Origin of the sequence: Enterobacter sp. DNB-S2 (assembly GCF_019443845.1) — a bacterium.
GTDB classification, from domain to species: domain Bacteria; phylum Pseudomonadota; class Gammaproteobacteria; order Enterobacterales; family Enterobacteriaceae; genus Enterobacter; species Enterobacter asburiae_B.
Genome location: NZ_CP050520.1, coordinates 1,720,649 through 1,777,849, shown reverse-complemented (window position 1 = coordinate 1,777,849; position 57,201 = coordinate 1,720,649). Strand labels below are relative to the sequence as shown.

Annotated in this window: 51 protein-coding genes, 1 other RNA gene, 2 pseudogenes and 1 other annotated feature (2 of these 55 only partly in view); of the genes and pseudogenes, 23 read left to right on the top strand and 31 right to left on the bottom strand. The window is 57.1% G+C overall.

Features of this window, described 5'->3' with window-relative positions:
* On the top strand, positions 1 to 287 hold the 3' portion of the coding sequence (locus HB664_RS08360; RefSeq protein WP_219940618.1) for an NfeD family protein. The gene continues 166 nt to the left of window position 1, outside the view; 287 of the gene's 453 nt are visible here — the last part of the coding sequence; the start codon falls outside the window, past its left edge; the stop codon is at positions 285 to 287.
* Here HB664_RS08360 and cueR read toward each other — a convergent pair.
* Positions 284 to 694 (bottom strand): Cu(I)-responsive transcriptional regulator, encoded by a 411-nt coding sequence (gene cueR, locus HB664_RS08355; RefSeq protein WP_219940617.1) that lies wholly within the window; start codon positions 692 to 694, stop codon positions 284 to 286. The two genes, HB664_RS08360 and cueR, sit on opposite strands and share 4 nt — an antisense overlap.
* Positions 695 to 802: 108 nt before the next feature.
* Here cueR and copA point away from each other — a divergent pair, with 108 nt between their 5' ends.
* From copA to ybaK, 3 genes are all read left to right on the top strand, one after another.
* Complete coding sequence (copA, locus tag HB664_RS08350; protein WP_069303757.1) at positions 803 to 3,301, top strand: copper-exporting P-type ATPase CopA; 2,499 nt, start codon at positions 803 to 805, stop codon at positions 3,299 to 3,301.
* Positions 3,302 to 3,351: 50 nt separating this feature from the next.
* Positions 3,352 to 4,146 (top strand): TraB/GumN family protein, encoded by a 795-nt coding sequence (locus HB664_RS08345; protein WP_219940616.1) that lies wholly within the window; start codon positions 3,352 to 3,354, stop codon positions 4,144 to 4,146.
* 199 nt (positions 4,147 to 4,345) lie between these two features.
* Positions 4,346 to 4,825, top strand: coding sequence for a Cys-tRNA(Pro)/Cys-tRNA(Cys) deacylase YbaK (gene ybaK, locus HB664_RS08340; RefSeq protein WP_023310615.1), 480 nt, complete (start codon positions 4,346 to 4,348; stop codon positions 4,823 to 4,825).
* 121 nt (positions 4,826 to 4,946) lie between these two features.
* Here ybaK and ushA read toward each other — a convergent pair whose 3' ends face one another.
* A complete protein-coding gene (gene ushA, locus HB664_RS08335) occupies positions 4,947 to 6,599 on the bottom strand; it encodes a bifunctional UDP-sugar hydrolase/5'-nucleotidase UshA (RefSeq protein ID WP_023310614.1) in 1,653 nt (550 codons plus the stop codon).
* 169 nt (positions 6,600 to 6,768) lie between these two features.
* Here ushA and HB664_RS08330 point away from each other — a divergent pair, with 169 nt between their 5' ends.
* Together HB664_RS08330 and ybaL are read left to right on the top strand one after the other, a co-directional pair.
* On the top strand, positions 6,769 to 7,977 hold the full coding sequence (locus tag HB664_RS08330) for an MFS transporter (protein ID WP_219940613.1): 1,209 nt from the start codon (positions 6,769 to 6,771) through the stop codon (positions 7,975 to 7,977).
* A 229-nt stretch (positions 7,978 to 8,206) separates the two neighbouring features.
* A complete protein-coding gene (ybaL, locus tag HB664_RS08325) occupies positions 8,207 to 9,883 on the top strand; it encodes a YbaL family putative K(+) efflux transporter (RefSeq protein WP_087822111.1) in 1,677 nt (558 codons plus the stop codon).
* Positions 9,884 to 10,002: 119 nt separating this feature from the next.
* Here the strand turns inward: ybaL and HB664_RS08320 are convergent, their stop codons facing one another.
* From HB664_RS08320 to HB664_RS08280, 9 genes are all read right to left on the bottom strand, one after another.
* The gene (locus HB664_RS08320; protein ID WP_029741032.1) at positions 10,003 to 11,307 is read right to left on the bottom strand and encodes an inosine/guanosine kinase; all 1,305 of its coding nucleotides are present in this window, start codon (positions 11,305 to 11,307) and stop codon (positions 10,003 to 10,005) included.
* Between the two features lie 62 nt (positions 11,308 to 11,369).
* Positions 11,370 to 12,332, bottom strand: coding sequence for a ferrochelatase (hemH, locus tag HB664_RS08315; RefSeq protein ID WP_033144798.1), 963 nt, complete (start codon positions 12,330 to 12,332; stop codon positions 11,370 to 11,372).
* 124 nt (positions 12,333 to 12,456) lie between these two features.
* A complete protein-coding gene (gene adk, locus HB664_RS08310) occupies positions 12,457 to 13,101 on the bottom strand; it encodes an adenylate kinase (protein ID WP_006809841.1) in 645 nt (214 codons plus the stop codon).
* Between the two features lie 195 nt (positions 13,102 to 13,296).
* On the bottom strand, positions 13,297 to 15,171 hold the full coding sequence (htpG, locus tag HB664_RS08305; protein WP_039263967.1) for a molecular chaperone HtpG: 1,875 nt from the start codon (positions 15,169 to 15,171) through the stop codon (positions 13,297 to 13,299).
* 110 nt (positions 15,172 to 15,281) lie between these two features.
* On the bottom strand, positions 15,282 to 15,887 hold the full coding sequence (gene recR / locus HB664_RS08300; protein WP_008499298.1) for a recombination mediator RecR: 606 nt from the start codon (positions 15,885 to 15,887) through the stop codon (positions 15,282 to 15,284).
* Complete coding sequence (locus HB664_RS08295) at positions 15,887 to 16,219, bottom strand: YbaB/EbfC family nucleoid-associated protein (protein WP_003858972.1); 333 nt, start codon at positions 16,217 to 16,219, stop codon at positions 15,887 to 15,889. Before HB664_RS08295 ends, recR begins: the two co-directional genes overlap by 1 nt.
* Positions 16,220 to 16,273: 54 nt before the next feature.
* On the bottom strand, positions 16,274 to 18,202 hold the full coding sequence (dnaX, locus tag HB664_RS08290) for a DNA polymerase III subunit gamma/tau (protein WP_182071790.1): 1,929 nt from the start codon (positions 18,200 to 18,202) through the stop codon (positions 16,274 to 16,276).
* Positions 16,880 to 16,944, bottom strand: a sequence feature (DnaX frameshifting element). It overlaps the preceding gene by 65 nt.
* An 88-nt stretch (positions 18,203 to 18,290) precedes the next feature.
* Complete coding sequence (gene apt, locus HB664_RS08285; RefSeq protein WP_000127359.1) at positions 18,291 to 18,842, bottom strand: adenine phosphoribosyltransferase; 552 nt, start codon at positions 18,840 to 18,842, stop codon at positions 18,291 to 18,293.
* 150 nt (positions 18,843 to 18,992) lie between these two features.
* Complete coding sequence (locus HB664_RS08280; RefSeq protein ID WP_219940610.1) at positions 18,993 to 19,370, bottom strand: DUF454 family protein; 378 nt, start codon at positions 19,368 to 19,370, stop codon at positions 18,993 to 18,995.
* Between the two features lie 50 nt (positions 19,371 to 19,420).
* Between HB664_RS08280 and priC the strand changes: the two genes are divergently transcribed.
* Together priC and rsmS are read left to right on the top strand one after the other, a co-directional pair.
* Complete coding sequence (gene priC, locus HB664_RS08275; protein WP_219940609.1) at positions 19,421 to 19,948, top strand: primosomal replication protein N''; 528 nt, start codon at positions 19,421 to 19,423, stop codon at positions 19,946 to 19,948.
* Between the two features lie 14 nt (positions 19,949 to 19,962).
* Positions 19,963 to 20,161: pseudogene (gene rsmS / locus HB664_RS08270) on the top strand (pleiotropic regulatory protein RsmS).
* A gap of 11 nt (positions 20,162 to 20,172) precedes the next feature.
* Here the strand turns inward: rsmS and mscK are convergent.
* Both mscK and acrR read right to left on the bottom strand, forming a co-directional pair.
* Entirely contained in the window at positions 20,173 to 23,520 is a 3,348-nt protein-coding gene (mscK, locus tag HB664_RS08265; RefSeq protein WP_047061253.1) for a mechanosensitive channel MscK, read from the bottom strand.
* A 113-nt stretch (positions 23,521 to 23,633) separates the two neighbouring features.
* Complete coding sequence (gene acrR, locus HB664_RS08260; RefSeq protein ID WP_023310602.1) at positions 23,634 to 24,287, bottom strand: multidrug efflux transporter transcriptional repressor AcrR; 654 nt, start codon at positions 24,285 to 24,287, stop codon at positions 23,634 to 23,636.
* Between the two features lie 141 nt (positions 24,288 to 24,428).
* Between acrR and acrA the strand changes: the two genes are divergently transcribed.
* The 6 genes from acrA (at position 24,429) to HB664_RS08230 (ending at position 31,265) form a co-directional block, all read left to right on the top strand.
* Entirely contained in the window at positions 24,429 to 25,622 is a 1,194-nt protein-coding gene (acrA, locus tag HB664_RS08255; RefSeq protein ID WP_219940606.1) for a multidrug efflux RND transporter periplasmic adaptor subunit AcrA, read from the top strand.
* A 22-nt stretch (positions 25,623 to 25,644) separates the two neighbouring features.
* A complete protein-coding gene (gene acrB / locus HB664_RS08250) occupies positions 25,645 to 28,791 on the top strand; it encodes a multidrug efflux RND transporter permease subunit AcrB (RefSeq protein WP_029741964.1) in 3,147 nt (1,048 codons plus the stop codon).
* Positions 28,792 to 29,302: 511 nt separating this feature from the next.
* Positions 29,303 to 29,677: an Hha toxicity modulator TomB gene (gene tomB / locus HB664_RS08245; RefSeq protein ID WP_008499288.1), complete on the top strand. Its 375-nt coding sequence runs from the start codon at positions 29,303 to 29,305 to the stop codon at positions 29,675 to 29,677.
* A gap of 27 nt (positions 29,678 to 29,704) precedes the next feature.
* A complete protein-coding gene (locus HB664_RS08240) occupies positions 29,705 to 29,923 on the top strand; it encodes an HHA domain-containing protein (RefSeq protein ID WP_008499287.1) in 219 nt (72 codons plus the stop codon).
* Between the two features lie 205 nt (positions 29,924 to 30,128).
* A complete protein-coding gene (maa, locus tag HB664_RS08235) occupies positions 30,129 to 30,680 on the top strand; it encodes a maltose O-acetyltransferase (protein WP_219940605.1) in 552 nt (183 codons plus the stop codon).
* A 117-nt stretch (positions 30,681 to 30,797) separates the two neighbouring features.
* Positions 30,798 to 31,265 (top strand): YlaC family protein, encoded by a 468-nt coding sequence (locus HB664_RS08230; RefSeq protein ID WP_219940603.1) that lies wholly within the window; start codon positions 30,798 to 30,800, stop codon positions 31,263 to 31,265.
* On the opposite strand, the gene HB664_RS08225 is transcribed toward HB664_RS08230, so the two are convergent.
* Positions 31,237 to 32,697 carry a PLP-dependent aminotransferase family protein gene (locus HB664_RS08225; RefSeq protein WP_219940602.1) on the bottom strand — a complete coding sequence of 487 codons (1,461 nt, stop codon included), beginning with the start codon at positions 32,695 to 32,697 and terminating at the stop codon, positions 31,237 to 31,239. The two genes, HB664_RS08230 and HB664_RS08225, sit on opposite strands and share 29 nt — an antisense overlap.
* Positions 32,698 to 32,798: 101 nt before the next feature.
* Between HB664_RS08225 and HB664_RS08220 the strand changes: the two genes are divergently transcribed.
* Entirely contained in the window at positions 32,799 to 33,509 is a 711-nt protein-coding gene (locus HB664_RS08220) for a GNAT family N-acetyltransferase (protein ID WP_048978929.1), read from the top strand.
* Here HB664_RS08220 and ykgO read toward each other — a convergent pair.
* Both ykgO and HB664_RS08210 read right to left on the bottom strand, forming a co-directional pair.
* Positions 33,506 to 33,646, bottom strand: a complete 141-nt coding sequence (gene ykgO / locus HB664_RS08215; protein ID WP_003859006.1) for a type B 50S ribosomal protein L36 — start codon at positions 33,644 to 33,646, stop codon at positions 33,506 to 33,508. The two genes, HB664_RS08220 and ykgO, sit on opposite strands and share 4 nt — an antisense overlap.
* A 2-nt stretch (positions 33,647 to 33,648) precedes the next feature.
* Positions 33,649 to 33,909, bottom strand: a complete 261-nt coding sequence (locus tag HB664_RS08210) for a type B 50S ribosomal protein L31 (RefSeq protein ID WP_010428154.1) — start codon at positions 33,907 to 33,909, stop codon at positions 33,649 to 33,651.
* 219 nt (positions 33,910 to 34,128) lie between these two features.
* On the opposite strand from HB664_RS08210, the gene HB664_RS08205 reads away from it, so the two are divergent.
* Positions 34,129 to 35,694, top strand: coding sequence for an EAL domain-containing protein (locus HB664_RS08205; protein ID WP_047061248.1), 1,566 nt, complete (start codon positions 34,129 to 34,131; stop codon positions 35,692 to 35,694).
* On the opposite strand, the gene HB664_RS08200 is transcribed toward HB664_RS08205, so the two are convergent.
* Entirely contained in the window at positions 35,687 to 35,959 is a 273-nt protein-coding gene (locus HB664_RS08200) for a metal-sensing transcriptional repressor (protein WP_023310594.1), read from the bottom strand. The genes HB664_RS08205 and HB664_RS08200 overlap by 8 nt on opposite strands.
* A gap of 134 nt (positions 35,960 to 36,093) precedes the next feature.
* Between HB664_RS08200 and HB664_RS08195 the strand changes: the two genes are divergently transcribed.
* The gene (locus tag HB664_RS08195) at positions 36,094 to 36,933 is read left to right on the top strand and encodes a nickel/cobalt efflux protein RcnA (RefSeq protein WP_033144785.1); all 840 of its coding nucleotides are present in this window, start codon (positions 36,094 to 36,096) and stop codon (positions 36,931 to 36,933) included.
* Between the two features lie 39 nt (positions 36,934 to 36,972).
* Here the strand turns inward: HB664_RS08195 and HB664_RS08190 are convergent, their stop codons facing one another.
* The 3 genes from HB664_RS08190 to HB664_RS08180 form a co-directional block, all read right to left on the bottom strand.
* Positions 36,973 to 40,062 carry a beta-galactosidase gene (locus HB664_RS08190; protein ID WP_219940601.1) on the bottom strand — a complete coding sequence of 1,030 codons (3,090 nt, stop codon included), beginning with the start codon at positions 40,060 to 40,062 and terminating at the stop codon, positions 36,973 to 36,975.
* 102 nt (positions 40,063 to 40,164) lie between these two features.
* A complete protein-coding gene (locus HB664_RS08185; protein WP_219940600.1) occupies positions 40,165 to 41,235 on the bottom strand; it encodes a LacI family DNA-binding transcriptional regulator in 1,071 nt (356 codons plus the stop codon).
* 77 nt (positions 41,236 to 41,312) lie between these two features.
* Positions 41,313 to 41,924, bottom strand: a complete 612-nt coding sequence (locus tag HB664_RS08180; RefSeq protein WP_023310590.1) for a YitT family protein — start codon at positions 41,922 to 41,924, stop codon at positions 41,313 to 41,315.
* A gap of 86 nt (positions 41,925 to 42,010) precedes the next feature.
* Here HB664_RS08180 and HB664_RS08175 point away from each other — a divergent pair, with 86 nt between their 5' ends.
* Positions 42,011 to 43,432, top strand: a complete 1,422-nt coding sequence (locus HB664_RS08175) for a PLP-dependent aminotransferase family protein (protein ID WP_219940599.1) — start codon at positions 42,011 to 42,013, stop codon at positions 43,430 to 43,432.
* A gap of 81 nt (positions 43,433 to 43,513) precedes the next feature.
* Here the strand turns inward: HB664_RS08175 and HB664_RS08170 are convergent, their stop codons facing one another.
* The 3 genes from HB664_RS08170 to ffs all read right to left on the bottom strand — a co-directional run bounded on the left by HB664_RS08170 (position 43,514) and on the right by ffs (position 44,334).
* Positions 43,514 to 43,729, bottom strand: coding sequence for a hypothetical protein (locus HB664_RS08170; protein WP_023310588.1), 216 nt, complete (start codon positions 43,727 to 43,729; stop codon positions 43,514 to 43,516).
* The gene (locus HB664_RS08165; RefSeq protein ID WP_023310587.1) at positions 43,726 to 43,977 is read right to left on the bottom strand and encodes a hypothetical protein; all 252 of its coding nucleotides are present in this window, start codon (positions 43,975 to 43,977) and stop codon (positions 43,726 to 43,728) included. The genes HB664_RS08170 and HB664_RS08165 overlap by 4 nt, the downstream gene beginning before the upstream one ends.
* Positions 43,978 to 44,237: 260 nt before the next feature.
* An RNA gene (gene ffs / locus HB664_RS08160) (signal recognition particle sRNA small type) lies at positions 44,238 to 44,334 on the bottom strand.
* Between the two features lie 84 nt (positions 44,335 to 44,418).
* Here ffs and HB664_RS08155 point away from each other — a divergent pair.
* Positions 44,419 to 44,816 (top strand): annotated as a pseudogene (locus HB664_RS08155) (MGMT family protein).
* 33 nt (positions 44,817 to 44,849) lie between these two features.
* Here HB664_RS08155 and HB664_RS08150 read toward each other — a convergent pair.
* Positions 44,850 to 45,377 (bottom strand): YbaY family lipoprotein, encoded by a 528-nt coding sequence (locus HB664_RS08150; RefSeq protein WP_008503301.1) that lies wholly within the window; start codon positions 45,375 to 45,377, stop codon positions 44,850 to 44,852.
* A 200-nt stretch (positions 45,378 to 45,577) separates the two neighbouring features.
* On the opposite strand from HB664_RS08150, the gene tesB reads away from it, so the two are divergent.
* On the top strand, positions 45,578 to 46,438 hold the full coding sequence (gene tesB / locus HB664_RS08145) for an acyl-CoA thioesterase II (RefSeq protein WP_219940598.1): 861 nt from the start codon (positions 45,578 to 45,580) through the stop codon (positions 46,436 to 46,438).
* A 190-nt stretch (positions 46,439 to 46,628) separates the two neighbouring features.
* On the opposite strand, the gene amtB is transcribed toward tesB, so the two are convergent.
* The 5 genes from amtB to HB664_RS08120 form a co-directional block, all read right to left on the bottom strand.
* On the bottom strand, positions 46,629 to 47,918 hold the full coding sequence (gene amtB, locus HB664_RS08140) for an ammonium transporter AmtB (protein ID WP_023310584.1): 1,290 nt from the start codon (positions 47,916 to 47,918) through the stop codon (positions 46,629 to 46,631).
* Between the two features lie 35 nt (positions 47,919 to 47,953).
* A complete protein-coding gene (gene glnK, locus HB664_RS08135; protein WP_008503304.1) occupies positions 47,954 to 48,292 on the bottom strand; it encodes a P-II family nitrogen regulator in 339 nt (112 codons plus the stop codon).
* 220 nt (positions 48,293 to 48,512) lie between these two features.
* A complete protein-coding gene (locus HB664_RS08130) occupies positions 48,513 to 50,294 on the bottom strand; it encodes a SmdB family multidrug efflux ABC transporter permease/ATP-binding protein (protein ID WP_182071806.1) in 1,782 nt (593 codons plus the stop codon).
* Positions 50,287 to 52,059, bottom strand: a complete 1,773-nt coding sequence (locus tag HB664_RS08125; protein WP_219940597.1) for a SmdA family multidrug ABC transporter permease/ATP-binding protein — start codon at positions 52,057 to 52,059, stop codon at positions 50,287 to 50,289. Before HB664_RS08125 ends, HB664_RS08130 begins: the two co-directional genes overlap by 8 nt.
* A 30-nt stretch (positions 52,060 to 52,089) precedes the next feature.
* Positions 52,090 to 52,548 (bottom strand): Lrp/AsnC family transcriptional regulator, encoded by a 459-nt coding sequence (locus HB664_RS08120; protein WP_023310581.1) that lies wholly within the window; start codon positions 52,546 to 52,548, stop codon positions 52,090 to 52,092.
* A 112-nt stretch (positions 52,549 to 52,660) separates the two neighbouring features.
* Between HB664_RS08120 and HB664_RS08115 the strand changes: the two genes are divergently transcribed.
* Complete coding sequence (locus tag HB664_RS08115; RefSeq protein ID WP_219940596.1) at positions 52,661 to 53,710, top strand: PLP-dependent cysteine synthase family protein; 1,050 nt, start codon at positions 52,661 to 52,663, stop codon at positions 53,708 to 53,710.
* A gap of 40 nt (positions 53,711 to 53,750) precedes the next feature.
* Here HB664_RS08115 and cof read toward each other — a convergent pair whose 3' ends face one another.
* On the bottom strand, positions 53,751 to 54,569 hold the full coding sequence (gene cof / locus HB664_RS08110; RefSeq protein ID WP_219940595.1) for an HMP-PP phosphatase: 819 nt from the start codon (positions 54,567 to 54,569) through the stop codon (positions 53,751 to 53,753).
* A gap of 101 nt (positions 54,570 to 54,670) precedes the next feature.
* Here cof and HB664_RS08105 point away from each other — a divergent pair, with 101 nt between their 5' ends.
* Together HB664_RS08105 and queC are read left to right on the top strand one after the other, a co-directional pair.
* Positions 54,671 to 56,371, top strand: coding sequence for an SgrR family transcriptional regulator (locus HB664_RS08105; protein ID WP_219940594.1), 1,701 nt, complete (start codon positions 54,671 to 54,673; stop codon positions 56,369 to 56,371).
* Between the two features lie 66 nt (positions 56,372 to 56,437).
* Positions 56,438 to 57,133, top strand: a complete 696-nt coding sequence (queC, locus tag HB664_RS08100; protein ID WP_023310577.1) for a 7-cyano-7-deazaguanine synthase QueC — start codon at positions 56,438 to 56,440, stop codon at positions 57,131 to 57,133.
* Positions 57,134 to 57,135: 2 nt separating this feature from the next.
* Here queC and HB664_RS08095 read toward each other — a convergent pair whose 3' ends face one another.
* Positions 57,136 to 57,201 carry the 3' end of an addiction module antidote protein gene (locus tag HB664_RS08095; protein WP_219940593.1) on the bottom strand. Its footprint extends 264 nt past the window's final position, so only the last 66 of its 330 coding nucleotides appear in the window; the start codon falls outside the window, past its right edge; the stop codon is at positions 57,136 to 57,138.

Below are 57,201 nucleotides of genomic sequence, written 5' to 3'. Positions count from 1 at the left end.
AGGGTGCGCTATTTGCCGTGCTCACGCTGGTGGCCGCGTGGCTGTGGTGGCGCTGGCTAAACCGGCGGGTTACCGAGCAAAAGCCGCTGGACGCGCACCTCAACCAGCGCGGACAGCAGATTGTCGGCAAGCGTTTTACGCTCGACACCGCGCTGGTAAACGGACGCGGGCACATGCGCGTGGGCGACAGCTCGTGGCCGGTGGTCGCAGACGAAGACCTCAGCGCCGGCACGCGGGTTGAGGTCATTGCGGTGGAAGGCATTACCCTGCGGGTGAAAGCCTGCTAAGCAGAAGCCTTACGATGACAGCAGCCGGCAAGATTATCGATAATCGGGCAGTCGGCGCTGTCATCCCCCGGACAGGATTCCGCGAGCTGCAGCAGCTGTTCGCGCATCGCCTGCAGCTCGATGATGTGGCGTTCGATCTCGGCCACTTTTTCCAGCGTGCGTTTTTTCACGTCGGCGCTGTGACGCTTCGGATCGTTAAACAGGTTCACCAGCTCGCCGCACTCTTCCAGATTAACCCCCACCTGTCTTGCCTGGCGCAGCAGCGTCAGTTCATCCAGATGCAGCTGCGTGTAGCTGCGGTAGCCGTTTTCACTGCGCAGCGGTGGCGTTACCAGCCCCTTCTCTTCATAAAAGCGGATTGCCTTGCTGGTTAAGCCAGTTTTTTTTGCCACGTCACTGATATTCACATTTCCCCCTTGACCTTCCCCTTGATGGAAGGTTTAACCTTCATAACAGTTAGCGAAAAGCGTTACTCCGGTCAACTACTGACCAGTTCATTATACGGGAGTTTTGTTATGTCTCACACTATCGACCTGACGCTGGACGGCCTCTCCTGCGGCCACTGCGTCAAACGCGTTAAAGAAAGCCTGGAACAGCGCCCTGACGTTGAAAGCGCTGACGTGACTATCGATCATGCAGCCGTCACCGGCAGCGCCAGCGCGGATGCGCTGATTGATACCATCAAGCAGGCCGGTTACGGGGCGGAGTTAAGCCACCCAAAGGCTAAACCGCTGGCAGAGTCATCATCCCCGTCGGAAGCACTGACAGCGGCCACTCCTGAGCTTCCGGCAGCTGATGATATTGACGACAGCCAACAGCTGCTGATCAACGGCATGAGCTGCGCCAGCTGCGTCTCCCGGGTACAAAACGCCTTGCAGGCCGTACCGGGCGTCGCGCAGGCACGGGTAAACCTCGCGGAGCGCACTGCGCTGGTGATGGGCAGCGCCTCCGCCGCAGATTTAGTGCAGGCCGTTGAGAAAGCGGGCTACGGGGCGGAGGCCATCGAAGATGATGCCGAGCGCCGCGAGCGCCAGCAGGAAACGGCTATCGCCACCATGAAGCGCTTCCGCTGGCAGGCGATTGTCGCCCTGCTGGTCGGTATTCCGGTGATGGTGTGGGGCATGATGGGTGACAACATGATGGTCACCGCTGACAACCGCACGCTGTGGCTGGTGATTGGTCTGATTACTCTTGCGGTGATGGTGTTTGCAGGCGGGCATTTTTACACCAGCGCCTGGAAGAGCCTGAAAAACCGCACCGCGACGATGGATACGCTGGTGGCGCTCGGAACCGGCGCGGCGTGGCTCTATTCGATGAGCGTGAACGTCTGGCCGCAGTGGTTCCCGATGGAGGCGCGCCATCTCTATTATGAAGCCAGCGCGATGATTATCGGCCTGATTAATCTGGGCCACATGCTGGAAGCCCGCGCCCGTCAGCGCTCCTCGAAAGCGCTGGAAAGATTGCTTGATTTAACCCCGCCGACGGCCCGCGTGGTCACGGACGAGGGGGAGAAAAGCGTCCCGCTGGCGGAAGTTCAGCCCGGCATGACGCTGCGCCTGACGACGGGCGATCGCGTTCCCGTTGACGGCAAGATAACCCAGGGCGAAGCCTGGCTGGATGAAGCGATGCTGACCGGCGAGCCTATCCCTCAGCAGAAATCAGACGGCGACGCCGTTCATGCCGGCACGGTGGTGCAGGACGGCAGCGTGCTGTTTACCGCCAGCGCCGTCGGCAGCCACACGACGCTGTCGCGTATCATCCGCATGGTGCGCCAGGCGCAGAGCAGCAAGCCGGAAATTGGCCAGCTTGCTGACAGAATCTCGGCCATTTTTGTGCCGGTGGTGGTCGGCATTGCCCTGCTGAGCGCGGCGATCTGGTATTTCTTCGGCCCGGCACCGCAGATTGTTTACACCCTGGTGATTGCCACTACGGTGCTGATCATCGCCTGTCCTTGCGCCCTTGGCCTGGCGACCCCAATGTCGATTATCTCCGGCGTAGGCCGCGCGGCCGAATTTGGCGTACTGGTGCGGGATGCGGACGCGCTGCAGCGGGCCAGCACCCTCGACACGCTGGTGTTTGATAAAACCGGCACGCTGACCGAAGGCAAACCGCAGGTGGTGGCCGTCACTACCGCAGGCATTGCGCAAGAGGAGGCGCTGCGTCTCGCCGCCGCGCTGGAGCAAGGATCCAGCCATCCGCTGGCGCGCGCCATTCTCGATAAAGCGAATGCTTCTGCCCTGCCGCAGGTCAGCAATTTCCGCACCCTGCGCGGGCTCGGCGTCAGCGGTGAAGCAGAAGGCCACGCGCTGCTGCTGGGTAACCAGGCATTGCTTAATGAAAACGGTATTGATACCGCCGCGCTGGAAAGCGAGCTGAAGGCGCAGGCGTCTCAGGGCGCCACGCCGGTTCTGCTGGCGGTGGATGGCAAAGCCGCCGCGCTGCTGGCCGTGCGCGATCCGCTTCGCCAGGACAGCGTGGACGCCCTGCAGCGTCTGCACCGCGCGGGCTATCGTCTGGTGATGCTGACCGGAGACAATCCGACAACGGCCAACGCCATCGCGAAAGAGGCCGGAATTGATGAGGTCATTGCAGGCGTACTGCCGGACGGTAAAGCGGACGCCATCAAGAAACTGCAAAGTCAGGGCCGTCAGGTGGCGATGGTCGGCGACGGCATCAACGATGCCCCGGCGCTGGCCCAGGCGGACGTCGGGATTGCCATGGGTGGCGGGAGCGATGTCGCCATCGAAACCGCTGCGATTACGCTGATGCGCCATAGCCTGATGGGCGTTGCCGACGCGCTGGCCATTTCAAAAGCCACGCTGCGCAACATGAAGCAGAACCTGCTGGGAGCGTTCGTCTATAACACCCTCGGTATCCCAATCGCGGCCGGTATTCTGTGGCCGCTGACCGGCACGCTGCTTAACCCGGTGGTCGCGGGCGCGGCGATGGCGCTCTCCTCCATTACCGTGGTGAGCAACGCCAACCGCCTGCTGCGCTTTAAACCGAAGGATTGAACCTTGTACCCGTACGCGCTAGCATGAACCTTTCCATTCATGGAGCGCGTATGGGTCTGTTTAATCGTATAAAAGCATCGTTTCGCGCCCTCTTTCCTCGCCGTTATGCCTGGCCCGGTCTGGATATCTCTCTCCCCGGCGGGCAGCACCTGCACCTGGTTGGCAGCATTCATATGGGTACGCAGGATATGTCTCCCCTGCCACCCGGCCTGATTAAACTGCTAAAACGCGCCGACGCGCTGGTCGTTGAGGCGGACATTTCGGGTCAGGAGTCGCCGTTTGTCGGGCTGGAAAGCGATCTCACTCTGGCGGAACGTCTGGATGATCCCCGGCTTGCGGAACTGACGCGCGTCGCGGATGAAACCGGCGTGTCGCTCTCCATGATTGACACCCTGCCGCTCTGGCAAATTGCGATGGTGCTGCAGGCTACGCAGGCGCAGCGTCTGGGACTGCGCGGTGACTACGGCATTGATTACCAGTTGCTGAACGCGGCAAGGGCCCGCAGCCTGCCCGTCATCGAGCTGGAAGGGACGGACAGCCAGATTGCGCTTCTGCGCCAGCTTCCCGACGACGGCCTGATGCTGCTGGATGATACGTTGACCCACTGGCACACCAACGCGCGCCTGCTGCAGACCATGATTGGCTGGTGGCTGGACGCGCCGCCTGAGGACGGTAAGCTGGCGTTACCGTCGACGTTCAGCGAATCGCTGTATGATGTGCTGATGAATGCGCGCAACAAAGCCTGGCGGCAGACGCTGCATGCTTTGCCCCCGGGGCATTACGTGGTGGCGGTTGGGGCGTTACATTTGTACGGAGAAGGGAATTTGCCGTCACTGTTGAAATAAAAAAATGGCCAATATTTCTATTGGCCCGTCAAAGAGGAATTTCATCGTTTTTATTATGCCGAAGGAGACCTTCGGTTGAGCCGATTGTCGCTCAAAGTGACCATCACTGCCAATACTATTGCGCAAGATGGTGCTATTTTTTAGACAAACGTCAGGCGTATGCTGATGGCATGATTTGTCTGTCGTAAGAAGGATAGCTATGACTCCCGCCGTTAAATTACTCGAAAAAAACAACATTTCTTTCCGGATCCACACTTACGATCACGATCCGAATGAAACTAACTTTGGTGATGAAGTGGTGCGCAAGCTGGGGCTGAATGCTGACCAGGTTTATAAAACGCTGCTGGTGGCGGTGAATGGCGATATGAAACACCTCGCCGTCGCGGTTACTCCGGTGGCGGGACAGCTGGATCTGAAGAAAGTCGCCAAAGCCCTGGGGGCGAAGAAGGTGGATATGGCGGATCCGATGGTGGCGCAACGCACCACGGGCTATCTGGTGGGCGGGATCAGTCCGCTCGGGCAGAAAAAACGCCTGCCGACGCTGATTGATGCCCCTTCACAGGAGTTTGAAACCATCTTTATATCCGGCGGCAAACGCGGGCTGGATATCGAGCTGGCGGCGGGCGATCTGGCGAAAATGCTGGACGCGAAGTTTGCGGATATTGCGCGCCGGGATTGAGAAAATTGCCCGGTGGCGGCTGCGAGGTAAAAGCAAAACGGTAACAGGCGTTACCGTTTTTTGTGTTCGCGCCCTCTCCCGGTGGGAGAGGGTTGGGGTGAGGGCATCAGGCCGCACACCACTACTGCCAGCTCACCTCACCCTTCGGCTCGTACGCATTCACGTCAATCGGTGAATTCTGCTCGATGAACTGCTTCAGCACTTCCGCATCGATAAAGCCGGTATTCACGTATCCCGGTTTATTATCGATATGCGGATAGCCGTCGCCGCCGGTGGCGTTAAAGCTTAACGTCGCCAGACGGTACGTTTTGGCCGGGTCAACCGGTTCGCCTTTGATCTTCAGGTCGTTAAGCTTGCCGTCTTTCGCCACAAAGCTGACGTTGGCAAACTGCGGATAGGCCCCGGAATCCGGCTTCATCTGCGCCACGGCGGTCAGGTAGTCAATCACCTCTTTCCCGCTCATGTCCGCATAGACCACCACGTTGCCGAACGGCTGCACCTTCAGGACATCCTTATAGGTAATGTTTCCACCCTCGATGGAATCACGAATACCGCCGCCGCTCATCACGCCGAAGTCGGCGCCGGTGCGCGCCATTTGCGCCGCCAGCACCAGGTGGCCCATGTTGGTCTGCACGAAGCGAACTTTACTGCGGTCTCCCTCCAGACGACCGTTCAGCGTGCCGATTTTCACGTCCAGCTGCGCCTTGCCCTTGTTCTGGAACGGCGTCAGCAGGGAGAGCATCTGCTGGTTTTCAGCGATCTCTGGCGTGTAGAGTACGCGCTCACTTTTACCGTCCGGGTAGGTGACTTTCTTCTTCAGGTTGACCGGGATGAGCTGATAATGAACAAGCTTCATCTCGCCGTTACGGAACTCAAAATCCGCCCGGCCGACGTATTTGCCCCACTCGTGCGCCTGAACTATCCAGATACCGTTCTGACGGTCCGGCGCGCACGGCGTGCCCGGCACGTAGTCCACCTGCTTTTTGTTCTCCGAGGCCATACACACCGGATCCTGTGAGTGACCGCCCACAATCATTGCCAGCGAGCCCGCAGGCAGGCTGCGCGCCATTTCCACGTCGCCGGGCGCGTTAGAGCCGTGCTCGCCGTTGTCGTAGTGCCCCATGTGCGTGGTGGCGATAATCACGTCCGGCTTCTCGTTTTGCTGCAGCTCCTGAATCACCAGCTTCGCTTCGTCTGCCGGTTTGCGGAATTCGATATCTGTAAAGAACTCGGGGTTACCAATTTTCGCCGTATCGTCAGTGGTTAAGCCGATGACCGCGATCTTCAGATCCTGACGCTTAAACAGCGCCCACGGCTTAAACAGGCGTTCGCCGGTGCTTTTCTGGTAAATATTGGCGGAGAGGAAGGGAAATTTGGCCCATTTTTCCTGCTGACGCAGCACGGTCAGCGGATTATCGAACTCGTGGTTACCCACGGCCATCGCGTCGTAGCCAATCAGGTTCATGCCGCGAAAATCAGGTTCCGCGTCCTGTAAATCGGATTCCGGCACGCCGGTATTGATATCGCCCCCCGACAGCAGCAGCACGCTGCCGCCCTGGGCCGCCACCTCTTTGCGAATGCCGTCCACCAGCGTTTTCTGTGCCGACAGGCCATATTCGCCGTATTCACTGCGCCAGAAATGACCGTGGTGATCGTTGGTATGCAGAATAGTGATTTTATAGGTTTTGTCTTTTTCATACGCCTGCGCGGGCAGGCTTACCAGGCCCCATGCGGCGATGAGCGCCAGCGCGACGCCCCGCTTCATTAACTTCATCTTCTCTCTCCCTGACCAATAGACAAAGGCAAAAATTACAGTGACTAACAAGAATAGACAAATAAGTTTTCAGAATTGCGACTTTCTTCAAATGTCCCGGACGGGTATGTTAGTCGGATAATAATTACACCCTGCATCTCTAATAACGAAAGACGTGGTACTTCTCTCTATGGCAATCAGTGAATCAACCCAGCCCGTTCCGGGCGCGCCGGCGTCGCGCACCTCCTTTAAAGTCTTAGGCGCAATCAGTCTCTCGCACCTGCTCAACGACATGATCCAGTCGTTGATTCTGGCAATTTATCCGCTGCTGCAGTCCGAGTTTTCGTTAACGTTCGTGCAGATCGGGATGATCACCCTGACCTTCCAGCTGGCTTCCTCACTGCTGCAGCCGGTGGTGGGCTACTGGACGGATAAATACCCGATGCCGTGGTCGCTGCCGATTGGCATGTGCTTCACCCTAAGCGGGCTGGTGCTGCTGGCCATGGCGGGGAGCTTTGAAGCGGTGCTGATTGCCGCCGCGCTGGTGGGCACCGGCTCGTCCGTCTTCCATCCGGAGTCCTCGCGCGTGGCGCGTATGGCTTCAGGGGGGCGTCACGGTCTGGCGCAGTCTCTCTTCCAGGTGGGCGGTAACTTTGGTAGCTCTCTCGGCCCGCTGCTGGCCGCGGTGATTATTGCCCCTTACGGTAAAGGCAACGTGGCCTGGTTTGTACTGGCCGCGCTGCTGGCGATCATCGTGCTGGCGCAGATCAGCCGCTGGTATGCCGCTCAGCATCGCGTGAATAAAGGTAAACCTAAAGCGAAGGTTATCAATCCCCTTCCGCGCAATAAGGTTATCCTGGCGGTTTCCGTGCTGCTGGTACTGATTTTTTCGAAATACTTCTATATGGCGAGCATCAGCAGCTATTACACCTTTTATCTGATGCAAAAATTCGGATTATCGGTACAGAATGCGCAGATCCACCTGTTTGCCTTCCTGTTCGCCGTTGCGGCCGGCACGGTCATTGGCGGGCCTGTGGGTGATAAGATTGGGCGTAAATACGTCATTTGGGGCTCTATCCTCGGCGTGGCGCCGTTTACCCTTATTTTGCCGTACGCGAGCCTTGAATGGACGGGGATTTTAACCGTGATCATTGGTTTTATTCTCGCATCCGCGTTTTCCGCCATTCTGGTCTATGCCCAGGAGCTGCTGCCTGGCCGTATCGGTATGGTTTCCGGGCTCTTTTTCGGTTTCGCCTTCGGCATGGGCGGGCTTGGCGCGGCGGTGTTGGGGATAGTGGCGGATCACACCAGCATCTTCCTGGTTTATAAAATCTGCGCTTTCCTGCCACTTCTTGGGATGTTGACCATATTCCTGCCTGATAACCGTCATAAAGCGTAAATTACGGGTAGCCAAAGTTTTACTTTGGCTACCTGATACCCTGATGCCATAAGGGTTTCTTCTTCTTACCCTCGCTGAATTTATCAAAACGCGCTTTTTTACGTGCATATTGCTGTTTTATTCAAACTTCAACAATAATTCATAAACATAAGGGTAAAAATTGTCATAAACTATTACTCGGTTTTTTGGTTTTCGCCAAAAAGGAACACCCACAACGAAAGGAGACGGAATGCACCACGCCACACCGCTTATCACCACCATTGTTGGTGGACTTGTGCTCGCTTTTATCCTCGGCATGATTGCCAATAAGCTGCGTATTTCTCCTCTTGTCGGCTATCTGTTAGCGGGTGTACTGGCGGGCCCCTTTACGCCAGGCTTCGTGGCGGATACCAAGCTGGCCCCTGAGCTGGCGGAATTGGGCGTGATTCTGCTGATGTTTGGCGTCGGCCTGCACTTCTCCCTGAAGGATCTGATGGCGGTAAAGTCGATCGCCATACCGGGAGCGATCGCCCAGATTGGGGTGGCGACGCTGCTGGGGATGGCGCTTTCGGCGGTGCTGGGCTGGTCGTTAATGACCGGTATCGTATTTGGGCTGTGTCTCTCAACCGCCAGTACCGTGGTGCTGCTGCGCGCGCTTGAAGAGAGACAGCTGATAGACAGCCAGCGCGGGCAAATCGCGATAGGCTGGCTGATTGTTGAAGACCTGGTGATGGTCCTGACGCTGGTGCTGCTGCCAGCCGTCGCCGGGATGATGGAAAAAGACAACGTCGGCTTTGCCTCGCTGGCGCTGGATATGAGTATCACCATCGGTAAGGTGGTGGCATTTATCGCCATCATGATGCTGGTGGGACGCCGTCTGGTGCCGTGGATCATGTCCCGCAGCGCGGCAACCGGCTCCCGCGAGCTGTTCACCCTCTCTGTGCTGGCGCTGGCGCTGGGTATCGCTTTTGGTGCCGTAGAGCTGTTTGACGTCTCCTTTGCCCTAGGCGCGTTCTTCGCCGGGATGGTGCTGAACGAGTCCGAGCTGAGCCACCGCGCGGCGCATGACACACTGCCGCTGCGCGATGCCTTCGCCGTGCTGTTCTTCGTCTCCGTCGGGATGCTGTTTGACCCGATGGTCCTGATTCACCAGCCGCTGGCCGTGCTGGGCACGCTGGCGATCATCATCTTTGGTAAGTCGCTTGCCGCCTTCTTCCTGGTGCGGATGTTCGGCCACTCCCCGCGCACGGCGTTGACCATCGCCGCCAGCCTGGCGCAGATCGGTGAGTTCGCCTTTATTCTGGCCGGTCTGGGCATGGCCCTGAACCTGCTGCCGCAGGCGGGGCAAAACCTGGTGCTGGCGGGGGCGATCCTGTCGATTATGCTGAACCCGGTGCTGTTTGCCCTGCTGGAAAAATACCTCGATAAAACCGAAACGCTGGAAGAACAGACGCTCGAAGAGGCCATCGAAGAAGAGAAGCAGATCCCGGTCGATATTTGCAACCACGCCCTGCTGGTAGGCTTTGGCCGCGTGGGCAGCCTGCTCGGTGAGAAGCTGATGGCGCAGGGCATTCCGCTGGTGGTGATTGAGACCTCACGCACCCGCGTCGACGAGCTGCGCGAGCGCGGCATTCGTGCGGTACTGGGCAATGCGGCAAACGAAGAGATCATGAATCTGGCGCACCTGGACTGCGCGCGCTGGCTGCTGCTGACCATACCTAACGGCTATGAAGCGGGCGAGATTGTGGCCTCCGCGCGCGAGAAGTGCCCAACGATTGAGATTATCGCCCGGGCGCATTATGACGACGAGGTGGAGTACATTACCGAGCGCGGGGCAAATAAGGTGGTGATGGGCGAGCGCGAGATTGCGAATACGATGCTGACGCTGCTGGAGAATCCGCCGGTTGAAGAAGGGGTGACGGGGTAGGTTTGGTGCGGTCTGGTCCCCTCACCCCGGCCCTCTCCCCATAGGGGCGAGGGAGAAAAGACGGCTTCGTGCTATCCCCTCTCCCCTATGGGGAGAGGGTTAGGGTGAGGGGTTTTCTTTTACCTGTCCCAGTACGCCTCTTCGAGGCTGTCTTCACGTTCCGGCAGACCACGCGTTAAGCGCGGGGAGTGCTGGTTCAGTACCTGATAGCTCACGCGGTTGGCATATTTACACACCTGCGCCAGCGAGGAATAGGTCAGCCAGCTGAACTTGTGCTTGCTGGAGTTCGGCACGTTGGTTTTATGGTAGGCGTTAGCGGTGATGTCGTGCAGCAGTGCGGCCAGCGCGCCGTCGCCCGCACCGTTGGTGTTCATGATCTTCTCCGGCCCGCCCATATACGGCGCGATATGAGAGTAGATTCGCAGCGGATTCACGCAATCTTTGTAGCGCATGCCGCGGCTGAACTCGTACTGGTTGAACTCGGCAATCGCACCGGGCAGCAGCGGGTGCTGGGTTTTGCGCTTGCTCTCTTCTTCCGTGAAGCCCGCCATATAGAGCCCAACCGGGCCGGCGGTGCAGAGCACCAGATCCACCCAGTCCAGCGCTTTGTCAGACGCCAGCAGCGGATCGCTTTCGCCGGTCAGCGCTTCGGCCTCTTCTTCGTTCATTGCCAGAATCGAGACGTGCTCTTTCAGGAACGCCTGCCACCACTCCGGGTTATCGGCGATAACGAATTTCGTGCCCAGCGTCAGAACGACAGGCACGTTGTATTTCTTCGCGTACTCGATCGCTTTCATGGTCGCTTCCGGCATCGGCTCGCCCGGCTTACAGCGCACCAGGTAGGAGGTCAGCACCAGCGCCGAGGCGCCCGCGATCACCTCTTCCGGAATACTCTCGGCGCGCAGCTTGTTCATATGACCCGGGCTGATGGCAAAAGTACGCTCGCCGGAATCGCTAATCAGCGTAAAGCAGCGGCCAATAGGCCCGTCGACGCCCTGAAGGTAGTTCAGATCGGTACGGCTGGAGGTGTTGCAGAGATAGCGGTAGGCATAGCCACCGATTTCGATATTGCTGCACATCACGCCGAGCAGCACCGAGCGGTCGTCGGCCAGCACGGAGTAGTTGTGCATGGTATTGCCGATGGTGCCACCGGCGAACTGATGGGTAATCAGGTTTTCGCGCACCAGCTCCTGATACAGCGCTTCGGCAACGTCGTCCTCAATCACCAGCGAGTGACCGGCGCTCAGACCGTAACGGGCGACAAACGCATCATCCACTTTCGCTTCAATGTCCACCAGCGTCTGATCGATACCGACGACCCATGCCGCGCTGGTTTCGTTTTCTGGCTGGATTTGCTGCAGGAGCGGGTCGCGGGCATCGACGGGGAAGTAGTGTTTGGATTTGCGTTTACCGGGAAATTTCATGGTCTGAACTGTACGAAGAATATGGGCCGGGAATGGTAGCACAAACCCGGCCCGGAGTGCGATCAGCGGCTGTTCGTTACCAGCGAGACCATCATGTCGATATGCTCAGGCGAGTCGTTAAGCGCCGGAATGTACTCATACTTTTCGCCGCCAGCCTCAAGGAAAAATTCCCGGTTTTGCACCGCGATCTCCTCCAGCGTTTCCAGACAGTCTGCCGAGAAGCCCGGCGACATCACCTGAATGTGCTTCACGCCCTTCTCACCCAGCATTTTGAGGGTTTCATCGGTATAAGGCGTCAGCCACGGCTCGCGACCGAAGCGCGACTGGAAGGTCATCATCACCTTCTCCGGCGGCAGGCCAAGGGCGGAAACCAGCTCGCGCGTAGTATCGCGGCAGCGCTGCGGATAATCATCCCCTTCATTGGCGAAACGCTGCGGGATCCCGTGATAGGAGAGCAGCAGCAGATCCGGCTCGCCGTGCTTTTCAAACGACGCGCGCGCGCTGTTGGCAAGCGCCTGGATGTAGAGATCGTTATCCGCGTAGTCGCGAATAAAAGTCACGCCCGGAATGCGGCGGCGGGTCGCCAGAATGCGGGCCAGCTCGTCCCAGACGGCGGCCACCGTCGAGCAGGAGTACTGCGGGTAGAGCGCCAGCACGACGATATGGTCCACGCCCTGCGCCAGCAGTGATTCCACCGCGCTTTGCAGGGACGGTTTTCCGTAGCTCATGCCAAGCGCGACGGGCATATCCGGCAGGCGGGCGGCCAGCGCTTTTTCCTGGCGACGGCTGTAAACCATCAGCGGCGAGCCCTCTTCCATCCAGACGGACTGATAGAGTTTGGCGACGCGCGGGGAACGAATCGGCAGAATGACGCCACGCAGCAGCGGCCACCACAGCAGTCTCGGGAAATCCACGACGCGCGTGTCGCTTAAAAATTGTCGCAGGTAGCGTTTTACCGCGTCTGATGTAGGTGCTTCTGGAGTGCCCAGATTGGCAAGCAGGATGCCGGTTTTCGCCTGACTCATTCACGCCTCTTAACCATTTGATAGGTTGTCAATTGTAGCGGAAATGCGTTTAAACGAAACCCATTGCTGTAATAGGTAAGATGAGAATATTTCTCACCCGGGAGCCCGGGTGAGAGGCGCGCGATTAGCCGAGGATTTTTTCCAGCTCTGCACGTACGTCAGCCACGGCTTTGGTGCCGTCAACTTTGGCGTATTTGGTGTTACCCGCCTGCGCTTCTTTGGTGTAGTAGCCGATCAGCGGCGCGGTCATCTGATGGTATTCCACCAGGCGTTTACGCACGGTCTCTTCCTGATCGTCTTTACGGGTAGTCAGCTCTTCGCCGGTCACGTCGTCTTTGCCTTCAACCTTAGGCGGGTTGAATTTGATGTGGTAAACGCGGCCAGAAGCAGCGTGTACGCGACGGCCAACGATACGGTCAACGATCAGCTCGTCCGGTACGTCGAACTCCAGAACGTAGTCCACGTTGATGCCCGCTTCTTTCATGGCGTCAGCCTGAGGAATGGTGCGTGGGAAGCCGTCCAGCAGGAAACCGTTACGGCAGTCTTCCTGCGCAATGCGCTCTTTGACCAGAGCAATAACCAGCTCGTCGGTCACCAGCTTGCCTGCGTCCATGATGTCTTTCGCTTGTTTACCCAGCTCGGAGCCAGATTTTACAGCGGCGCGCAGCATGTCACCGGTGGAGATTTGCGGAATACCGTATTTCTCCATGATGAACTGAGCCTGAGTTCCTTTACCCGCGCCCGGAGCGCCAAGCAGAATAATACGCATTGCGAAAATCCCCTCAAAAGTCGTTTCAATTTTTCAAAAGCGCTAAACAATACCACCAGAACGGGCATCGCTCAAGGAAGGCGGGAAGGCTGAAACGGTTAACGGGGGGAGATTATTTGCATTAGTGCGGTTGTTTCCCCTCACCCTAACCCTCTCCCCAAAGGGGAGAGGGCAGGGTGAGGGGCAGGTGTTCAATTACGCCAGCAGCAGCGCATTCACACGTTTAATGAACAGGTTAGGATCTTCCAGCGTGCCGCGCTCGGCCAGCAGGGACTGATCCAGCAGCAGTTCAACCCACTCGGCAAAGCGGGCGTCGTCCTGGGTATCCGCCGCGCGTTTCACCAGTGGATGATCCGGATTAAGCTCAAAGATATATTTCACTTCCGGCATCGCCTGGCCCGCCGCCGCGAACAGTTTCGCCATCTGGGTGCTCATTTCGTCCGCATCGGTGGTGACAATGGCTGGGGTGTCGGTCAGACGGTGCGTGAAGCGCACCTCTTTCACGCGCTCGCCCAGCAGGGTTTTCACGCGCTCAACGAACGGCTCCAGCGCCTTCTCGGCTTCTTTCGCGCTTTCGTCCACTTCATCCGCCAGCTTGTCGATGGACTCGTCGGCTTTGGCTACGGACTGGAAGGATTTACCGTCGAACTCGGTCAAGTAGTTCATCATCCACTCGTCGATGCGGTCAGAAAGCAGCAGCACTTCGATGCCTTTCTTGCGCAGCAGCTCCAGGTGCGGACTGCTCTTCGCCGCCGCGTAGCTGTCGGCGGTGATGTAGTAGATCTTCTCCTGCCCTTCTTTCATGCGGGAGACGTACTCTTCCAGCGACACGGTCTGCGCGGAGGAGTCGGTGTGCGTAGAGGCGAAGCGCAGCAGTTTGGCGATCGTTTCAACGTTCGCGGTGTCTTCTGCCGGGCCTTCTTTCAGCACCAGGCCAAACTGTTTCCAGAAGGTCTGATATTTTTCCGCATCGTCTTTCGCTAGTTTTTCCAGCATCTGCAGCGCACGTTTGGTCAGGGCGTTGCGCAGGTTACGGGTGACGGTGCTGTCCTGAAGGATCTCACGGGAGACGTTCAGCGGCAGATCGTTGGAATCGATCAGACCACGCACGAAGCGCAGGTAGTTCGGCATGAACTGCTCGGCGTCGTCCATGATGAATACGCGCTGCACGTACAGCTTCAGGCCGTGCTTGTGATCGCGGTTCCACATGTCCCACGGCGCCTGTGCCGGGATGTACAGCAGGCTGGTGTACTCCTGCTTACCTTCCACTCGGTTGTGGCTCCAGGTCAGCGGGTCGGTAAAGTCGTGGGCGATGTGCTTATAGAACTCGTTGTATTCGTCGTCTTTAATTTCAGACTTGTTGCGCGTCCACAGCGCCTGCGCCTTGTTGATCTTCTCCCAGGAAACCACGGTTTCACCGTCTTTCTCTTCCTGTTTTTCAATCTCTACCGGCAGGGCGATGTGATCGGAATATTTGCTGATGATGGAGCGCACGCGCCAGTCGTTCAGGAAATCATCTTCCCCTTCACGCAGGTGCAGGGTGATTTCGGTGCCGCGATCCGCTTTGGTGATGTCATCAACGGTATATTCGCCTTCCCCTTTGGATTCCCACAGCACGCCGTTCTCGGCGCTGTCGCCTGCCGCACGGGTACGGACGGTAACTTTGTCGGCCACGATAAACGCCGAGTAGAAGCCCACGCCGAACTGGCCGATGAGCTGGCTGTCTTTCGCCTGGTCAGAGCCCATGGACTCAAGGAACGCTTTGGTGCCGGATTTGGCGATGGTGCCGAGGTGGTCGATCACCTCGTCGCGGTTCATCCCGATGCCGTTATCGGCGATGGTCAGGGTGCGGTTCTCTTTATTGAACGAGACGCGCACGCGCAGCTCGCCGTCACCTTCGTACAGGTCCGGGTTGGACAGCGCGCGGAAGCGCAGCTTGTCCGCCGCGTCCGAGGCGTTGGAAATCAGCTCACGCAGGAAAATTTCTTTGTTGGAATACAGGGAATGGATCATCAGGTGCAGAAGCTGTTTTACTTCTGACTGGAAACCACGGGTTTCTTGTCCTTTCATCTATGTCGACCTCAACAATGCCATTTAATGGGGTTTTAAAACGTTGAGTGAGAGATGGGGATAAGGGGGGAAATTTTCAAGCGGAGGCCGCGCGCGCAGCCTCCGTTTGGTCAGAAAATAATCTTGTGACGCCCGGCCAGAGAGTGCGACAGCGTGGTGCCGTCGACCATTTCCAGCTCGCCGCCCACCGGCACGCCGTGGGCGATGCGGCTGGCGTCAACGCCGTACTGCGAGCACAGTTCGGCGATGTAGTTGGCGGTTGCCTCCCCTTCCACCGTCGGGTTGGTGGCGAGGATCACCTCTTTGATGGTTTCGGACTCAAGACGCTGTTCAAGGCGGTCAAGACCGATATCATCCGGGCCAATACCGTCCAGCGGGGAGAGATGCCCCATCAGCACGAAGTAGCGGCCGGAAAACTGCCCGGTTTGTTCGATGGCGTAGATGTCCGCCGGACTCTCCACCACGCAAATCTGACCGTTTTCCTGACGACGCGGGTTCGTACAGATGTTACACACGTCCTGCTCGGTAAAGGTGCGGCAATCCGCACAGTGACCAATTTCTGACATGGCGCGGGTTAAAGCCTGCGCCAGGCGCATCCCGCCGCTGCGGTCGCGCTGCAATAGCGTAAACGCCATGCGCTGCGCCGACTTCGGGCCAACGCCCGGCAGGCAGCGCAGTGCTTCCATTAACTGCGTGAGCAGCGGACTGGTTTGCATCAGAATGGCATCTTGAAGCCAGGCGGCAGCTGCATACCGCTGGAAACAGAGGCCATTTTCTCTTTCTGAGTTTCGTCGATACGGCGAGCGGCATCGTTAAACGCGGCTGCAACCAGATCTTCCAGCATCTCTTTGTCGTCTTCGAGCAGGCTCGGGTCGATTTCCACGCGACGGCAGTTGTGCGCACCGTTGATGGTCACTTTGACCAGACCGGCACCGGATTCACCCGTGACTTCCAGCTGAGCGATCTCTTCCTGCATCTTCTGCATTTTTTCCTGCATCTGCTGAGCCTGCTTCATCAGGCCACCCAGACCGCCTTTTCCACCAAACATAGGCTTCTCTCTTCTTTCACGTTTAAGGATTACAACCGTAAGTCAGACTCACGATCAAATGGGGCGAATACTCTCTTCATCCAGATCGGCGTCGAAGAACCGGCGCAGGGTCTGAATGTTGTTATCCGCAATAATCGCCTCTCGCGCCTGCGCGAGCTTTTCTTCATAAATGGCCTGACGCCACTCGAGCGGCGTTTTCACTGCCGGATTATCATCTTCAATGATAGTCAATTCAACCGGCGCACCCTGTAATGCGGTGAGCGCCTCGGCCAGCGCCTTTTGCGCGCCAGGGGAATTGAGGTGCCGCTGGCCCGGACGCAGGTGCAAACGCACCTGATTGCCGTCCTGCTCTTTCCAGGCATTCAGCGCGACCTGCTCGACCAGCTTCGGCAGCTGGAGTTTGCTGACCTCGGCGGCCCAGGCGTCACGCGCAATGGACTCTTCGGCAAGCTTCGCGGAAAGCTCCGGCGTTTTCTCATGCTCCAGCGCCTTTTTCAGCGCTTTCGGCGTGGCGACCTCTTCCTTCACCTCTTCGGTGACGGTGGTTGCCTTCCAGCGGTAAGCCTCTTCTTTCACCGGGGCTTTCTGCTCGAGCGCGGACGGTGCCGGACGCGACTGTACGCGCTCCGTTACCGAGGCCAGTCGTTCAAGCGCGGCGTTGTTCACCGGCCGCGCTCTTCCTGGCGCTGCCGGTTCACTCTTTTTTGGTTTGGTTACTCCCTGCGCACGCTGCAGCTGGCTGCGTGCGGCAAGCACCGAACTGGTGGCATCCGACAGCGGCACGTTTTGCGGCGGCGGCGGTGTCGGCTGCGGTGGCACCTGCTGCGGCGACATCACCGCCGTAGGGGCGACCGGCGCGAAAGACTGCCGCGGCGCTTCCGGCTCCGGCAATGGCATGCGCGGGTGGAACGCCAGCGCGCGCAGCAGCGTCATTTCAACGCCCATTCGTGGATCCGGCGCGAACGGTAACTCTTTGCGGCCAATCAGCAGCGTCTGGTAGTACAGCTGCACGTCGGCAGGCGGCACGGTGCGGGCAAGTTCACGCATCCGCTGTTCAATGGCGGCCATATCCGCACCGATGGCGGACGGAGAAAGCTGCAGCATCGCCACGCGGTGCAGCAGGCTGAGCATCTCAACCAGCAGTCCTTCCCATTCGATACCGCGGGCAGCGGCCGCGTTCACCTGCGACATCACGCGTTCGCCGTTGGCGGCGATCATCGCCTCGATAAGCGACAGCGCCTGATCGTCATCCAGCGTGCCGAGCATGGTGCTGACCGCCTCGGTGGAGAGCTTGCCGTCACCGCTGGCAATCGCCTGGTCGGTCAGGCTGAGCGCATCACGCAGGCTGCCGTCCGCCGCGCGGGCCAGCAGCTGCAGGGCGCGCGGCTCGTGAACGATCTTCTCTTCATCAAGAATGTGCTCAAGCTGCGCGCGGATCTGCTCAACGTCCAGCGCCTTCAGGTGGAACTGCAGGCAGCGCGACAAAATCGTGACCGGCAGCTTTTGCGGATCGGTGGTCGCCAGCAGGAACTTCACGTGCGCGGGCGGCTCTTCCAGCGTTTTCAGCAGGGCGTTAAAGCTGTGGCGCGACAGCATGTGCACTTCATCGATCAGGTAGACCTTGAAGCGGCCGCGCGCCGGGGCGTACTGCACGTTATCGAGCAGATCGCGGGTATCTTCCACTTTGGTACGCGAGGCGGCGTCGATCTCGATCAGATCGACAAAACGCCCCTGCTCGATCTCCCGGCAGTTATCGCACACGCCGCACGGCGTGGCGGTGATCCCGGTTTCGCAGTTGAGACCTTTTGCCAGCAAACGGGCAATAGAGGTCTTACCGACGCCGCGGGTGCCGGAGAAAAGATAGGCGTGATGGATGCGACCTAGCGACAAGCCGTTCGCCAGGGCCGTCAGCACATGTTCCTGACCGACAACGTCAGCAAAGGTTTGTGGTCGCCATTTACGGGCTAACACCTGATAACTCATGGGCAGGCTCTGCAACGCTGGAAGGTGAATTTATGGAGGGGAATGCTATCACAACCTCACCCATTGAGCGAGGTTGTGAAAACCGGGATTAATGACCCGGGAAAGGCACCAGGCTGTAGCTGGTGATGCCCTGTTTTTCCAGGCGCTGTTCACCGCCGAGATCGAACAGGTTGATGATGAATGCCGCGTCGGTCACTTCACCACCCAGACGACGGATCAATTTCACGGTCGCTTCAATGGTACCGCCGGTTGCCAGCAGATCGTCCACCACCAGCACTTTGTCGCCAGGCTTGATCGCATCAACGTGGATCTCCAGCTGATCGGTGCCGTACTCCAGCTCATAGCTCTCAGCAATGGTTTCACGCGGCAGTTTGCGCGGCTTACGCACCGGCACAAAACCCACGCCCATTGCCAGCGCAACCGGTGCGCCAAACAGGAAGCCACGGGCTTCGGTACCTACTACTTTGGTGATCCCGGCGTTTTTATAACGCTCGACCAGCAGTTCAATGCTGAGCGCGTACGCTTTCGGGTCTTCCAGCAAGCTGGTGACATCACGGAAAAGAATGCCAGGCTTTGGATAGTCCTGGATGCTTTTGATGCTGTTTTTCAGATATTCAAGCTGCTGTGCAGTTGCGGTCATCGGTTTTGCCTAAATGAAACAGTGTTACTCACAGCGCGCAACGAGTCGGCCAAGGCAACAATTGTTTAACCTTTGACCAGGCGCACCTGTGCTCGAAAACGGTCGAATTTACTGGCTGCGCGTGATAATTGCAACAGCCATGATGAGGCTTCAGTGCTTTTGTTGCTTTTCATCAACCACGGGGATCCGCCACATGAAGAAAAGCAGGCAGGGGAGGATCGCCAGCAGCAGAATACGTACCCACATCATTTTCACCAGCCATAATGAAATAGCGAAGGTGATGAGGATCACCGCGATCGCGCGCGGCTTTGCGCCGGGCGGCATGGCCCGGTGTTTTTGCCAGTGCCGCAGATAGCCGCCAAACCATGAGCGATAGAGCAGCCAGTGGTGAAAACGCGGCGACGAGCGGGCGAAGCACCAGGCCGCGAGCAGGATAAACGGGGTGGTCGGCAGCAAGGGTAAAAACACACCCAGCGTGCCAAGCACTACCGCGAGCCAGCCAATGATGATTAAAATAGTACGCTTCATAATGCGAATCGTTATCAAACTGAACGGCTACTTTACCACTGGAGAGCGCCTTGAAAACAGCACTGCTTCTTGAGAGGCTGCAAAATCAGCTTAGTGCTCTGCGGGAGCAGGCTACACCGCTGATGGGCCACGCCACGCTGAAACCGCGCTTTGACCGGCAGCTTTTTCGTACCCGCAGCACCGTCATTCAGGATTACCTGGCGGAAGCGCAGACCAACCTCGACGAGCTTCGCCATGCGGTTGAAAATGAACAGCAGGAGCAGGTAGTGTGGCTCGCAGAGCATCTCACAGAGCAGATCACCGCTCTGCATCGCGAAATCGCCGCCTGGCCGCTGCGCGCCTGGGACAGCGCCTCGCCGGGGCTCGGTAAATGGCAGCGCAAGCGGCTGGAGAACCAGGAGTTTGAGCGCAGGCTCTTTGAGATGAAGCGCGAGCGCGAGACGCGGCTGAACAACAGCGAGACGCTGGAAGAGCAGCAGCTATTGATGCGCGAGATTAGCGCGCTGGAAGGACGCATCGTCCGCTGCCGTCAGGCGCGGGATGAAATTGAGCGCGTCATTGAACGTTTGACCCGTTAACAGGAGCTACACCCATGTCACTGGAAAATGCACCCGATGAGGTCAAGCTGGCCGTCGATTTGATTATGCTTCTCGAGAATCATGAGATCCCCGCCGAAACGGTGCTTAAGGCGCTGGAGATTGTGCGGCGGGATTTTGAAGGTAAATTACCCTCACCCCAGCCCTCTCCCTGAGGGAGAGGGGGAAAATCGTTCCCTCGCCCCTGAGGGCTGAGAGAAAATAGATTAAGCAGGCGTAGGATCGTCACCCTTAATGTCGCGCTTCACTTCCGTATGCTCATCACCTTTCTCGTTACGCAGGTGAACCTCGAGCTGGTTGAAGGCGATATTAATATCGTTTTCACGGCACAGACGATCGATAGAACGGTTGAGTTCATCCACCGTGTAGCTGCGGTCACGCAGCTCGCGCACGTATAAACGCAGCTCGTGATCCAGCGTGCTCGGCCCAAAGGTGGTGAAGAAGACCGCCGGAGCCGGATCGTGCATCACTTTCGGGTGTTCTGACGCCGCCTTGAGCAGCACCTCTTTCACCTTCTCCAGATCCGATCCATAGGCTACGCCCAGGCGGATCACCACGCGCGTCACCGTATCGGAAAGCGACCAGTTGATCAGGCGCTCGGTCACGAACGCTTTGTTCGGGATGATCACCTCTTTGCGATCGAAGTCGGTGATGGTGGTGGCACGAATACGGATCTTGCTGACCGTACCGGAGAAGGTGCCGATGGTAACGGTATCGCCGATTCGTACCGGACGTTCGAACAGGATGATCAGGCCGGACACGAAGTTACCGAAGATCTCCTGCAGGCCAAAACCAAGACCGACCGAGAGGGCGGCCGCCAGCCACTGCAGTTTATCCCACGAGACGCCAAGCGAGCCAAAGACCGTCATCGCCCCGACAATAATGATCACGTAGTTGAGGATCGTGGTAATGGCGTAGGACGCCCCCTGGCGGAGATTCAGACGTGACAGGAGCAGCACTTCGAGCAGGCCTGGCAGGTTGCGAATCAGCGCCCAGGCCACCACCGACGACACCAGCGCAAACAGCAGGCTACCCATGGTCACGCTTTTCATGACCGCCGCGCCCGCTTCGGTACCGTTGTATTGCCAGAGGGTAATACTGTCGAGATAGGCGAAAACGGTAATAAGATCGGACCAGATAGCCCAGAACATCACCGCAAACAGGGCGATCATCACCAGCATGGTGATACGCAGCGTCTGCTGGTTAACCTGCTCCAGGGCAATGGTCGGCTCTTCCTGAGGCTCCGCGCCTTCGGCCCCCTCTTTCACCTGATGCTGACGACGCGCGATAGCACGGCGATAGGCGATGCGGCGGGCCGCCACGCTCAGGCCGCGCAGCACGGTCTGATAGAGCAGGTTCCAGACGATCACCAGATAGACCGTTTCAATCCAGCGCCCGGACAGGCGCAGCGTGGTATAGAAGTAGCCCGTTGCCGTCAGCACCATCAGCGCCAGCGGAATGATCGCCAGCACCGTCACGGTGGCCAGGCGAATATTGTGGGACTCTTTATCACGCCAGCTGTCGCGGCACATCGGCCACATCAGGATCGCAATCAGCAGCAGGTTCAGCAGAATGACCAGCTGGCCCAGCACGTCATCCATCAGGTGCAGCGGAGAAAGCTCAGAGACAACCGACCAGAAGTGCAGCGGCAGGAGCGCCAGGCTGATGCGCACAATCTGACGACGCCAGTGGCTGGTCAGCTGCGCAGGCATGTTGAAATGACGCACCGCCACGCCGTCTTTTTCCAGCACCTTCCAGCACACGCCAAAGACCAGCCAGAACAGCGCCAGTTTTTTACTGAACGCCCACAGCAGATCGCTGACGTTGAGCTGCATCGTGAGCAGAATCAGGCCCACCGCCAGAATAATCAGACACACCGGCAGGGCGCGGATGAGATCGATGAGAATCGCTTTTGGCGTATGGAGCTGGCTATCGTTGCGCAGCTGCCCCACTTCGGAGGCCAGCTTCGCCTGATATTTTTTCAGCCAGCCCAGACGCCAGCGGATCAGGCCGGCAATCAGCAGCAGCGGTAATCCCGCCAGCAAGGCAATCGTCACCGCAGGCCAGGCTTTCTCCCAGTTTACGGTGATCTTCATGCTCTTAATCTGCGTTTTCAGCGTCTCCGGGAAGGATTTGACCCAGTCCCAGTCCATCGGCTTGTTGCTGTTCACCCAGAAAATCTGCTGGGTCAGGATCTCCTGCAGACTTTTCGAGACGCTCACCAGCTGCTGCTGGTTGATTTGCAGGTTAATGGCCATCATCAGCTGGTTGCCCAGCTGTTTGTTGAGCTGGTCCAGCAGCTCGCGACGCATATCGACGACCTGGAGCAGCGCGTCGTGCACTTCCGGGTTCACGTCGCTGGAATGCCCCTCTTCAATTTTGGCGACAAAGGCATCGCTCTGGAAAAGGGCATCGCGCTGCTGGTTGACGTCAAACTGTTCCAGACGTAAATCCGCAATGCGGTTGGTCATGTCCTCCAGCTCATCGGCGGACGGGAGCGTCTGCTGCTGCTGGTAGAGAATACGCGACAGCAGGAGGCTGCCCTTCAGGACCGCAATCTGCTCTTTGATGTTGCGCTCAGCCTGCAGCGCGCGATCCAGCCAGTTCTTCACTTTGATATTTTGCTGAACCAGCGAGTTGCCGTTTTCCGTCGCCAGTATCAGGCGCTGGCTAAGCTGGTGGTTGGCCTCGAGCTCCTGTTTCACCAGCGGATTCGCCTGAATGCGGGCGGTTTCGTCAGGCGATACGGCCTCCTGGGCGGTTTTTTCCGTCAGGGTCAGGCGTTTGCTGTTTACCGCCTCCTGCAACAGCTGAAGCTGGTGTTCCAGGCGGTTAATATTCGCGGTGACGTAATCACGCTGTTTCTGAAGCGTGTCCTGCAGCACCGTATTCCCTTCCAGGCTTTTACGCTGCTGTTCAATCTGTGCATTGAGCAAGGTCTGCTGAACCAGCAGCAGGGTTTGCTGCGTCGGGCGCAGCGTGCCTTCGCCGACCGTCGTGCCGTTCAGACGGTTGCGGATCTGCTGCAGCTGCTGAGACGCGGCGTACATCGCGTTTTGCACGCGCTCGGGCTGGGTCTGCAGCGAGACAAGCTGGCTGTTATAGGTTGCGAGATCCGACTGCGCGGTTTGCAGGTCGTCGAGCAGTTGCGCGACGCGGGACTCCAGCTGGCGTAAAGAGAGCGTCGAGAGCGTCTTGCGCGTCTCGTCGTCGTTATCCACATCGCTGAGGGCATTCAGCGCGTCGGTGGCCTTACGCATGTTTTCAGGCGCCTGCGCCACCTTCTGACGAAGCTGGACGGTTTCCGCTTTGATGCGTTCAATTTTATCCAGCGTTTCCAGCGTTTCCGTCAGATCCTGCTGGACGAGTTTCTCCTGAGGGGAGAGATCTTTTTGTTTGTTCAGCGTGTCGAGCTGCGACTGAACATCGCTGCGCGAGGGAATATCATTGCTGTTATCGGCGCGGGCCCAGGTCAGCGGCGCCGTGGCGAAGAAAAACAGCATCGCAAAGAGCAATGCAAAAACAGGATGTTGCGAGCGATTGATGGGCAGCATAGTTGTGAATGATGTCAGAAGATGACCGAAAATAGTCCGGCGTGAAGAATATCACGCTCGCTGAAAGCAGAATAGCGCGAACGTTATCCTCTGAGATAAATCCTGGAAAGGGATCAGGCCGTTAGCGAAGGCGCGTCGCTGCGCAGCGTGGGGCAGAGCTGTAGCATTTCCAGTAAAATCGCCACGTAGCTGCGGGCTTCCTCTTTGAGGTCAAAGGATTGCGGCGCGAAAAGCCAGTTTTCCATCAGACCGGAAATGTAGCTGCGCATCAGGATTGCCGCCCGTCGGGTCAAGAGATTGGCCGGTAAGAGTTTTGCCTGCATACACAGGTTCAGATTCTGTTCAATACGATCATAGCTCTCCAGGCTAAGGCTGCGTTGCGCCTGCTGCACCACCGCCATCTCGCCCACGAACTCGCATTTATGAAAAATAATCTCCATCATTAATCTGCGACGTTCTTCAACTACCGTTGCTTCAAGGATATATACTAATATTTCTCTCAATACTGAGAGTGGATCGTCAGGGAATTTTGCCCGATACTCACTCTCGAGATCGCTAATGCTGGACTCTGAAAGCTCCCAGATTTCACTGAACAGATCTGACTTATCTTTAAAATGCCAGTAAATCGCTCCTCGCGTCACACCGGCAGCCTGAGCAATCTGCGCCAGCGAGGTGGATGAAACACCCTGCTGCGAGAACAAACGTATTGCCACATCCAGAATGTGTTGTCGGGTTTCCAGCGCTTGTTGTTTAGTTTTTCGTGCCATAGGTGGGTGAATTTACAGGAGTCAGATTTACATACATTTGTGAATGTATGTACCATAGCATGACGATAATATAAACGCAGCAATGGGTTTTTAGACTCAGGACCCTTGATCAATTTGAAATCGGACACTCGAGGTTTACATATGAACAAAAACAGAGGGTTAACGCCTCTGGCGGTCGTTCTGATGCTCTCAGGCAGCTTAGCGCTAACAGGATGTGACGACAAACCAGCTCAACAAGGAGCTCAGCAGGCGCCAGAAGTAGGCGTCGTGACGCTCAAATCTGAACCTCTACAAATCACCACCGAATTACCAGGCCGTACCAATGCTTACCGCATTGCGGAAGTGCGTCCTCAGGTCAGCGGCATTATCCTGAAGCGTAACTTCACCGAAGGTGGTGATGTGAAAGCCGGTGAGTCTCTGTATCAGATTGATCCAGCAACCTATCAGGCCTCTTATGAAAGTGCGAAAGGCGACCTGGCGAAAGCACAAGCCGCAGCCAAAATTGCTCAGCTGACGTTGAACCGCTACCAAAAGCTGCTCGGCACCAAGTACATCAGCCAACAGGATTACGATACCGCCCTGGCAGACGCACAGCAGGCTAACGCGGCCGTGGTGGCAGCCAAAGCGGCCGTCGAAACCGCGCGCATTAACCTGGCCTATACCAAAGTGACCTCCCCTATCAGCGGTCGTATTGGTAAATCTTCCGTCACGGAAGGGGCGCTGGTGCAGAACGGTCAGACCAATGCGCTGGCAACCGTGCAGCAGCTTGATCCGATCTACATTGACGTGACGCAGTCCAGCAACGATTTCCTGCGCCTGAAACAGGAGCTGGCTAACGGCACCCTGAAACAGGAAAACGGCAAAGCCAAAGTGGAACTGATTACCAATGACGGTATCAAGTTCCCGCAGGAAGGAACCCTGGAATTCTCTGACGTGACGGTCGACCAGACTACCGGTTCCATCACCTTACGTGCGATTTTCCCGAACCCTGACAAAAATCTGCTGCCAGGTATGTTCGTTCGCGCGCGTCTGGAAGAAGGAACGAATCCAACCGCACTTCTGGTTCCACAGCAGGGAGTGACCCGTACGCCACGCGGCGATGCTAGCGCGCTGGTTGTTGGGGCTGATGACAAAGTCGAAACGCGCAATATCACCGCCACCCAGGCGATTGGCGATAAATGGCTGGTGACGGAAGGTCTGAAAGATGGCGATCGCGTGATTGTTACTGGTTTGCAAAAAGTTCGTCCTGGCGCGCAGGTTAAAGCACAGGAAGTGAAATCTGACGATAAACAACAAGCTTCGGCCGCTGGCCAGTCAGAACAAACCAAGTCTTAACTTAAACAGGAGCCGTTAAGACATGCCTAATTTCTTTATCGATCGCCCCATATTTGCGTGGGTGATCGCCATAATCATCATGCTGGCCGGGGGACTTGCGATCCTGAAGCTGCCTGTTGCGCAATATCCAACGATTGCGCCACCGGCGGTGACAATTTCCGCAACCTACCCGGGAGCTGATGCGAAAACGGTGCAGGACACCGTCACCCAGGTTATCGAACAGAACATGAACGGTATCGATAACCTGATGTACATGTCCTCAAACAGTGACTCCACCGGTACGGTGCAGATCACCCTGACCTTCCAGTCAGGTACGGATGCTGACATTGCGCAGGTTCAGGTGCAGAACAAACTGCAGCTGGCTATGCCTTTGCTGCCGCAGGAAGTACAACAGCAGGGTGTGAGCGTCGAGAAATCGTCCAGTAGCTTCCTGATGGTTGTCGGCGTTATCAACACCAACGGCACCATGACGCAGGAGGATATTTCCGACTACGTGGGCGCCAACATGAAGGACGCCATCAGCCGTACTTCCGGTGTGGGTGACGTGCAGCTGTTCGGTTCCCAGTACGCGATGCGTATCTGGATGGATCCGAACAAGCTGAACAACTTCCAGCTGACGCCGGTTGACGTGATCAGCGCGATTAAAGCGCAGAACGCCCAGGTAGCGGCCGGTCAGTTAGGCGGTACGCCGCCGGTGAAAGGCCAGCAGCTTAACGCCTCGATCATCGCGCAGACCCGTCTGACCTCTGCCGATGAATTCAGCAAAATTCTGCTGAAGGTGAATCAGGACGGTTCGCAGGTTCGCCTGCGCGACGTGGCGAAAGTTGAGCTGGGCGGTGAGAACTACGACATCATCGCGAAGTTTAACGGTAAACCGGCTTCCGGTCTGGGTATCAAACTGGCGACCGGCGCTAACGCCCTGGACACCGCCACGGCGATCCGCGCAGAGCTGAAGAAGATGGAACCGTTCTTCCCGTCAGGTCTGAAAATCGTTTATCCGTACGACACCACGCCGTTCGTCAAAATCTCGATTCATGAAGTGGTTAAGACGCTGGTTGAGGCGATCATCCTGGTATTCCTGGTGATGTACCTGTTCCTGCAAAACTTCCGCGCGACGCTTATCCCAACGATTGCCGTGCCGGTGGTATTGCTCGGGACCTTTGCGATCCTGTCGATATTCGGCTACTCGATAAACACCCTGACGATGTTCGGGATGGTGCTCGCCATCGGCCTGCTGGTGGATGACGCCATCGTCGTGGTCGAGAACGTCGAACGCGTGATGGCGGAAGAAGGTTTGCCGCCGAAGGAAGCGACCCGTAAATCAATGGGCCAGATCCAGGGCGCGCTGGTCGGTATCGCGATGGTGCTGTCTGCGGTATTTATCCCGATGGCCTTCTTCGGAGGCTCTACCGGTGCGATTTACCGCCAGTTCTCCATTACCATCGTTTCCGCGATGGCGCTGTCGGTACTGGTCGCGTTGATCCTGACCCCTGCCCTGTGTGCCACCATGCTGAAGCCAATTCAGAAAGGCGGTCACGGCGAGCACAAAGGGTTCTTCGGCTGGTTTAACCGCATGTTCGATAAGAGCACGCATCACTACACCGACAGCGTGGGCAACATCCTGCGCAGCACCGGTCGTTACCTGCTGCTCTATATCATCATCGTGGTGGGCATGGCCTTCCTGTTCGTTCGTCTGCCAAGCTCGTTCCTGCCAGATGAAGACCAGGGCGTGTTCCTGACGATGGCACAGCTTCCGGCGGGTGCCTCGCAAGAGCGTACCCAGAAAGTGCTGGATGAAGTGACGGACTACTATCTCACCAAAGAGAAAGACAACGTTGAGTCCGTGTTTGCGGTTAACGGCTTTGGCTTTGCGGGTCGTGGTCAGAACACCGGTATTGCCTTCGTTTCTCTGAAAGACTGGTCTGAACGTCCGGGCGAAAAGAACAAGGTTGAAGCCATCACCGGCCGTGCAATGGGAACCTTCTCGCAGATTAAAGATGCGATGGTCTTTGCCTTTAACCTGCCAGCGATTGTTGAACTGGGTACGGCGACCGGTTTCGACTTCCAGCTGATTGACCAGGGCGGTCTGGGCCACGAAAAACTGACGCAGGCGCGTAACCAGCTGTTTGGTGAAGTCGCTAAACACCCTGACCTGCTGGTCGGCGTGCGTCCAAACGGCCTGGAAGATACGCCGCAGTACAAGATCGATATCGACCAGGAGAAAGCCCAGGCGCTGGGCGTATCCATCAGTGACATCAATACCACGCTGGGCGCAGCCTGGGGCGGTAGCTACGTTAACGACTTCATCGACCGCGGTCGTGTGAAGAAAGTGTACGTGATGTCCGAGGCGCAGTACCGTATGTTGCCTAACGATATCAACAGCTGGTTCGTGCGCGGCAGCAATGGTCAGATGGTACCGTTCTCGGCGTTCTCAACCTCACGCTGGGAATACGGTTCGCCGCGTCTGGAACGCTATAACGGTCTGCCATCGATGGAGATCCTGGGTCAGGCTGCTCCGGGCCGAAGCACCGGTGAAGCCATGAACCTGATGGAAGAACTGGCAAGCAAACTGCCTGCGGGTATCGGCTATGACTGGACCGGTATGTCCTATCAGGAACGTCTGTCCGGTAACCAGGCCCCTGCCCTGTACGCCATTTCACTGATTGTGGTCTTCCTGTGTCTGGCGGCACTGTACGAGAGCTGGTCGATTCCGTTCTCCGTTATGCTGGTGGTTCCGCTCGGGGTTATCGGTGCGCTGCTTGCGGCAACGTTCCGTGGACTGACCAACGACGTTTACTTCCAGGTAGGCCTGCTGACAACCATTGGCTTGTCGGCGAAGAACGCGATACTTATCGTTGAATTCGCCAAAGATCTGATGGAGAAAGAAGGCAAAGGTCTTATTGAGGCGACGCTTGAAGCGGTTCGTATGCGTCTGCGCCCAATCCTGATGACGTCGCTGGCGTTCATCCTCGGCGTACTGCCGCTGGTTATCAGCTCCGGTGCGGGCTCCGGCGCGCAGAACGCGGTAGGTACAGGCGTAATGGGCGGTATGGTTACCGCGACCGTACTGGCTATCTTCTTCGTACCGGTGTTCTTCGTGGTGGTTCGCCGCCGCTTTAGCCGCAAGAATGAAGATGTTGAACACAGTCATTCGGTAGAACCTCACTGATACCGGTTCCACATGATAAAAAGGCCGCATTAGCGGCCTTTTTCATTTTCAGAAAAAATCATAAATTACGCTTATTGTGGCTCTATTTATTTTCTGCCATCTTAAATAGACATATCATAATTAACTGATACCTTAATCGGTGAATTCAGGATTTTTTTAAATTCATTTCCCCGCTTAAGCTATTAGGAATATTCCTAATAAGAAGTTCTTACAAAGATAAGTCTGAATCTGAACTTTTCTCATCATTTTTGCTAAGCCGATGAAACGTAAGGAAGCGATAAAACCCCGTCGTTAATTTGGATAAAAACGTTGAGTCCAGGGTGACCATTTGCGTACACGCTCCCAGCCTGCGGTTTTTATTTGTAATTTTTCGTAATAGCGCGGTGAAATCCAGGAAGGAGTGGCTTATAGTTAGGTTATCAGGAACACAGCACTCATGTAGCTAAGTCAGTTGTATCCATCCCGACAATGATGTTCGGTGAGTAAGAAATCACTCAGAAGGGGATGCGCTATGGACGAGTACTCGCCAAAAAGGCATGATATCGCGCAGTTGAAATTTCTCTGCGAATCCTTGTACCATGACTGCCTTGCCAATCTTGATGAAAGTAACCATGGCTGGGTAAACGACCCAACATCTGCCATCAATTTACAGTTGAATGAGCTGATAGAGCATATCGCAACCTTCGCACTTAATTATAAAATTAAGTACAATGAAGATAATAAGCTCATTGAGCAAATTGATGAATACCTGGACGACACCTTTATGTTGTTCAGCAGTTACGGCATTAACGCGCAGGATTTGCAAAAATGGCGTAAATCGGGAAATCGGCTATTCCGCTGTTTCGTCAACGTGAGCAGAGCTAACCCGGTGAGTCTTTCCTGTTAAAATTATTACAATTACTAAGGTGAATTTATGTCTGATAAACCACTCACAAAAATCGATTATTTGATGCGCTTACGACGTTGTCAGTCAATTGATACGCTTGAGCGCGTCATTGAAAAGAATAAATACGAGCTTTCTGATAATGAACTGGCGGTATTTTATTCAGCCGCTGACCATCGTCTTGCTGAACTGACAATGAATAAACTGTATGACAAAATCCCTACTTCTGTGTGGAAATTTGTCCGTTAATCTTTGAAGGGTGTCTGTAGAGTTCTACGCCTCGTTCTGAGTATTTACCTGTCCCGTTATGCTCCCTGTGCGTAAGCCAGGTCTCCGTGTAAAACGTGTTCATCAGCAGCAATGTTGTGACGTCAGTCACATTGGCTTTTCGGGAACGTTCCCCTTCTGGCCTGTTCCGATTACCCTTCGGTAATAACATCCAGAGAGGTTTCCAATGAGCTTAGAAAAACAGAAAATGATTGCCGGTGAACATTACCGCCCCGGCGATGAGACGTTACGGGCTGACCGACTGCACGCCCGCCATCTGGTTTACCGCTATAACCACACCGCGCCTGATGAAAAAACAGAACGCCAGAACATTCTGGCGGAACTTCTGGAACAAAGCGCAGGCGCTTATATTGAGCCGAGCTTCCGCTGCGACTACGGATATAACATTTATCTGGGCAAAAACTTTTACGCTAACTTCGACTGCGTGATGCTGGATGTCTGCCCTGTGCATATTGGCGATAACTGTATGCTCGCACCGGGTGTTCATATTTATACGGCTACCCATCCCCTGGACGCGGAAGAACGTAACAGCGGCGTGGAGTTTGGAAAACCCGTCAATATTGGCAATAACGTCTGGATTGGCGGCAGGGCTGTCATTAACCCTGGCGTCACCATTGGTGATAATGTGGTGGTGGCCTCCGGCGCCGTCGTGACGAAAGACGTCCCGGCTAACGTCGTCGTTGGCGGCAATCCGGCAAAAATCATCAAAACGCTGTGAGGTTGCGGGGAGTCAACTGTTATAGTCTTTTAGCGCCAGACTGTTACTTTTTTCAGCCTGATGGCTCCCCTAAAATTGGCAGACCCCCTGTATTGTCAACTCTTATGAAGGCAAAAAATGACCGAGATACAGCGCCTGCTTACCGCCACCATCGACGATCTTAACCTCCGCGAAAAGCGCGACAATCGCCCGCGCTTTAGCATTAGCTTTATTCGCAAACATCCTGGACTGTTTGTCGCCATGTATGCCGCCTGGCTGGCGACGCTTATTGTGATGCTGAAGTCCGAAACGCTGGTGGACTCCGTCTGGCTGCTGGTTGTACTGTTTGTCGTCTTTAACGCCTTTTTCTTTTTCGACGTGAATCCGCGCTACCGTTACGAAGATATCGACGTGCTCGATTTCCGGGTCTGCTATAACGGCGAATGGTACAACACGCGTTACGTGCCAGAGGAGCTGATCGAAAACATCATGCACTCACCGTCGGTTGAAGCCGGGCAAAAAGAGAAGCTGCAGAAAATGGTCTCCACCAAAGGTCAGCTCTCATTCTATGATGTTTTTACCCTTTCCCGCCCTGCTGCTGCGTAATTAACGCCTGCAGACGTCGGATCCCCGGCGCAAACTGAGAAGCAGAGGTATTGCCGTAACCTAAAACCAGACCGGTTTGCCCCTGCTTCGCCTCCAGGTAGTACCCGCTCAGCGCAGCGGGTGCCAGCTGAAACGCCCTCGCCTGCTCCACCAGCCTTCGGTCGTCAATATCGTCTATCGCCAGCGTCAGATGCATTCCCCCTTCGCCTGCCAGAATGCGGTGCGGAGAATAAAGCTCTGCGCCCAGCACCTCACGCAGCTGGCGGTAGCGTTTACGGTAGAGCCGACGCATGGCGGCAAGATGACGGGCGTAATAACCTTCTTCAATAAACAGCGCCAGGGTACGCTGCTCCGCACGATGCCCTCCGCGCAACAGCGAGCCGATGGCCGGGCGAGCCGCTTTCGCCAGCGCTGGCGGTAGCACCATGAACCCCATTCTGAGCGAGGGAAACAGCGTTTTACTGAACGTCCCCAGATACACAACGGGCGCATTGTTGACCATTCCCAGCATCGCCGGTACGGGCTCACCGGCATAGCGGAACTCGCTGTCGTAATCGTCTTCAATGATCCACGCGTTGTGCTGCCGGGCCAGCTCCAGCAGCGCCAGCCGCCGCCGCGCGCTGAGCACGCTCCCGTAAGGGAACTGATGCGAAGGTGAGGTAAAAATCATTGAGGGCGCAGGCGCATCCAGCCCTTCCCAGCACATTCCCTCGTCATCTACCGGTATTCCCGTCATTGCCAGGCCAGTTTTAACAAACGCACTCTTTGCCCCGCTATAGCCGGGGTTTTCTACCCAGGCGACATCGCCAGGCTCGCTTAACAGCATCGTGCAGAGGTTGACGCCCTCCAGCGCTCCCTCGGTTATTACAATCTGGCTGGCGTCGCAGTCGATACCGCGGGACAGGGCGAGATGCCGGGCAATCGCGGCGCGCAGCGACGGCTCGCCGGCCGGGTCGCCATAGCCTAACAGGGCGCTTCCCTCCTCGCGCAGGACGCGATCGTACAATCGCCGCCACAGCGGCAAGGGGAAATAGTTAATGGCAGGCGTTCCCGGCGTAAACGCCATCACCGGGGTGTCGCGCGGCACGGGCGCGGGCAGCAGGGCGACACGTTTTGTCAGCCTGACGTCAGGATCCGGCAATGTCCGGGCAATCGTACGATGAGCGAATTGCCCCACCCGCGTCCCCTGACGGTTACGCAGCAAATAGCCTTCGAGCGTGAGCTGGTCCAGCGCCGCATTGACCGTGTTTCGGGAAATCGAGATCTGCTGCGCCAGCGTTCGCGAACCGGGCAGCTGGCTGCCGGACCGAAGCCTTCCGCCCAGTATGGCCTCCCGCAAAGCGAGATAGAGCGCGCGCTGAAGCGTCTCCTGCCCACGCTTTTTCAGCGCAGCATGGAGCAAAGTGTAAAGCTCATCACCTGGTATATTCATCTTCCCTCCTTGTGGTACCAGAAAAACATAGCCTGGTGGTTCTTTTTAAGGAACCAGCAATTCACTAATCTGGAAATCTTTTCAACGTCACGGAAATAAAGATGAATACATTCAACGAGTTTGGACAGCCTGTAGGCGAAGCCCTTATCGACTGGCAGCCTCGTCAGCACCCGTCCCGGGTGGTCCTTCAGGGTCACTATTGTCGGCTTGAGCCGCTGCGCGTGGAGCATGCCCACGCGTTGTTCTCCGCCTATTCACTGGCCGAAGATACCCGCAGCTGGACGTGGCTGCTGCGTGAACCCGATGCCACCGCAGAGGAGTTTGCCGACTGGGTGGCGAGCGTAAGTGAGTTATCCGATCCCATCCACTTTACCGTTATGGACAACCGGACCCAGTCTCCTGTCGGGACGCTGTCCCTGATGCGGATCGATCCTAAAAACGGGGTCGTGGAAGTGGGGCACGTTCACTTCTCTCCTCTGTTAAGCCGCACGCCAGGGTCGACAGAAGCGCAGTATCTGCTGATGCGATACGTATTCGATACCCTGGGGTACCGGCGTTATGAATGGAAGTGCAATAGCCTGAACGAGCCTTCCCGTAAAGCGGCGCTGCGTCTGGGCTTTCAGTTTGAAGGACGCTTTCGCCAGGCGCTGGTGATAAAAGGCCGTAACCGGGATACCGACTGGTTTTCGATTCTCGACAAAGAGTGGCCGGCGCTGGCTAACGCCTTTGAAAGCTGGCTTGCCACCGACAATTTTACTGCCGATGGCAAACAGAAAAGATCCCTGGAAAGCTGGCGAGAAACGCGCGTTTAGCGTCTTTTTTTACGTCCCTGAACCGCCTTAAAGCGCGGATTAGATTTGCAAATCACGTATAAGCGTCCCTTGCGTTTGACTATCTGGCAATCCGGGTGACGCTGCTTTGCACTGCGTAATGAGTTAAGTACCTGCATGGTTAGCCCCGCTTCGCATTGAGAAAACCGCCAAAACGCTTGCGGAAGCGCGCTGCGCTGCCGTCCGTGGAGAACGTTTTCTGCTTACCGGTATAAAACGGGTGCGATTTTGAAGAAACCTCGATGGTGATGTACGGATATGTCTCACCGTCGAGTTCAATTTCGCGGTCGGTTTTAATGGTTGAGCCGACTTTAAAGTATTCATTAGCGCTGGTGTCGTGGAATACCACGGTGCGATAGGCTGGGTGAATATCGGGTTTCATCGTAAATCCTTTATGTTTTGTTATAACATAACAAAATAATATCCGGGCGAGGTTGAAAAAACAACCCCTCTCTTCTGACGATAATTTCTCGTATGCCTGAGATAAAATGAAAACCATGCCAACCACGTGCTATAACTATATCATTTCGCGGTAAAATCTTTCTCTTCAGGCAGGGAACTCAATGCCCAGGAACGGGCATACGAGGAAGGACACGACAGCATGAAAACCCGACATCTGGTCAGTCTGGTGACTGGCGTACTTATCTTTTCTGTGCTGGTCCCCATTTGCCTGAGCATCTGGCTGGCCCATCGCCAGGCGGAAGATAAATTCGCCGATGCGCTGGATAACTATGCCTCCCGCGTGCTGGTTCGCACCGACAGGGTTGTGGATCAGGCAAAAGAAGCGCTCGATCACCTGCAGGCCTTTGAGGGCGTGCCGTGTAGCCCCTTGCAATTGCGGGAAATGCGCCGGGTCGCTTTCTCGTGGCGATATGTCCAGGAAGTGATTTATATCGACAACCTTCGACCGCTCTGCTCCTCCCTGGAGCAAACCAGCCATGCGTCCCCTTTCCCTCCTCCAATGCGCATTACCGAAGATGGTTACAGCGCGTGGCTGACCACGCAAAACGATCTTGGGTTTAACCGCTACATGACGGTGCTGGGAAAAGGCCACTACCTTGTCATGATCGATCCTGCCTCGCTGGTGGACGTGATCCCTTTCGGCGAGATAGCGATTGATGCCGCCCTGGTAGGAAGCGCAACGCACCGCATATTTGCCAGCAGCAGCAAGCTCGACTCTCACATCCGCGACATGGTTCAGGAGCGGGGTGTGAAAAGCGTGCAGTACAACGGTTCAATGTACGTCATGAAGTCTGTACCTGAGCTTGGATTTACCGTCGTTGCATGGGCAACGCTCAAACCGCTGGCTGAAACCTGGCACCGGCAGCTTCTTTTCTGGTTACCGTTCGGCATGTTGATAAGCCTGCTCGCCGCACTGTTTGTCCTGCGGATCCTGCGGCGTATCCAGTCGCCGCGCAATCGCCTGCTTGACGCCATTAACAGCCGGGATTTTGTGGTGCACTATCAGCCCATCGTGGCGCTCTGTAGCGGAAAAATTGTGGGCGCTGAGGCGCTGACGCGCTGGCCTCAGCCGGACGGAAGCTGCCTCTCGCCGGATATTTTTGTCCCCCTTGCCGAGCAAACGGGGCTCATCTCGAAGCTGACACAGTTAGTCATCGAAAAGGTGTTTGAAGATATGGGCCACTGGCTGCAACGCTATCCGGATCAGCATATCTCCATTAACCTCGCCCCTGCCGATTTAACCTCCGGCATCCTGCCGCCTCTGCTGAGCCAGCTCCTGAACAAGTGGCAGATCCACCCCCGGCAAATCGCCCTGGAGCTCACCGAGCGCGGCTTTGCCGATCCCAAAATTAGCGCACCGGCTATCGCCGCATTTCGCCGTTCAGGCCACCCTGTTTATATTGATGATTTTGGCACGGGCTATTCCAGCCTGAGCTATCTGCAGGATCTGGACGTCGATACGCTAAAAATTGATAAATCGTTCGTGGATGCGCTGGAGTATAAAAACGTGACGCCGCACATCATTGAAATAGCGAAGTCGCTGAAGCTGGCGATGGTGGCGGAGGGCGTCGAAACCGCAGGGCAACTCGCCTGGCTACACCAACACGGCGTGCAGTACGGGCAGGGGTGGTACTACAGCAAAGCGCTGCCAAAAACGGAATTTATTCTCTGGGCAGAAAATAACCTCGGCACGCACGCTACTTGAGATAGGATTTCATCACCCGCAATACCACGCCAAGATCGGCTTCACGCTGCGCTTCTTCAGGCTCTTTCACCACATGATCGGTTAAATGCCCTTCGATCACCTGCATCATCATGCCATTGACCGCCCCGCGGATCGCCGCCAGCTGCTGTAACACCTCGGCGCATTCGTGATCGCTGTTGAGCATTTTCTCCAGCGCGGTGCTCTGCCCCTGAATTTTCTTCAGGCGAGTCAGTAACATCTTCTTGTCGCGAACGGTATGTGACATCTCTGTATCCCTTATTTTTTGGCTTTTAAAGCATACCACGCTCTACTCCCCCTGAGTATTTTTCTACTGGGGGGTAGTATTACGCTACTGGGGGGGAGTAGTATCTCCGCACGCTTTCCGCTCCGGAATTTCCCATGACCGATTTTGCTTCACTCCTTCAGCAGGGCAACGCCTGGCTGTTTGTTCCCAGCGCTATCCTGCTCGGTGCGCTACATGGCCTGGAACCGGGCCATTCAAAAACAATGATGGCCGCCTTTATTGTTGCCATCCGAGGCACGCTGAAACAGGCGGTGCTGCTCGGCCTGGCGGCAACGCTCTCCCATACGGCGGTGGTCTGGCTCGTTGCGATGGCGGGATTATGGTTTGGTCGGGGCTGGGATGCACACACGTCCGAACCCTGGTTCCAGCTGATTTCCGGGGTGCTGATCGTTGCGATCGCCCTGTGGATGGCGTGGCGAACCTGGAAAGAGAGCCAGCCGCACGATCATCATCATCACGACCATGATCACCACCACCACCACCATGACCATGTCCATGACCACCATCATGATCATCATCACCATCACCACGAACACTCGCTGGTTGAAGAAGAGTGGCAGGACGCCCACCAGCGCGCTCACGCGCAGGATATTAACCGGCGCTTCAGCGGTCAAAACGTCACCACCGGCCAGATCGTGATGTTTGGCCTGACCGGCGGGCTTATCCCCTGCCCGGCGTCCATCACCGTACTGCTGATCTGCCTGCAGCTGAAGCATTTCGCCCTCGGCGCGACGCTGGTGTTCAGCTTCAGCATTGGTCTGGCGTTAACGCTGGTCGCTTCCGGCGCGATTGCCGCCTTAAGCCTCAAGCACGCGACCAAACGCTGGCCCGGGTTTAGCGAATTCTCCCGTAAAGCGCCGTGGATCTCCGCTGCGCTGATTACCGTAGTAGGGATTTACATGAGCCTGCATGGCCTTAGCGGCATTCTGGCGTAAGACTGCGGCCACGCTCTGTGGCCGCATCTTCATGGTCAGCTAAGGGTTCTGCTGCCAGCTGAAGGTATAGCGAAGCTGGCGTGTCTGCAGGATGAACTCCGGAGAGACGCTGGGGCTCCAGGAGTCGTCGCCGCCCACGCCCATATGGAACGCATCGAGATTGAGCCAGCATCCCGGCTCTTCGCGCAGCAGATGATGATGGGTTGTCTCACGCAGCTGCTGCTGGCCGTAGCGGCTCACCGAGAAATGGAACCGGCCGTTCAGCTGATGCGTTCCCACCACAAGTTCCCGGGTCTCACAGCGCAAACCATTTTCCGTCGGGAAGATATACGGCGTGTGCATGGCCTCAAGAGGTAATGTCCAGCGCCCCTGCTGCGCCGCCAGCTTTCTGTCCGGGTAGTTTTCATGCGGCCCCAGACCCAGCCAGTGAACGTTTTCCGGCGTTTCGGCGAGATGAACGCTCAGGCCAACGCGCGCGGGTTCAGGGATATCAGACGCAACATCAATCTGAATATCGCCATGCAGAACGCCCCTATCGTCCACCCGCCAGACTTTACGGCTCATGAACAGGGCTTTGCCGCGATACTCAAGTACGTGCTGGGTTGTGACCACCACGTCGCCTGCGTGCTGCTGTGCCTCACAGTGCAGAACGCGCGAGGTGAGATCGTACATGCCCGACGCTTTCCAGCGCTCAACCCAGGCGTTCGGATCGATCTGCGTCGCCTCGCTCACGCCAATGTCGTTATCCAGCGGCGCGCGGCTGACGTTATCCGTCAGAGGTGAAAGGAGCGTTTCAACGCCGTTTCGCCACCATTGAGTCAGGTGTCCGGATGCGCGATCGAACTGCCAGCGCTGTTGACGATGGGCGATCTCCAGGATGCGATCGTTTTGCGTTAACACCGGCGGCTCGCCCGCCGGGACTGGCGGAGCAATAAAAAGGGGAGCCGGAAGCGGCCACTGCTCCCACGCGCAGCGGTGGTCAGCCGGAGACCACGGCGTTGCCCGCGGCTGGCGTACTTCAACGTTCAGCCAGATCTCTCCCGGCCCGGCTTTCAGCGCCGGCAGGTCAATCTCCAGACGCTGGGTGCCTTCAGGCGCCATCGAGAGCGTCACCTCACCCGCGGCCAGCACGTCCCCGTCCCGGGCAACCGTCCAGTTCAGCACTTCGTTATCGGTGTGGCGGAACAGATAGCCGCTTTGCACCTCAATCACCAGCGGAGAGGTGCTGACCCGCGTAAAGGTAAAGAACTGCTGGGCGCGCTGCGCCTCGTACAGCGCCGGGTGCGGCGTGCGATCGGGGAACACCAGCCCGTTAAGACAGAACTGCCGATCGTTCGGCTTATCGCCGAAGTCTCCGCCGTAGGCCCAGAACGCGTTGCCCTTTTCGTCCCGTTTCGTCAGGGCCTGATCGACCCAGTCCCAGACAAACCCACCCTGCAGGCGAGGATGGCTGCGAAACGCTTCCCAGTATTTCGCAAACCCGCCAAAGCTATTTCCCATCGCGTGGGCGTATTCACAGAGGATCAGCGGGCGCGTTTCGTCCGGCATGCCGATCCATTTCTTGATTGACCATTTAGGCACTGCCGGGAAGGGCTGATCCCGATCGACCCGGGCGTACATCGGACAGACAATATCGGTCGCCGCCGTGTTCGCGCCGCCGCCTTCATACTGCACCGGACGCGTAGGATCGGTGGTTTTCAGCCAGCGGTACAGCGCATCGTGATTCGCGCCGTGGCCCGACTCATTGCCCAGAGACCAGATGATAACCGAGGGATGATTACGATCGCGCTGCACCATGCGGGTCACGCGCTCGCTCATGGCGGGCAGCCAGCGCGGATCGTCAGCAAGGCGGCTCATCGGCACCATGCCGTGCGTTTCGATATTGGCTTCGTCAACGACGTACAGCCCGTATCGGTCGCAAAGCCGGTACCACAGCGGATGGTTAGGGTAGTGCGAGCAGCGCACGGCGTTGAAGTTGTGCTGCTTCATGATTTCGATATCGCGGCGCATGGTCGCTTCGTCCATCACCTGACCGTTTTCCGGGTGATGCTCGTGTCGGTTAACCCCGCGGATCAGCAGCGGTTTACCGTTGAGCTTCAGCAGGCCGTTGCCGATGTCAACGCGGCGGAAGCCCACGTCGCACGCCTCAACCTCCAGCACCTCACCCTGCGGGTTAAGAAGCGCAATCGTCAGGCGATACAGTTCTGGCGTTTCAGCGCTCCAGAGCGCGGGCTGGTCAACAGGGATCGCCGCCGTTAAGCGCTCTGCCCAGCTGCCGCGCTCGTCGACGATGGCAGATCCTGGACGCCGGGAAACGCTGGCGCATTTTTCACCCGTGCGCCACAGGGTCATGACCACCTCGCAGTCTGCAAAGCCAGCGCCTGCCAGCGCGACATCCACCTTCAGCACCGCGCGGTCCAGCTCCGCATTCAGGTCCGTCACCACGTGATAATCGGCAATCTGCGTCTTGGGTTTATGCAGCAGCGTCACATCGCGGAAGATGCCGCTCATGCGCCACATGTCCTGATCTTCCAGATAGCTGCCGTCGCACCAGCGCAATACCATGACAGCCAGGCGGTTCTGCCCGGGGCACAAGGCCGCCGAGAGGTCAAATTCGGCGGGCAATCGGCTGTCCTGGGAATAGCCCATCCACTGTCCGTTGCACCAGAGATGGAACGCCGAGTTCACGCCGTCGAAGATGATGCGGGTCTGCCCGCTCCGGAGCCAGGCGTCATCCACCTCAAATGTGAGCGAGTAACAACCGGTCGGATTTTCCTGCGGCACGAAAGGCGGGTTAACGGGAATGGGATAGGTGACATTGGTATAGATGGGCGTGTCGAAACCCTGCATCTGCCAGTTAGACGGCACGGGCATCGCAACGGCATCGGCGCAATCTTCGGTTACCCATGCCTGAGGAACCTGCTCCGGCGCGGTAAAGTAGCTAAACCGCCATAGCCCGTTGAGAACGTGCCTGCTGGCGGATCCAGCATCATCTCTGGCAGAGGGTTCATTGCGCCAGCTGTGCAACGGCGCGTGTGCGGCCAGACGGTTCCACTGGGTGACGCCAGGATTTTCCCAGTCCCGACGGGCCAGAATGGCGCTGAGGGTCAGCGGTGAAGTGGTGGACATAGTAACCTCTTTGCGAAGCGCTCACAATTTTGGTTAACATGCCCTGGCACCCGGCAACGGTAAAGCGTCCAATCGCGGGGTAGCGAGTCCGATCACAAAGTTTTATTTGCGGGCAATCTGCTCGGCAAGGAGTGCCAGGCTTCTGAGCTGCTGCGCCAGATCCTCGCGTTCGGCCTGCTTAGGATTGCGGCGCGCGCTGGAATGACGGGTAACCAGCGTCACCGGCAGCTGAACCTGCCGGCACGCTTCGCCCCCGGAAGGTGCCAGCAGCCACTCCACGCTGCGTTCGCCCGCCTCGCGAAACGCCTGACGAATGGTTGTCAGCGGCGGGGAAAACCAGGCGCTGTCAGCGGTATCGTCAAACCCAACCACCGAAAGCTGGCCAGGTATCGCGATCCCTTTTTCCGCGCAGGCGCGCATCACCCCGAGCGCCATCTGATCGTTCGCCACCAGAATCGCGTCCGGTAATGCCGCACCCGACAGCAGCACGTGTCCCTTCTCATAACCGCTGGCCGCGCTCCAGTCACCGTAGGCCACAGCCGTCGCGTAAAGACCCGCCAGCGCCAGCGTCGCTTTCCAGCCCGCCAGGCGCGCCCGCGCAGAGACCGAGCTTTCCGGCCCGCTCAGCAGGGCAATGCGCTGATGCCCCAGAGAAAGCAGATGCTCAACGCCCAGACGCGCCCCCTGCTCCGCGTTAAACACGAGGCTGTTTACCCGCGCTGAGGGCGCCACATCGAGGAACAGCACCGGGACGGGCGACGCCAGCGCCCCGAGCTCTTCGGCGTGCGGATCGTCAAGCGGCACATTCACCAGCAGCGCGTCCACCCGCTGTGCCAGCAGCGCCTGAAGCGCGGCCTGACACTGCTGGGGTTGCTCCACCATGGAGATAAGGACGCTCGCCCCCTGTTCCGCCGCACGCGATTTGACCGCCGACACAATTTGCGAAGGCGCGTGCAGGGCCAGATCGGTGGTGATGAGGCCCAGCGTACGGGTGCGTTTCCCCGCCAGCTGCTGCGCCCGAAGGTTAGGAACGTAGTGCAGCTCCGCCATCGCCTGCTGCACCTTTTCTCGCGTGCGGGCAGACACATGTTCCGCGTCGTTAATGACGCGGGAAACGGTCTGATAAGAAACCCCCGCAAGGAGGGCGACATCATAGAGAGTGATTGCTTTCATGCTTTCTGGCATCGCGATTTTCGAAGCGTCTATTCTGGCACAGCGACGCCGTTAAAACATGTGAGCGCTTCGCAAAATTAAACAACCCGCTCCGGCTGGGGTATTTCCGCAATGCGTGGCTTCTGGCGGAACCAGGGCAGGCAGAGCTGGATAAGCGGGCCAATGGTCAGTGCATACAGTACGGTTCCCACCCCAAACGTGCCGCCAAGCACGCACCCAATCAGCAGAACGGATACCTCAATTGAGGTACGCACGCTGCGAATGGACCACCCCAGCCGGGCGTGAATGCCGGTCATCAGGCCGTCGCGCGGGCCTGGCCCGAAACCGGCCCCGATGTACATGCTGGTCGCAATCGCGTTCATCACGATGCCCGACACCAGGAAAGCAATTCGAACGGGTAACGAATCCAGCTCCGGGATAAGCGCCATGCTGGCGTCCGCCGCCAGGCCGATACAAATCACGTTGCTGATCGTGCCAAGGCCCGGCATCTGGCGCAGCGGGATCCACAGCAGCAGCACCGCCGCGCCGGTCACAATGATCACCGTCCCGATAGTCATCCCCAGCTGCATCCCCACCCCGAGGTGAAACACATCCCAGGGATCGACACCCAAATCGGAACGAATAAACATTGCGGTGGAAAGGCCATACAGTCCTAAACCGACATAGAGTTGTAGCAGACGACGTACCATTTTTATCTTCTCCAGTGAACCATGCTTTCATCCTGACCTAAAATGGCACTATGATTAATGTCCAGTTTTTAAATAGTGGACTGCATATGTCATCACGTCGCTTCGGAAGCCAGTCTCTGGTACGCCTTTTAGGCCACTGGCAGCAAGCCTCATCCCGCACCCCGCTCTGGCGACAGCTGGCCGACGCGCTGCGTTTGTTAATTCTTGATGGGCGTCTGGCACTGAATACGCGGCTGCCGGGCGAGCGTGAGCTGGCCACGGCGCTGGACGTGAGCCGAACCACCATCAGCAGCGCGCTCGCCCACCTGCGTGAAGAGGGGTACCTTGAAAGCCGCCACGGCAGCGGGTCACGGGTCATTCTCCCTGACACGCGCGCCGTTCCCACCCTTTCCGCGGCGAGCGCCGCACTGGATCTCTCCACTGCCGCCCTGAATGCCGGGCCGGAGATCCATCAGGCTTATGCCCATGCGCTCACGGCCATTACCCCGCATCTCTCGCTGACGGGCTACGATCAGCTGGGGCTACCGACGCTGCGGGAGGCCATCGCTGCGCGCTATACCGCGCGGGGCCTTCCCACCCGCGCAGACGAAGTGATGGTGGTTAATGGCGCCGTCAGCGGCTTTGCGCTGATACTGCGGATGATGACCGGGCCGGGGGACCGCGTCGTGGTCGATCATCCCACCTATCCGCTGGCGATTGCCGCCATTCAGGGGGCGCAGTGTCGGCCAGTCGGGGTGTCGCTGCCGGAAACCGGCTGGGATACGGATGGCTTTGCCGCAACGCTTGCCCAGACGGCGCCGCGCCTGGCCTACCTGATGCCAGATTTTCATAATCCGACCGGGCGCTGTATGGATATCGCCACCCGTCAGGCCATCACGGATATTGCAGCCCAAACCCGCACGGCGCTGGTGGTGGATGAAACGATGGTGGATCTCTGGTTTGATGCGCCTCCCCCGCCACCGCTGGCCGCCTTTAACCCGCAGGCCACCGTCATCACCTTAGGCTCTGCCGGAAAAAGCTTCTGGGGCGGGCTGCGTCTCGGCTGGATCCGTGCCTCATCGCGCATCATCGCCACCCTTGCCCAGACGCGGGATACGCTGGATTTAGGCTCGCCGCTGCTCGAACAGCTGGCAATGCAGTGGCTCATTAACAACAGCGAGACGTTTCTGCCCGCACGCCGGAAGATGCTGGCGGAACGGCGCGATCGATGTGGTGACCTGCTGCGCGAGCATTTCCCGGAGTGGAAATTCCACGAGGCGGAAGGCGGGCTCTCTTACTGGGTAGAGCTCCCGGGCATGCTGGCGACACAGCTTGCCGCACGGGCAGAAATAATCGGGATTAACCTGGGAACCGGGACGCGGTTTGGTTTATCGGGGGCGTTTGACCGCTATTTACGTATGCCCTTCTCGCTGGAATCGACAGAGCTTGAGCAGGCGTTGCTGAGGATCAAACCGTTATGGCTCGCCCTGAATAAAAACGTGCCATCGTTAAAACGCAGCGTGATCTGATATTTAAATATTTGAAGCAGATCATAAAATAAAAACTGCTGACTGTAATATATGCAGTCAGCAGTTTTCACTGGTCAGGGTTTAATGCTGAGGAGGAATAGGAAAGCCTTTTAGTGAAATAACGAAGTTATCACCGTCTTTCTTTATTTTTGCACCGGTATCACACCAGTCAGACGCAATACGAAAGAACTCATCGCTTCCAACATTCCAGCCAAGACGTACATGCTTCACGTAGCCTGAACGCAACAGATCGCAGGCCTCGTTGTAGTCACTGGCGGTTGACAGTTGTTGTTTCATTTTCTCTTCTTCAGAAGTTTACGTAGAGCCTTGATTTCTTTAGGAGTAAAAGGAGAAACACTCTCTTCTTCCGTATGCTGATTATCAATATCCTCTTCCGATACTCCCGCCTCTTCTACTGCTTCGAACGCCAGCAGCAGCAGTTTCTCTGTCGTCACGCTTAAATTCTCGTTATTGACTTCCGCATAGTGCCGAAGCCTTTCTTTTAGCGCGTCATCAATCTTAACGTTTAATACCGCTGTAGCCATGTTTGTCACTTCCCTTCGGAATAAGTACTTTATTTAATACACGAACTTAACAATGTTATCCAGATATATATTTTTTTGAGTTATGGAAGAAAATAACCGTCCGATTATAAAATGACAGTCTATTATTACAGGTTTATGACAATAATATTTCAGTGTAATGAAATATATATTACACGATACAGGCGTAGTTTTATTGTGGAGTAATGCTTTGAGGGAGAGGTGAAGCTGAAGAATCTTATGAGGCCACAAATGGGTGGGGGCCCTGCCAGCTACATCCCGGCACACACGTCGTCTGCCCTGGCTGCTTCCTTCCGGACCTGACCTGGTGAACAGAGTAGCGTTGCGGGAGAACCAACAGAGCCCCCATTGAGAGCGTTGATAACCAACGCGCTGGCGCATTATCCCTGTGCTAAAGCCCAATTGCAAGCGACCAGCAACCGGATGCTGGTTTCTTGCGCAAACAGGCGCAGCAATCATGAAGATCTTCGTTTACCATAGCTTTCCAGAAACTCCCCACAGGTAAAGGTATGGACGAACACGACTCCTTTCCACAGCGCGTATGGCAAATCGTGGCCTCAATCCCGGAAGGCTACGTCACCACCTATGGTGATGTCGCGCGTCTGGCCGGTTCCCCGCGCGCGGCGCGACAGGTTGGAGGCGTCCTGAAACGGCTGCCGGAAGGCAGTACGCTGCCCTGGCATCGGGTGGTGAACCGTCATGGCGCCATTTCACTCACCGGGCCGGATCTTCAGCGTCAGCGTCAGGCGTTACTTTCAGAGGGTGTGCAGGTGTCAGGGTCGGGTCAGATCGATTTGCAGAAGTTTCGCTGGGTATATTGACCCCTCTCCCGGAGGAGAGGGGAAATGCAGAAATTACATCTGAGTCGGTGGAGTTGGCAGAGACGGCTGATTGGTCTGCGGTGCGACCGGCACTTCGGTCTGCTGCACCGGCACCAGGTTCAGGTCGATTTTTGTCCCACCGTTGTTGATCGCTTCCTGGACCGTATCGGTGATAAAGACCAGCTTGCCGTTGATGGTTACCGCTGCGCTCAGCAGGATACGGGCGTTAGGCTGCACGTCCGACGGGTTATACGGCAACACGAAGCTAAACGGCGCCTGCTTACCTTCAGTACGAACGGCGCGCTGGGCCACGACTTTCGACGGTGCGTCGGCCAGAGAAGCATCAGACAGCGTTACGGTTAATACCGCATCCGGCGGCAACGCCACTTTCTGTTTAATCCAGATGGTACCGGAAACATTAGGCTGCTGAATGGATTGCTGCGAAAGGGTATTAATCCCGTTCGGGTCGGCTGCTGGTACTGGCACTTGGGCGCTTTTACCGGCACAGGCGGACAACGCCACCGCAATAGCTACACCACTTAGCATGGGCACGAGTTTCATTGAAGTCTCCTTATCAATGCACCAGCGGGATCGATCCCATCCGATGTCGTTTCAATCACATAACGTATTCAAGTGTGGCACAGATCACCGATTTATGCCTGAAAACGTGCCGATATTCAGATTATTCTACCCATCGGACCACTTTCATTTCTGCGTTATACTCTGCCTATCTTTCGCTACGGCGTTTATTGAGGACAACTATGAGTCAGGCACTGAACAATCTGCTGACATTACTGAATCTGGAAAAAATTGAGGAAGGACTCTTTCGCGGACAGAGCGAAGATCTCGGCTTACGCCAGGTCTTCGGGGGGCAAGTCGTTGGACAAGCTCTGTACGCAGCAAAGGAGACTGTCCCGGCAGACCGTCTGGTGCATTCGTTCCACAGCTACTTCTTACGCCCTGGCGATAGCGCAAAACCGATTGTGTATGATGTTGAAGTCCTGCGAGACGGCAACAGCTTCAGCGCACGCCGCGTAGCGGCCATTCAAAACGGCAAGCCGATCTTTTACATGACCGCCTCTTTCCAGGCGCCGGAACCCGGCTACGAACATCAAAAAGTGATGCCCCCGGCTCCGTCGCCCGACTCTTTAAAGTCAGAGACGGATATCGCTCGCGCGCTGGCGCATCTGCTTCCGCCGCAGGTCAAAGAGAAGTTTCTCTGCGATAAGCCGCTGGAGATCCGCCCGGTTGAGTTCCACAACCCGATGAAAGGCCATTCCGCCGAACCGAAGCGCCAGGTCTGGATCCGTGCCAACGGGACCGTGCCGGAAGATTTCCGCGTGCATCAGTATCTGCTCGGCTATGCGTCAGATTTCAACTTCCTGCCGGTGGCGCTGCAGCCGCACGGCGTTGGTTTCCTGGAAAAAGGGATGCAGGTCGCGACGATCGATCACTCCATGTGGTTCCACCGTCCGTTCAACATGAATGAGTGGCTGCTTTACAGCGTGGAGAGTACGTCAGCGTCGAGCGCGCGCGGGTTTGTGCGCGGGGAGTTTTATACTCAGGACGGCGTGCTGGTCGCGTCTACGGTGCAGGAAGGGGTGATGCGTAATCGCGGGTGATTGTGTGCGACCTGATGCCCTCACCCTGACCCTCTCCCACGGGGAGAGGGAATACACATTAAAAACGGCAACCGAAGTTGCCGTTTTGCTTTTGCCTTGTGCGGCCTGATGCCCTCACCCTGACCCTCTCCCACGGGGAGAGGGGATACACATTAAAAACGGCAACCAAAGGTTGCCGTTTTGCTGTTTATCAGGCGTTATACGCATTCTCGCCGTGGCTGTTGACGTCCAGACCTTCGCGCTCCTGCTCTTCCGGTACGCGCAGACCCACCGTCATATCCGCCAGCTTATAGCCAATGAAGGCCACAACGGCAGACCAGACAACGGTGATTGCAATACTTTCCAGCTGCACCAGCACCTGATGAACCATGGTCACGCCTTCTGCGTAGCCCACGCCACCGAGCGATTTGGCAGCAAAGATACCGGTCATGATACAGCCGACGATGCCGCACACGCCGTGCACGCCAAACACATCGCATGGGTCGTCAACGCGCAGCACACGTTTCAGTGCGGTCACGCCCCACAGACCCGCCAGACCGGACACCAGGCCGACCAGCAGCGCGCCACCCACGCCGACATAACCACACGCTGGCGTAATGCCAACCAGACCGGCAATGGCACCCGAGCAGGCACCCAGCAGAGAAGGTTTGCCGCGTACCGCCCACTCGCCAAACACCCAGGAGAGGATTGCACCCGCCGTGGCCACAACGGTGTTCACGAAGGCCAGCGCGGCGATTTCGTTTGCTGCACTTGCCGAGCCGGCGTTGAAGCCAAACCAGCCAAAGTAGAGGATAGCCGTACCGGTAAACACCATCGGCAGGTTGTGCGGTTTGAACGCTTCTTTACCGAAGCCCACGCGTTTGCCAATCAGGTAAGCACCCACCAGACCCGCTACCGCGGCGTTGATGTGTACAACGGTACCGCCCGCGAAGTCCAGTGCGCCGTGCGTTGCCAGCAGACCGCCACCCCAGACCATGTGCGCAATCGGCACATAGGAGAGCGTCATCCAGACCACCACGAAGATCAGCACGGCAGAGAAACGGATACGCTCGGCGAGCGCGCCCACAATCAGCCCGACGGTAATACAGGCGAAGGAGCCCTGGAACGCAACGTGGATGTACTGATAGAAACTGCCCATCAGCGCGGTCAGCTCAATATTTTTCAGCATCACCCAGTCGAAGTTACCAAAGAACGCGTTGCCCGTGCCGAACGCCAGCGAGTAACCGTAAACCACCCACAGCACGCAGACCAGTGCGAACGTCACGGCAACCTGCGTCAGCATGGAGAGAACGTTTTTGCCACGGATCAGGCCGCCGTAGAACAGCGCAATGCCCGGAATTGACATGAACAGCACCAGCGCGGTGCTGATCATCATAAAGGCGTTATCGGCTTTGTCGACCACCGCAGGGGTAGCAGCCAGCGCCAGGCCCGGCAGCAGAGCCAGCGAACCCAGACCCGTTTTAAGTGTTGCTATCTTCATTTTCTCGATCCCTATCACTGTGTGCCAGGCGTTATTTACAATGCCGCTTCGTCAGATTCGCCGGTACGGATGCGAATGACGCGCTGCAGTTCGGCAACGAAAATTTTGCCGTCGCCAATTTTGCCGGTATAGGCCGCTTTGCTAATGACATCAATGACTTCATCAAGCTGATCGTCAGCAATCGCGACATCAATTTTTACTTTTGGCAGAAAGTTAACGCTGTATTCCGCCCCGCGATAAAGCTCGGCATGACCCTTCTGACGACCAAAGCCTTTCACTTCGGTGACAGTCAGTCCCTGAATACCCATTGAAGACAACGCTTCACGCACGTCTTCGAGTTTGAATGGTTTGATTACAACCGTAACCAGCTTCATAGATCCCCTCCAGTCAGAATTCGGTAATGGCCGCAGCTTACGCAGAAGGTATTGCAAGGGGTGTGCCAGAAATGAAAACGAGGGGGAACGGCGGCGCACAGAGCATTACGCGGCCGTAATAAACAAACAGGTGAAAAAAAACGCACCATGCCGGTGCAGGGTGCGTTTCAGTTTTGCACCAACAGGAATGACTGTTAGCGCGTCGCCTCATTTTGGTGCATCAGGCGCTAAGCGACTCTTCATCACGCACGCTGGCCGCCAGCTCTTCGCCCGCCAGCTGCAGCTGGTACATCTGCCAGTAGCGCCCTTTGGCTTCCAGCAGTTCACGGTGCGTACCGCGTTCAACGGCCTGTCCGCGATGTAACACCAGAATGGTATCGGCATCGACGATGGTGGAAAGACGGTGGGCAATCACCACCAGCGTCGTATGGTCGCGTACGGCGGCCAGCGCCTGCTGAATGGCCTGTTCGGTGCCGGAGTCAATACTGGCCGTGGCTTCATCCAGAATCAGTATCTGCGGCGTTTCAATCAGCACCCGCGCCAGCGCCAGGAGCTGCTTTTGCCCGACGGAGAGATTGTTCCCCTGCTCGCCCAGTTTGGTATTGATCCCATCGCTAAACCCGCGCGCCAGCTCTGCCAGCTGCACTTTTTCCAGCACGTCCCAGACCTGCTCCTGGGAGTAGTCTCGCCCCAGGGTCACGTTGGCGTAGAAGGTATCGGCCAGCACGACCGGATCCTGCTGCACCATCGCGACGCCTTTACGCAACACGGTGTGGCTGAGAGACGCGAGCGGGCGCCCATCGAGGCGGATTTCGCCGTGCGTGACCGGGTAATAGCCCATCAACAGGCTGGCAAGCGTGCTCTTACCGCTGCCGGTATGCCCTACCAGCGCCACGAAACCGCGCGACGGAACGTCAAGCGTGATGTCCTGCAGCACCAGCCGGTCTTCGCGATAGGCAAACGAGACGTTATCAAAGGCGATAGTCCCGCTTTGCAGAGGACGCTCGTCATTGCCGTAGGCCTGGCGCGGCCTGTCCATCAGCTCAAACACGCGCTCACCGGCAACTACCGCCTGTTGCAGCATCGATTGCTGGGTGGTGAGCTCGATCAACGGCTCGTTAAGACGCCCGAGATAGCTGATAAAGGCGTACAGCACGCCCACTTCAATCGTACCGTTTGAGCTCAGCCCGAAGAGCATCAGCAGCCCGCAAAGCACCAGCGCCGAGAAAAGGCTCAGCAGCGGACGCAGCAGGAAACCATCAAGCCGCAGCGTCTGCATACGCGCCATGTAGTGCGAACGGCTGGCTTCCCCCATGCGTTCGCCAAAGCGCGCCTGCTGGCGGAACTGCTGGATGACGCTCATGCCGTTGATCACTTCGTTGAAGCCATCGTTAATGTCGGCCAGATACGCGCGCACCCGACGCACAATCGGCGTGCTGTAGCGCTGGTAAATGACCATGACAATCAGCACCGCCGGGAAGATAGTGATCGCCACCAGCGCCATGCGCCAGTCGAGGCTGAACATCGCCACCAGCATCGCGCCAATCAGCGCCGCGCTGCGTAACACCGTCGCGACCACGGTAACGTACAGATCGCGGATTACCTCGGTATCGTTGGTCACGCGCGAAATCACCTGCCCGACCGGCTGGATATCAAACTCGCTGAGCGGCTGGCGAAGCGCCGCGTCCATCACATCCGTACGCAGCTGCTGAACAACGCCCACGGCAGCACGGTTAAACAGCAGCGACTGCGCATAGTGCAGCCCTGCCGCCGCCAGCTGCAGGCCAACGTAGGCCACGCCTAAGCCCGCCACCAGCCCCAGCGGAAGGTAGCTTTTGGCAACCATGTTGTCGATAAAATAGCTGATGAGCAGCGGACCGCTCACTTCAGCAATCGCCGCAATCCAGAGTAGAAGCACGGCCACGGAGAGCGGTTTACGCCACGGCGAGCCGTAGGCCAGCAGACGTTTGAGCGTCGGCCACATCGTTCCGATCTTACGCATTGGCGGCCTCCTCATCCTGCTCCGGCGCATCGTCCAGCGCCGCCTCAAGCTGTTGATAGCGGTACATATCGCGATACCAGCCCGGCTGCTCGGCAAGCGTTTCATGCTGCCCGCGCTGGGCAATGTGCCCGTGCTGTAAGACCACAATTTCGCTGGCTTCGGTGAGCGCCGACAAACGATGGGCGCTGATTATCACCGTGCGCCCGTCGCCCCACTGGCGCAGGTTATGCAGAATTTGATGCTCGGTACGGCCGTCCACGGCGGAAAGCGCATCATCCAGGATCAGAATTTCAGCATTCAGCAGCAGCGCGCGGGCAATCGATATACGCTGCTTTTGCCCGCCGGACAGCATGACGCCGCGTTCCCCGACTTCCGTTTCGTACCCCTGCGGCAGACGCAAAATATCATCATGAACGCTGGCCAGACGCGCCACATGTTCAATCTCTTCCTGCGTCGCCCCGGGGCGTCCCAGGGCAATGTTGTTTGCCACGGTGTCCGAAAATAAAAACGGCGTCTGGCTGACGACCGCCAGTCGACCGCGCCACTCGTCCAGCAGCAGTCTGGTCAGGGGGATATCGTGAAAGCGGATATCGCCCTCGGTGACGTCAAAGTGGCGCTGAAGCAGAGAGAGCACGGTACTTTTGCCGGATCCCGTCGGGCCGCAGATGCCCAGCATTTGCCCTGGCTGCAGGGTAAAGCTGACGTTCTCCAGCACCGGATGCTCCGTATGCGGATAGACAAACTTGCGGACGTCGACGGTCATGACGCCGCGCCCTTCCGGTAGGGCTTCGCTACCGTCGATGACCACCGGCGCTTCGGCCAGCATGGCGCGAATGCGGCTGTAGGCGGCGCTGCCGCGCTCCACGATGTTAAACATCCAGGCCAGCGCCAGCATCGGCCAGATCATGAGACCCAGATACATCGCAAAGCTGGTCAATTGCCCCAGGGTAAGCGTGCCCTGCACCACCATCCAGCTTCCGCCGCCAATCGCCAGCATATTTGCCATGCCGATTGCGATATAAATCGTCGGGTCAAAACGGGCGTCGATACGCGCGACGCGCATGTTTTTCGCCCCCGTGTCTGCCGCATCGGCGGCAAACAGCGCAGACTGACGGTCTTCCAGGCCAAACGCTTTGATCATGCGGATGCTGGTCATGCTCTCCTGGGTGCGATCGTTCAGCGACGAAAACGCCGCCTGCGCCAGCTTGAAGCGCTCGTGCAGCTGTTCGCCATAGCGATTGATCGCCAGCGCCATGATCGGCATCGGCAGCAGGGCGAGCAGGGTCAGCTGCCAGCTGATCTGCGTGGACATCACGATCAGCACCGCACAGCCCATCACCAGCGAGTCCACCAGCGTCAGCACTCCTTCCCCGGCGGCAAAGACCACGCGATCGACGTCGTTCGTCGCGCGGGCGATGAGATCCCCGGTGCGATGACGAAGATAAAATTCGGGATGCTGTCGGCTCAGCTGGCGGTAAAAATCTTCACGTAGCTCAACGGCCAGCTGATAGGACGCACCAAACAGCAGCACGCGCCAGACGTAGCGCAGCAGATAAACAATGACCGCCGTCAGCACCAGCGTGCCGACCCACATCAACACCCGTGCGGTGGTGTAATGCTGCTCGGTGACGCCATCCACGACGTACCCCACCACTTTCGGCGGGATCAGCTGCAGGATGGCAATAATAATAAGCAGGGCGACTGCACCGAGGTAGCGTTGCCACTCCCGACGAAAGTACCAGCTTAGTTGGGCAAATAATCGCACGCGGTTTGTTCCTGAAGGTATTTTACGAAGTTATTCAATGGGTAATGCTGTGGTGTATTTAATCTGTTCCATGGCAAAGCTTGAGGTGACGTCCGACAAACCCGGAACGCTGTTCACCAGCCGCTTGTAGAAATCATCATAGCGCTTCATGTCGGCCACCTGGACGCGCATCAGGTAATCATACTCTCCGGCCATACGCCAGAAACCGAGCACCTCGGGCATCTCAGACACCTGAGTGACGAAGCGGCAATACCACTCGCTGCTGTGATGCTGGGTTTTTATCAGCACAAATGCCGTCAGCCCAAGCCCCAGTTTTTCGGGATCTAACAACGCGACGCGCCCCAGAAGAATGCCGTCATCTTCCAGCTTCTTAAGCCGCTTCCAGCACGGGGTGGTGGTCAGATTAACGGCATCTGCCAGCGCCTGCAAAGAGAGGGTACAGTCATTTTGCAGCAATGAAAGGAGCTTGCGGTCAATTTTATCTAGCATACCCACCTCACAGAGAAAATTTTTCTCTCTTCATTCTATTTTAAAGGCCAGATAGCAACAATTTTTTCTGTGCTTTTCGCTATCCTAGGCACAAAATGACAAACGGATAACGATGATGAATAGCACCTGGGTTAAACATGCGATCAGCGAAATCAATGCCGACTATCAGCGCTCGGCGGATACGCACCTGATTCGCCTTTCCCTGCCGGGATTTGACGGCATTCAGCTCTATCTGAAAGATGAAAGCACCCATCCCACCGGTAGCCTGAAGCATCGCCTGGCGCGCTCTCTGTTTTTATACGGTTTATGTAACGGCTGGATTAAAGAAGGCACCACTATTATTGAATCTTCGTCCGGTTCAACGGCGGTGTCCGAAGCCTATTTCGCCCGCCTGCTGGGCCTGCCGTTTATCGCGGTGATGCCGTCCTGCACCGCAAAACGTAAAATCGAGCAGATCGAATTTTACGGCGGACGCTGCCACTTTGTGGAAAGCGCCTGCGAAATCTACGCCGCCTCCGAAATGCTGGCCCGTGAGCTCAACGGTCACTATATGGACCAGTTCACCTTCGCCGAGCGCGCGACCGACTGGCGCGGCAATAACAACATTGCCGACAGTATTTTCCGCCAGATGACCCACGAACCGCATCCGGTTCCGTCCTGTATCGTCATGAGCGCCGGTACCGGCGGCACGTCAGCCACGATTGGACGCTATATCCGCTGTCAGGGATACGATACCCAACTGATGGTGGTTGACCCGCAGAACTCCGTGTTCCTCGACTACTGGCAAAACCGCAATGCGGAGCTGCGCAGCCCGATGGGCAGTAAAATTGAAGGGATTGGCCGCCCGCGCGTGGAGCCCTCTTTCATCCCCGACGTCGTGGATGAGATGATGCGCGTGCCGGATGCCGCAAGCGTGGCAACGGCGCACTGGCTGGAAACGCAGCTGGGCCGCAAAGTAGGCGCATCGACGGGCACAAATATGTGGGGCGCACTGCAGCTTGCCGCCCGTATGCGCGAAGAGGGCCGTACCGGTTCCATCGTCACGCTGCTGTGCGACAGCGGCGAACGCTACCTTGAAACTTACTACAACGCGGAGTGGGTGCAGGCCAACATCGGCGATATCGCCCCGTGGAAAGCGCAGATTGCAGACCTGGTGAAATAAAAAAAGCCAGACCGAAGTCTGGCTTGCTGGAAGGGTCTCACTATTCGGGGGAATACGGGAGATTGTTGTTGTCCAGCCAATGCGTCAAAAAATGGGACACTGCTTCATTGCGGCAGTGGCCAATAACCGGCAGATGGGGAAGTTCTGCTTTCAGCTGCGCCATCGCATTCCCCATGATCAGACCGCGACCTACGCTACCCAGCATTTCGCGGTCGTTCATGGCGTCACCAAACGCCATACACTCCTTCAGCGTTAAGCCCAGGTGGTCGCTGAGTACCGCCAGAGCGGAGCCTTTGTTACAGCCCACCGGCAGCACTTCCAGACAATCCACCGCCGAGAAAGTAAGGTGCGCCCGGTCGCCCAGCGCCTCATTCAACTGAATCCTTAAGCGGCACAGATCGTCATGATCGCCGCAGAAGCAGATCTTGGTTACCGCATGAGCGGGGATCCGACGCAGATCGATAAGCTGATATTTGAAACCGCTGTATACATGCGCGTGCAGCAGTTCAGGAATTTCACGTCCGGTAAACCAGCCCCGATCGTTAAAGACGTGGATACTGGCCTGCGTGTCCCAGGTGCTGTGCAGCACGATGTCCGCCACTTCCGGGTTGAGATCCTGCCGGTGCAGCACATCGCCTTCTACGGTGTGAATTCGCGTCCCGTTGCCGGTAATTAGAAAGGCGTCGAGGGAAAACGCGCCCAGCAAATGGCGCATCTCCAGCACATGGCGGCCAGTGGCAAACGTCAGGGTGACATCACGCTCGCGCAGGCGCTTCAGCGTGTTCAGGGTTTTTTCCCCTAAACGGTGATCCGGCATTAACAGCGTACCGTCCATATCAAATGCAGCGAGCCGAGCCATGATTACTCCCGAAATGTGATGCGGTTAACTTGTGCAACAGTATCGTGTGAGATATACGGAAGTAATAGTGAATAGATGAAAATTATTGTTCCGGGTTTCTTATGCGCCAGCTCAATCGACTCAACCAGTATCACCGCCTCTGGCAGCCTTCGCAGGGTGCAACGCAACAGGTCACCATCAGCGAGCTGGCCGCCCGCTGTTTTTGTAGCGAGCGGCATGTCCGAACCCTGCTGCGCCAGGCCCAGGAGGCGGGCTGGCTCAGCTGGCGAGCGCAGTCTGGCCGCGGTAAGCGCGGTGAGCTCACGTTCCATGTCGCCCCGGAGTCACTGCGCAATGCGATGATGGAAGAAGCGCTGAAAAGCGGGCAGCAGCATAACGCGCTGGAACTGGCCCAGCTTGCCCCTGAAGCGCTGCGGTCATTACTGCATCCTTTTTTGGGCGGGCAGTGGCAAAACGACACGCCGACGCTGCGCATCCCCTACTATCGCTCGCTGGAACCGCTTCAGCCGGGTTTTTTACCGGGCCGGGCGGAGCAGCATCTGGCGGGAGAGGTGTTCTCAGGCCTGACGCGTTTTAACGGTAACAGCAGTGAACCTACGGGCGATCTGGCGCATCACTGGGATGTCTCTGCTGACGGCCTGCGCTGGCATTTCTACATTCGCTCCACCCTGCACTGGCATAACGGCGATAAAATAGAAACGGCGCAACTCCAGCGAAGTCTGACAGCGCTGTTGACGCTTCCCGCCCTGCGCACTCTGTTTCAGAGCGTCTTATGTATTGAAACAACGCATCCACAGTGTCTGACGTTTACGCTGCATCAACCGGACTACTGGCTGCCGCACAGGCTGGCAACCTACTGCAGCCGTCTGGCGCATCCCGACCATCCTGCGGTTGGCAGTGGCCCATTTCGGCTGGCCGCTTTTGAGCCCGACCTGGTTCGTCTGGAAAGCCATGAGCAGTATCACCTGAGCCATCCGCTGCTCAAAGCCATCGAATACTGGATCACTCCCCAGCTTTTTGATTACAGCCTGGGCACCAGCTGTCGTCACCCGGTGCAAATCGCGATTGGCGAGGCCGACGAGCTGGAAAGTCTGCGGCTGGTAAGCAGCAGCACCAGCCTGGGGTTCTGTTACCTCACGCTAAAACAGAGCGCGCGCCTGAGTGAGATTCAGGCAAAGCGGCTTATCAATATCATTCATCTCTCCGGGCTTCTTCACACACTCCCGCTAAACGAAGGGCTCATCACGCCCACCCAGGAACTGCTTCCCGGCTGGACCATCCCCGAATGGCCTGATTTATCGGACGTCATCCCCCCTGAAGCGTTGACGCTGGTTTACCATCTCCCTGTTGAGCTTCACACCATGGCCAGCCAGTTGAAGGCATACCTGGCGCTACAGGGGTGTGAACTGACCGTCATCTTTCACGACGCCAAGACGTGGGACGGATGCCTGGAGCTTGCCGATGCAGACATCATGATGGGGGACAGGCTGATTGGCGAAGCGCCGGAATATACGCTTGAACAGTGGCTGCGCTGCGATGCCCTCTGGCCGCACGTTCTTAGCGCACCGGCTTACGCCCATCTGCAAGCCACGCTGGATGCGGTACAGACTCAGGCCGAGGCTCGGGATAGACACGCGGGACTGCAAGCCATCTTTAACCGGTTAATGGAGAGTGCGGTGCTGACGCCACTCTTTAATTATCAATACCAAATCAGTGCTCCGCCAGGCGTGAATGGTATACGCCTCAACACCCGCGGCTGGTTTGACTTTACCGAAGCCTGGCTGCCCGCGCCCAAATCGTGAAGAAGCTGGTCGCCGTCGTGGTCAGACGGTAACATAACGTTTTTACCGTAACAGTCGAGATGATTTATGAAACGTGCCGTCGTCGTGTTCAGCGGAGGACAAGACTCAACTACCTGCCTGGTCCAGGCCCTTCATCAGTACGATGAAGTTCACTGTGTCACTTTCGATTATGGTCAGCGTCATCGCGCTGAAATCGACGTTGCTCGTGAACTAGCCCTGAAACTGGGCGCACGCGCGCACAAAGTGCTGGACGTTACGCTGTTAAATGAACTGGCCGTGAGCAGCCTCACCCGCGACAGTATTCCTGTGCCAGACTATGAACCCGATGCCAGCGGCATTCCAAATACCTTCGTGCCGGGCCGTAATATCCTGTTCCTGACTCTGACGGCGATCTACGCCTACCAGGTAAAAGCCGAAGCGGTGATCACGGGCGTGTGCGAGACCGACTTCTCCGGCTACCCGGACTGTCGTGATGAGTTCGTAAAAGCGTTAAACCACGCCGTCAATCTGGGGATGGCGAAAGAGACGCGCTTTGAAACTCCGCTCATGTGGCTGGATAAAGCCGAAACCTGGGCGCTGGCGGACTACTGGGGCAAGCTGGACCTTGTTCGCAGCGAAACGCTTACCTGCTATAACGGTATCAAAGGCGACGGTTGCGGCCAGTGCGCGGCCTGTAATCTGCGCGCTAACGGGCTAAACCACTATCTTGCCGATAAATCCGGCGTGATGGCCGCGATGCAGAAAAAGACCGGTCTTAAATAGGGCTACTTGACCGTGCTGTCGCACAATTTCACACCGGCAGCACGGGTGACTTTCATCAGCGTAGTCAG

Coding starts and splice junctions, on each gene's coding strand:
- acrA (WP_219940606.1), top strand. CDS start 24,429: ATGAACAAAAACAGAGGGTTAACGCCTCTGGCGGTCGTTCTGATGCTC.
- HB664_RS08115 (WP_219940596.1), top strand. CDS start 52,661: ATGATGAATAGCACCTGGGTTAAACATGCGATCAGCGAAATCAATGCC.
- HB664_RS08105 (WP_219940594.1), top strand. CDS start 54,671: ATGCGCCAGCTCAATCGACTCAACCAGTATCACCGCCTCTGGCAGCCT.
- HB664_RS08120 (WP_023310581.1), bottom strand. CDS start 52,548: ATGCTAGATAAAATTGACCGCAAGCTCCTTTCATTGCTGCAAAATGAC.
- HB664_RS08295 (WP_003858972.1), bottom strand. CDS start 16,219: ATGTTTGGTGGAAAAGGCGGTCTGGGTGGCCTGATGAAGCAGGCTCAG.
- adk (WP_006809841.1), bottom strand. CDS start 13,101: ATGCGTATTATTCTGCTTGGCGCTCCGGGCGCGGGTAAAGGAACTCAG.
- htpG (WP_039263967.1), bottom strand. CDS start 15,171: ATGAAAGGACAAGAAACCCGTGGTTTCCAGTCAGAAGTAAAACAGCTT.
- ybaL (WP_087822111.1), top strand. CDS start 8,207: ATGCACCACGCCACACCGCTTATCACCACCATTGTTGGTGGACTTGTG.
- amtB (WP_023310584.1), bottom strand. CDS start 47,918: ATGAAGATAGCAACACTTAAAACGGGTCTGGGTTCGCTGGCTCTGCTG.
- HB664_RS08320 (WP_029741032.1), bottom strand. CDS start 11,307: ATGAAATTTCCCGGTAAACGCAAATCCAAACACTACTTCCCCGTCGAT.
- queC (WP_023310577.1), top strand. CDS start 56,438: ATGAAACGTGCCGTCGTCGTGTTCAGCGGAGGACAAGACTCAACTACC.
- apt (WP_000127359.1), bottom strand. CDS start 18,842: ATGACCGCAACTGCACAGCAGCTTGAATATCTGAAAAACAGCATCAAA.
- HB664_RS08345 (WP_219940616.1), top strand. CDS start 3,352: ATGGGTCTGTTTAATCGTATAAAAGCATCGTTTCGCGCCCTCTTTCCT.
- HB664_RS08220 (WP_048978929.1), top strand. CDS start 32,799: ATGAATACATTCAACGAGTTTGGACAGCCTGTAGGCGAAGCCCTTATC.
- HB664_RS08330 (WP_219940613.1), top strand. CDS start 6,769: ATGGCAATCAGTGAATCAACCCAGCCCGTTCCGGGCGCGCCGGCGTCG.
- HB664_RS08180 (WP_023310590.1), bottom strand. CDS start 41,924: ATGGTACGTCGTCTGCTACAACTCTATGTCGGTTTAGGACTGTATGGC.
- HB664_RS08200 (WP_023310594.1), bottom strand. CDS start 35,959: ATGTCACATACCGTTCGCGACAAGAAGATGTTACTGACTCGCCTGAAG.
- dnaX (WP_182071790.1), bottom strand. CDS start 18,202: ATGAGTTATCAGGTGTTAGCCCGTAAATGGCGACCACAAACCTTTGCT.
- acrR (WP_023310602.1), bottom strand. CDS start 24,287: ATGGCACGAAAAACTAAACAACAAGCGCTGGAAACCCGACAACACATT.
- mscK (WP_047061253.1), bottom strand. CDS start 23,520: ATGCTGCCCATCAATCGCTCGCAACATCCTGTTTTTGCATTGCTCTTT.
- maa (WP_219940605.1), top strand. CDS start 30,129: ATGAGCTTAGAAAAACAGAAAATGATTGCCGGTGAACATTACCGCCCC.
- acrB (WP_029741964.1), top strand. CDS start 25,645: ATGCCTAATTTCTTTATCGATCGCCCCATATTTGCGTGGGTGATCGCC.
- copA (WP_069303757.1), top strand. CDS start 803: ATGTCTCACACTATCGACCTGACGCTGGACGGCCTCTCCTGCGGCCAC.
- ushA (WP_023310614.1), bottom strand. CDS start 6,599: ATGAAGTTAATGAAGCGGGGCGTCGCGCTGGCGCTCATCGCCGCATGG.
- HB664_RS08205 (WP_047061248.1), top strand. CDS start 34,129: ATGAAAACCCGACATCTGGTCAGTCTGGTGACTGGCGTACTTATCTTT.
- HB664_RS08195 (WP_033144785.1), top strand. CDS start 36,094: ATGACCGATTTTGCTTCACTCCTTCAGCAGGGCAACGCCTGGCTGTTT.
- HB664_RS08165 (WP_023310587.1), bottom strand. CDS start 43,977: ATGGCTACAGCGGTATTAAACGTTAAGATTGATGACGCGCTAAAAGAA.
- tesB (WP_219940598.1), top strand. CDS start 45,578: ATGAGTCAGGCACTGAACAATCTGCTGACATTACTGAATCTGGAAAAA.
- HB664_RS08280 (WP_219940610.1), bottom strand. CDS start 19,370: ATGAAGCGTACTATTTTAATCATCATTGGCTGGCTCGCGGTAGTGCTT.
- tomB (WP_008499288.1), top strand. CDS start 29,303: ATGGACGAGTACTCGCCAAAAAGGCATGATATCGCGCAGTTGAAATTT.
- ykgO (WP_003859006.1), bottom strand. CDS start 33,646: ATGCAGGTACTTAACTCATTACGCAGTGCAAAGCAGCGTCACCCGGAT.
- HB664_RS08175 (WP_219940599.1), top strand. CDS start 42,011: ATGTCATCACGTCGCTTCGGAAGCCAGTCTCTGGTACGCCTTTTAGGC.
- HB664_RS08230 (WP_219940603.1), top strand. CDS start 30,798: ATGACCGAGATACAGCGCCTGCTTACCGCCACCATCGACGATCTTAAC.
- ybaK (WP_023310615.1), top strand. CDS start 4,346: ATGACTCCCGCCGTTAAATTACTCGAAAAAAACAACATTTCTTTCCGG.
- HB664_RS08130 (WP_182071806.1), bottom strand. CDS start 50,294: ATGCGTAAGATCGGAACGATGTGGCCGACGCTCAAACGTCTGCTGGCC.
- HB664_RS08170 (WP_023310588.1), bottom strand. CDS start 43,729: ATGAAACAACAACTGTCAACCGCCAGTGACTACAACGAGGCCTGCGAT.
- cof (WP_219940595.1), bottom strand. CDS start 54,569: ATGGCTCGGCTCGCTGCATTTGATATGGACGGTACGCTGTTAATGCCG.
- HB664_RS08240 (WP_008499287.1), top strand. CDS start 29,705: ATGTCTGATAAACCACTCACAAAAATCGATTATTTGATGCGCTTACGA.
- HB664_RS08185 (WP_219940600.1), bottom strand. CDS start 41,235: ATGAAAGCAATCACTCTCTATGATGTCGCCCTCCTTGCGGGGGTTTCT.
- recR (WP_008499298.1), bottom strand. CDS start 15,887: ATGCAAACCAGTCCGCTGCTCACGCAGTTAATGGAAGCACTGCGCTGC.
- HB664_RS08150 (WP_008503301.1), bottom strand. CDS start 45,377: ATGAAACTCGTGCCCATGCTAAGTGGTGTAGCTATTGCGGTGGCGTTG.
- hemH (WP_033144798.1), bottom strand. CDS start 12,332: ATGAGTCAGGCGAAAACCGGCATCCTGCTTGCCAATCTGGGCACTCCA.
- HB664_RS08210 (WP_010428154.1), bottom strand. CDS start 33,909: ATGAAACCCGATATTCACCCAGCCTATCGCACCGTGGTATTCCACGAC.
- glnK (WP_008503304.1), bottom strand. CDS start 48,292: ATGAAGCTGGTTACGGTTGTAATCAAACCATTCAAACTCGAAGACGTG.
- HB664_RS08190 (WP_219940601.1), bottom strand. CDS start 40,062: ATGTCCACCACTTCACCGCTGACCCTCAGCGCCATTCTGGCCCGTCGG.
- HB664_RS08225 (WP_219940602.1), bottom strand. CDS start 32,697: ATGAATATACCAGGTGATGAGCTTTACACTTTGCTCCATGCTGCGCTG.